The organism is Methylobacterium jeotgali (assembly GCF_022179345.1).
Taxonomy (GTDB): domain Bacteria; phylum Pseudomonadota; class Alphaproteobacteria; order Rhizobiales; family Beijerinckiaceae; genus Methylobacterium; species Methylobacterium jeotgali.
Genome location: NZ_BPQR01000013.1, coordinates 1 through 56,231 on the forward strand (window position 1 = coordinate 1; position 56,231 = coordinate 56,231).

Sequence of the window (56,231 nt, forward strand, 5' to 3'; positions counted from 1 at the left end):
GCGCCAGGCGGCGGAAGGGGACCTGCACGCCGCTAAGCAGGATCGATCGGACGTGGAGGCCGCCCGGGAGAACTGGTTCGCGAACCAGGACATCCTCGACCCGGATCGGCTGATGTTCCTCGACGAGACCGCCACCACCAACATGGCCCGCCGCTACGGATGGGCGCCGCGCGGCCAGCGCCGCCGGACCGCCGTGTCGCAAGGTTACTGCAAGACGACCGGTCACCAAAGCGCTGCGCGCCGACGGCCTGTGGCACTTAATCTGGCCGATGGCGCCACGAACGGGGGCACTTCCGGGCCTACGTCACAGACATCCTGGCCTTGGTGCTGCGGCCCGGTGATACGATCGACAACCTCGGGACGCACAAGGTGGCTGGCGTGTGCGAGATGATCGAGGTGGCGGGGACGCGGCTCCTCTACCTCCTGCCTAACGCGCCCGAACCGAAGGACCGCGCAAAGACTTCAACACAATCGGGCAGATCTTCTCCAAGCTCAAGCGCCTGGTCCGGACCAGGACCGCCCGCACCGTGTCGACCTCTGGGCCACCATCCGGCAGGCACTCACTCGTTTCACAGCTCAGGAGTGCCGCAACGCCTCACCGCCGCCGGATACGCAGGCGACGTAACTGCTAGTATATGGTCGGGCCCAGCTCTAGGGATTACAGCAATGCCATCAAAGTGACCCACGCCATTCTTGCATTATCGACGGGCTGTACGGGTTTCACAAAGGCAATTCCGGCTCGATTTGAGTAGATTAAGCCAATAATTAATCAGCCAAATGCACTGGAAACAGCCGCAACCATTGGCCGCAGGGAATTTTCCCAGAGCAGATCTTGAACAGATTCCGGCGAGCGATGAGCAGTTGTGTGACCGCTTGACAGATAGCGGTCCACAGATTCCCAAAACTCGCTGGGATCATCGGTGATTGTGATGTCGTTTAGATCGGTGCATGCCTCAAATCCCTCGAAAGCAAGGCGCGTCGCGACAATCGGGCGTCCGCTAACGATCGCTTCTGCGGTCTTCAGGTTCGAGCCGCCGCTGTACAGCTTGGGCAGGATAACGACCCGCGCGCCGGCATAAAGCGTAGCTAGGGCGTGATCGTCGACCCAGCCGAGAAAGCGGCACCGGTCCAGGACGCGGCGGGCCTTCTGGAAACGAGGCGCCGCCCGCATCAGCGAACCGACCTTGCCACAGACGACGATTTCGCCTCCGGACAGGGGGTGGCCTTGAGCCTGTGCCGCCAGGTCGACGATTCCGTGAGCGTTCGGCGGGTGAGCGCTGCTGACGAAGATCGCGTAGGGCGAGCCAAGGGGGAGATAGGTCGAGACGGCGTCATGAGGTTGCGTCGGCAGCGAGGCCACGCCGTTCGGCGCGACGCAGACCTGGCCAGCGCCCAGCCTACGAAACTGGGCAGCATCTCCCTCCGAAACCGTAACGATGAGATCGCATTCCCGAGCGATCTCTCTTTCGAACGCCGCGATGTCGCGGACAGTCTCGGGCGTGATGCTGGCCCCGGCCACGGCCCGGTGACGCCAAGCGACCGTCTCGAAATTATAGGAAGAGTGGACGATCATCACGCCGTCCAGGTGCCCGTCGGCGCACAGCCGCTTCACGACAGGCCATAGCGCAATTTCCTCGAACTGCAGCACCTGAGGGCCGGCGTTCGTGACTGCGGCGACGAACGCCGCGTAGGTGTTCGGCGCGCCCGCAACCGCCTTCCACCACGCCATCTCCGAGCGTCGCTCCTGAGCCGGCATGCGGTCCAACTCGGCCATGACGTCTGCATCGAGCGCGATGTCGCTCGCCCAGACGTCTGCTGCCGGCGTCTCGGCGGCGTGGTAGAACCCTGCATGGCGGACGTCGAAACCCGCGCTCGCGTACGCTTGCACGGTCGCGCTGGCCCGCAACTGCCCGCCATTACGCGGACGACGGAACGGCCAGGGTGCGAGCAGAAGTAAACGCATGCGGGCGAACCGCTCCCTGGACACTGTCATGGACTCAGAATCCACGCCGATTCAGCGTGGCAGGATAGTTCGTCACTCTTATCCGTCCGAGGCAGCGCAGGCCCGCAGCATCCGCTTCCAAGTCGTCAAGGTGCCCAAGGCCGAGAAGCATGTCCTCGTCCTGACCCGCTGCCGGGTCGCCGAGCCTTCCTTCGCTTAGGCAACTCTCTTGCGGCTGCTGACCACGGTCTACCGACGATCTCCCGAGACCCTCAAAGGCCTTTGCATCGTCGCCTTCGCTCGCATCATGCTCGCCAAGGCAACACAGGTCGTTCAGGGTCATGACAGCGTCTCGCGGAGGGTTCGAGCGATCAGCCCGCAGAGACGGCGCGCGGCTTGGCGATATAGTCGAGCTGCCGGTCCGGCGTTGTCTCGTGCAGGACTGCGACGTCGTAGTCCAGCTCGGACAGGAACGTGTGCAGATCGTCCAGCTTCGTTCCGTGGGAGGCGGCCAAATCCTGCTCCCATTCGAAGAGGATGATGGGCCGGCAGCTTGCGATCGTCTCCCTCGCTCCCCTCAGCACATGCAGATCTGCGCCTTGGGCATCGACCTTGATCAGCTTGACGTTCTTGAGACCAAGCTCGTCGAGCGGGATGGCAGCGGTTTGGCTATCCATCTCGTTGGCAACCTCGAAAGTCAGAGCCGCTGCGTTGCTCAGCTTGCGGTAGAGGATTTGGCCGTTTCGCATCGGGAGGTCGACCTCCTGACGCTCCTGCGAGGCGAGCTTCATCCCGGTCTTGCGATCGTAGAGCGCCATCGGGTGGGTGACGACATTAGACCGCTCGTTGAGCGCCAGATTCCCGCCTAGAACCTGGAGAATGCCCGTCTGCGGTTCAAACGCGTGGACCGTGCGGAAGCAACGGGCCATGGTCATCGTGTGGATGCCGATGTAAGCGCCCGCGTCGACGGCTACGCCATCCGACGCCGCGGCATCCTCAATCGCTTCCCTGACATGCGGCTCCCATTCCTTCCCGGCCAGAATCAGGCTGCCGATGTGATCATGCGGACGGACCAACAGGCGATCGCCCGTTGGGCTTTTGGCGAGCACCAGACCGCGCTCGTCAGGGGACGGCTTCACGAGCCCGCGCAACTCCTCAATCGCCGCGTCCAGGCCGTTGAACCGCTCCGACACCGCAGCACCCTGCATGATCTCGTCGAGATCGCGCTCAAGCTTGATGTAACGCCGATCCAATCCATCGAACACGGCGTGGAGCTCGCGGGCCAGCTCGGCCACGCGCTCGACCGACTTGCCCTGCTCCTCTTCGAGACCTGCGATCCGCTGGGCCACAGCATAAGAATCCTTGCGCAGACCGCCCATCTGCGAGGCGAAAGCGGCCGTCGCCAAGTCCTGCCAGTTCTTGGCGTCATCGCCAGCCGTCAAAGCCTCGCTGCCGGCCGGCGAGGCGGCGGCGGATGCCGCCGCCAGCGCGTCGATCCGGGCGTTCGCGGCCTCCTCGGCAGCGGAAATCGTCGCCGCCAGCGCGTCGATCCGGGCGTTCGCGGCCCCGTCCGCAGCGGAAACCGTCGCCGCCAGCTGGTCAATCCGGGCGTTCGTGGCCCGTTCAACGACCGCGATGTAAGCCGTGATGCGTACGCTCGCACCGCGGAAGAACGGCGCAATCAGCCACCAGAGTACTCTGCGCACGGGGTTGGTCGCCCAAGCCATCCCAGAAGTCGACCGACCGAATTCTGCGAGATTGCCAAAACCCATCTCATATCCCCAGGTGCATGCTACAGCGTCGAGACGCGCCGATCAGATCAGGCTCGAGAACGAGCAGTGAGTCTTGACGTCAGCGATAGTATTGGCGATTCCCGCCGAGAGCGATACGCGCGGAGCCCAACCGAGAACCCGACAGACCCGATCGATGGCCAGCACGTTAGCCGGCACATCGATCGACCGGGACGGCAGGCGGTTCACGGCGATCGGCGTGCCGAGAGCGTCTTCAATCACGGCTATGGTCTGGTTGAGGCTAGCGCCTTCGCCGGTCCCTACGTTGAAGACGAAATCATCGACGCGGGGCGCGCAGGCGAGCTTCGCCAGGCAGCTCGCCGCATCCGCGATGTGAATGAAGTCGCGGATGATCTCACCATCGCCCCAGATCACGATCTCCTGCCCGTTGACGGCGCGGTGGAGGAACGTCGTGACCGCGCCCAGACCCCGCGCCACGTTCTGTCCAGCGCCATACGGGTTCGCAATCCTGGCGATCCTGCAGTCGAGCCCATGCATAGCGCGATAAAGCCCCAGATATACCTCCGCGCAGACTTTGCCGGCCCCGTAGGCCGTGATCGGTTTCAGCACCGTATCCTCGGTGATGGGGATGCTACCGACCCGCCCATAAACCGTGCCGCCCGACGAGGTGAAGAGGACGCGACCGTGGCCGCGGCGCTTCAGCGCCTCGAGGAGCCCGATCGTGGCGGAGACGTTCATCAGCAGGTCGCCGCCCGGGTTGGCGTTCGCGCTGGCCGGAATCGAGCTCCACGCATAGTGATGGATTACGTCGATGCCCGCGATCAAGCTGTCCCAATCCGCGGAGGCAAGTTCAAAGCCGACCCGCACGATGTTATCCGATAGATCGGATGGGAAGCTAAACCGCGGCAGCGAGCGCGTCGCGATCGTGACGTGATGCTCATCTCTTGCCAGCTGAAGCGCAACGTGGCGGCCGATGAAGCCATCGCCACCCAGGATGAGATGATTCTGTCGCTCCACCGACGCTTTATTCTCAGCCAAAGCGCAACCTAACCGACAGATTATGCTTCAGGAAGAGGAGCAACGGCAGCGTCGGATCGATCGACACATTCCAGGGTCGCATGTGCTCGCCGAATGCGGTTTCCATGCGATCGAGATGACGGTCGAACGAGAGGTCGCTGGTCACCAGCCGTCGGCCAGCCCGACCCATCTTGGCCAGATCATGCTGCCCGGCGGCAACTTCCATCATGGCTCTGGCCAGATCGTCGACAGTGCGGTCGATCTTGATGCAGTGGACGTTGTCGATCAGTCGCTCGCTTGTCCCGCAATTGCCGGTGATGATGGGTGGCGTACCGCACCCGGCGGCGCCAAGGGGCGCAAACGGGAAGGGATCGCGCTCCCAGGTCGGACACAGGAACGCATCGTAATCCGCATATGATCTCAGCAGATCGGGATACGACCTCTGTCCTATGAAACGGACGTGTTCCTGCAGGTGCAGCCGTTTGACCATGTCGATGTAGCGGGGCACGTCACCCTCGCCGAGTAGGTCAACAGAGAAGTGGATCCCGGCATCCTTCAGCCGCACGCTGGCCTCGATGATCAGGTCTGTGCCCTTGTGGGCGCTGATCGAGCTGGCGGCGACGAACCGCGCCTTGCCGTCCGGCATGTAGGGGCCATGGGGTACCGCGTAGGAGAGATCAGCCCAGCCGGCGACGATATCGGCTCCGTGCGCGAACGTGATGCCCGAGTGATCCTCGATCTCGTCGAGCAGATTTTGGCTGACCGATTGAATCCGCGCCTTTTCGTAGAGTCGGCTGCCCTGTGCATTGAACAGGCCCCGAACGTCCTCCGGCACGTTCGCAGCAATATCGACTGGGACCCGATCGCCGAGATAGATCGCCCAAGGCACGTCGAGGTAGTTCAACAAGTCCATCATCGCCAGGCCGCCGATGCCGGTCATATTCCACAGCGAAACGATGTCCGGCTTGAACTCTGTCAGCGCGTTCAAGAGATGCAGAGTGTTTGAGTAGGATGAGCAGACCGCACTATGGAGCTCCCGCACCTCGTAGGTGAGATTTGGCATGTGCGGGATGTGCCAATGCAGGTCGAGGCGGCGATGGACCCAGTCGGCCGCCTCGATCGGCGTCGGCAGATGAGACCAGCTCGTCAGCACGCGCACTTCGTGGCCGCGCTTCTTCAGCGCCTCCGCTGTCTGTGCGCAAGCGATCTCGTAACCGCCCAGAATCACCGGCGGATAAAGATTCGTCAGGAACAGGATGCGCAAGGACTGCCTCTACTGGTTCTTGCCGGCAAGGGTCCGCCGATAGAAATCGGCCAGGCGGTGCCCGATCGTCTCCATGCCGTGATGCTGCACGACGTGCGCCCGCGCAAGATCGCCAGCATTCGGCCCCGGCCATGAACCCGCCACCACCTCGCGCAAGATCGCCGCTAAGGTGGGGACGTCGGAGAATACGCGCCCGAACCGAGGATCAGGAACGAGTTCGGGGAGCGATCCGGCATCGGACACCACGACCGGCAAGCCGAACGACATGGCTTCGAGCGTGGTCAAACCCATCAACTCGGGCTTCGCGACGTCATTCCCGTAGATATCGCGCGCCGTCGACGCCTGAACGAAAATCCCATGCGCGTCATACAGCGCAAGAAGAGCGCTGTCGTCGGCGTCGAGTACGAAGCGGATATCCTTGTCGGCGGCCATGCCGAGCAGAAGTTCATAGTATTGCTGGTGATAGACGCGACCCACAATCGTCAGCGACAACCCCTCGGGCAATGCTGCTATGACGCGATCAATTCCCTTATGTGGAAGGATCCGGCTGACGCAGATCAGCTTTCGGGGATCGCGCGGCGGTCTGGCGGCTCCGGCCCTGAACCGCTCCGTGTCGATCGGGCCGATCAGGATCTCGTGTGGCCCCTTGAAGAACGAGCCGAGCAGATTGTGCGCGTATTGCGAGATCGATACGACACCGTCAAGCAGCCCCACGCCGCGCCCGCGTAGCATTTGGGGATCCTCCCCGCCGCCGAGATCGGTCCCGATCATCGGGATCTTCAGCGAGCGCACAATCGCAGTGCTGTAGGCGCCGAAGAGCGTGAGACATTGATGAACGTGAACGAGATCGAAGTCGGTAAGCTCGCGCCAAAGCGCGGCGGAGACCGCGTTCGTCATGCCGGGATGCGACGACTCGTTACGCAACACACGGATGGGGATACCATCGCGCAGGAAAAACTGATCTTCCTTGCCCATTGAGAAGAGGACTTGCTCGAACCCGCCTACAGTCTGCAAGGACTGCATCAGATAGTCGACGTAGCGCTCGCCGCCGCCGACATAGGAATCGGGAGAGAAGTAGGCTGGGTTTAGGTGCGCAACACGAAGCGGCTTGTCAGTTTTCATTTAGATCTCGGTGATCTGCCGTCGCTGGTGGTTCGCCGCGATCGTTAGTGGATGGTTGGCTTTGACGCCAGCGCGAGAGTCTCATCTGGCCGGGGTTTGTGCAGACGCCATCGCCCGCCGACCACCCGCGCCGAGAGTCAGCCGCCAGCCGACCTTTACTGTCAATCCGCTGCTCCACGTTGGTGAGGCTGGATAGCTGAAAGGACTAAATTCAGTCTATGAGGTTCGATAATCACAATCAAGCGTGGTTGAACCAAGATCTGCCAGGAACTACTGAGAACTCTGCCTGTCTTCTTTCAGAGAACTACAAAAGACATACTTCTTTAATGGAAATCTCGAAGATCGATTTCGAGAAGCTCATCGCTCCCACCCTTTCCGGCCTTCGGACAAACCGTTCTCCCAAAAATGAACGAGGGGATTCACGCCGGCTTGCGCCACGTCCGGGTTTTGTTCGAGGTAGCCCCGTGTACTGAAATATGCAGAAGGGTCGCGCCCCTCTCGCCATCCGTGCTCGAGGTAATGCGTTAAGGGATCAATATCTGCTTCGGCAACATCGCGATATCGCCAGCGATAGTACGCCTCATCAAAACCGCCAAGGCGAACGCCTATCACGGGCGTCGTGCGCCGAGGTCGTGCCCAGAACATGCGTCGCGCCCCAAGGTTCGAGGCAGGGCCAAATTCGATTGGCCTGCCCTCTTTGTGTGGTCCGAGTTGACGGTAGTGCATTGTCGGCCTGAACGCCATGGCTGGTGTTGCGGGGCTCCGGTGCACGGAGGCGATCTGGCGTGGCCCTGGCTCTGCCGCGGCGTCAGCGGATACGCCCCGAGACCGGCCGTGCGAGCGTGATGCGCGGTTTGCGATCGTGATGTGAACGGCGAACTCGATCCGCTGAGGTTCGTGACGTGATCCCCGTCGCTCATCCGGTGGAGGCCAAACTGGCGGCTTGGGATTGGCGCGTTGCAGCGGCGGGACCAACGGATAACCGGCAGAGCTGGTCGGGGTTGCGCAGCCGCGTCTCGATCTCAGGAGCGTAGCGCTGGACCCAGCAGTAGATCGTGGTGCGATCGACCGGAACGCCGTGTTCAACCATCATCTGCTCAAGATCGCGATAGCTGACGCCATAGCAGTATGACCAGCGCATCGCCCACAGCACGATCTCACCCGCGGGATAAGGCCCTGTCGATTCCGACATGACCCAGATCCCTCGCCAACCTGCCTCCTCCGGCCGAAGCACCTGGAGTTGACCCGGTCTCGTGGAGCGCTTCAGGCTTTCCGCACGAGACGCGCTCCAAGCAGGGGCGTGCGCGGCAGGGCCCCAGGCGTTTCCTGGCCGCTCCTGGTGAAGGTCACTGATAATCCAGGCGCGAATTCGCGGCGAGGTCACCGCGCGCTCCCGTGATTCCACCCAGGTCGAGCAGAAGCCTAGGGAATTCACCGGGGCGCCGACGAGTGCGGGTTTCATGCCTGCGGCAAGCGGCGCACGCGCATCAATAGGAATTTGCATTGGAGCCTCGCAGCGCGGCGGAGGCTCGGCCCACAGGACCGCGCTCCGGGATCAGATGGAAGGATGCGAAGCCACGTGTTTGATCATCAGGGTGTGTTCCTCGAAACGGCGAAGAGTGCTTCGGCGGCAGCGGCCGATGACGACGGCATTTCCGCGGCGTCATAGCCGAAGATGCGGCTCGAAGCGGGCTATCGAATCGATGATCGAGGGGAACAGACGACGGAAGGCTTGTTCCGACTAGCTGTCGTTTGTTGCAGCCAGCCTGTCATCATACAATCGATGGTGCCCAGGGGCGGAATCGAACCACCGACACTGCGATTTTCAGTCGCATGCTCTACCAACTGAGCTACCTGGGCGACCGACGGTCCGCGGGGCGGCCCGGCCGGTTGCGGGGGTATAGAGACGGCTTGGCGGGCTGTCCAGCCTCGTCAGCGCCGGTTTGGGGAAGAATCGGCGGGTTCCTGCGGGGACGGTTCGCTGTCGCCGTCGAGCTCCTCGCCGGGGATCGCGTAGCGTTCGTTGAGCCAGCGGCCGAGATCGACGTCTGCGCAGCGCGTCGAGCAGAAGGGCGCGACTTCGGCTAAGGTCGGACGCCCGCAGATGGGACAGCCCGGCTTGGAAGTGCGCGCGCCGGTCATGCGAGCCCGCCCCAGGTTTCGCGCACGGGAAAGCCGGCGCCGTCGAGGAGCGTCATGGCCTCGTAGAGCGGCAGGCCGACCACCGCCGAGTAGGAGCCGACGAGCTTCACCACGAAGGCGCCGGCAAGGCCCTGGATGGCGTATCCGCCGGCCTTGCCCTCCCACTCCCGCGAGGCGAGGTAGCCCTGCAGCTCGCGGCCCGAGAGCCGCTTGAAGCGCACCCGCGCCTCGACGACCCGCTCGCGGCGCTCGTCGCGGGGCGAGAGCACGCAGACCGCCGTGTAGACGCGGTGCTGGCGCCCGGAGAGAAGGCGCAGGCAATCGGCGGCCTCGTCGGGCGTCGCGGCCTTGGGAAGCACCCGGCGGCCGACCGCCACCACCGTATCGGCGGCGAGAAGCCAGCTGTCCCTCAGATCGTCGCGGCCACGGGCCGCCTCAGCCGAGGCGGCGAGCTTCTCGCGGGCGAGGCGCCGGGCGAGCTCGCGGGGGGACTCGCCCTTGCGGGGCGTCTCGTCGAGATCGGCGGGGAGCAAGGCGCGGGGCTCGATGCCGATCTGCTGCAGCAGAGCCAGCCGGCGCGGAGAGGCGGAGGCCAGGACGAGTCCCGGTCGCGGCCGGACCGAAGTCTCGTCGAGCGGGCGCGGGGCCGTTGTGGTGTCCATCTCTGTTCCCGACGCAGCGCCCCGAGGCAGCGCGGCGCCGGGGAGCACTACGCGAAAGCCCTCCCGATGGAAACGCGCCGCAGCGCGGCCGTGGACAAGCTCGGCGTCTCTGCTATGGTCCGCCGCCTGTCGTCGATGGCGGCACGCGGGCGTAGTTCAGTGGTAGAACGTCAGCTTCCCAAGCTGAATGTCGTCGGTTCGATCCCGATCGCCCGCTCCACGCTTCCGGCACTCCCTGCAGAACGATCGGTCCGGCTTCCGCCCGAGCGGCACGTCAGCGGGCGGTGCGGTACTGCTTGAGGTAGTTGCTGCCCTCGATCACCAGGAGCTTGTCGGAGCCGGCCTCCGGCGCGAACAGGCTCAGGCGCTCCGTGGTGCCATCGTCGCCGGTCAGGGTCAGCGTCCGCCCCTCGATCGCGTAGTGCCCGGCCTCCGCGGGCCGGCTGCGGCCGCCGGCGACGCTGGCGGATTCGGTGGTCGAGGAGAACCCGGTGAAGCCGCTGCGGCGGAAGCGGCCGTCGCGTCCGAGCGTGAGCATGCGTTCCACGGCGACGCTGCCGGAGGTGAAGGCGCCGCTGCCGCTCGAGGCGAAGAAGTGGCGCCAAGTCCCCTCGAAGGTGGTCCCGCGCGCCAGGGGCGCGATGGCCCGGTAGCGCCCCTTGTCGATCACGAGGTCGCCGCTCTCGCGGGTGAAGCTCTCCTCGCGCCGGGTCAGCATGCCGAAGCGGTTGTCGGCTTCCAGCAACTCGATGCGGTCGGGCCCGCGCAGGAAGCCGCCGCCGAGAAGCCGATAGGTGCCGCACTCGGTCGGAGCAGTCCGGCAATGCTCGGCGATTCCGAGGCCGTGCTTCGGGATGCGACGGCTGAACAGGCCGGAGGGATCGAACAGCATCACGTCGTTGTCGGCGTAGAAATCCATGCCGCCGAAGGCGTTGGGACGCAGGCCTGTGCTCAGATGCGTGTACGCGCCCTCGAATCCCTTGCCGTCGCCCTTCAGCTCGAAGGCCCTGTCCCCGGCTTGGGGGCGCAGGGAGCGCACCAGCGCCTCGAACTCGGCTTCCGCCGCCTTCTCGTCGTCGCGGGAGAGGCCGAGTGAGACGAACCTCAGGAAATGATGCCCTGCAGGGCTCGCGATGCCGACCGAGACCGAGTCGACGCTGATGTCGTTCATCCGCCCGCAGCAGCGGCGATCGAAGACGAAGGCGTGGCCGTTCACGGTGAGGCCGCCGCCCTTGGTGATCGGGCGCTTGTCGGCGAGCGGCTTGAAGGTCGCGACGAAGCGCGCGAACGCCTCGGGCAGGGCCGCCGGCTTACCGGGCACGGGCTTCAGGATCTGGATCAACGCCGCGCCACCGCCTCGACGGCCCTCGCGCAGCCAGGTCCGGTTGAGAAGCACGCCGTCGCTCGCGTCCTTCCGCGCCCAGCCCTCGCTTGCGCCCGGCAGGCTCACGGTCATGCCGAAGATCTGCGTCTCCTCCGCAGCCCGCGCCGGGGAGAGGCCGAGCATCGCAACGGCGAGCCCTCCTGCGAGGGTACCGAGACGTAAGGTCCGACGGATCACCGGCTCTCCCACTCTCGGGACCACGGCGGAGACCGCCCGGCCGCTACTTCGATTGCGCGACGTAGACGCCGTCCCAATCCGCGGGGGGCGGCTCGGCCTCGAAGGAGGCGATGCGCTCGGCGTAGAGATCGTAGAGGCCGGAGAGCGATGCGGCGAGGCCGTTGCCCCGGCAGGCGTCGATCAGGCGGCGCGCGCTGTCCCAATCCCGGTCGCGATAGGCGGCGAGCATGGCGGCGTGGTCCCGCGCTAGCGCCGCGAAATCCGCCGAGGCGCGGATCGCCATGTCCCCGATCAGCGTCGAGATCGTCTCGGCCTCGGCCTTGCCCTTCACGCGGATGCGGTCGATCTCGAGGATCGCGAAGCGCCCCGCGACCACGCCGGCCGTCGCCGCGCCGAGGATCGTCTTCACGCCGTAGGTCTTCGACTGTCCTTCGAGCCGTGAGGCGAGGTTCACGGTGTCGCCGAGGACCGAGTAGTCGAAGCGCAGGTCCGAGCCCATGTTGCCGACGACGCAGCGGCCGGTGTTGATGCCGATGCCGATATCGATGGGCAGCACCGGGTGGCCGCCGGACTCGGCCTCCGTCTTGCGCAGGGCGTTGAGCGCGTTCATCCGCGCGATCATCTCGAGGGCCGCCGCGCAGGCGTTCGCCTCCTGCTCGGGATCGTCGAGGGGGGCGTTCCAGAACGCCATGATGGCGTCGCCCATGTACTTGTCGATGGTGCCGCGCCGGTCGATGATCGCGTTGGTGAGCGGCGTCAGGAAGCGGTTCATCAGGGCGGTGAGGCCCGCGGGGTCGGTCTTGTAGAACTCCGAGATGGTCGTGAAGCCGCGCACGTCGCTGAACATGATCGTCATGCGCCGCTCCTCGCCGCCGAGCTTCAGGCGCTCGGGATGGGCGGCGAGCTGCTCGACAAGGGCCGGCGACAGGTACTGCCCGAAGGCCGAGCGGATGCGCTGCCGGCCGAGCTGCTCACGGGTGTAGTTCGTGAAGACGAGCGTCGCGTAGACGCTGAAGGTCGCGAGCAGCGGGAAGGTCGGGTCGATCAGGATGCCGAGCCGCGTGAAGCGGAACCAGGCGGTCGCGACGATCACCGCGGCGACGAGGGCGCCGAGGAGCAGCAGCCAGGCCGCGGCCAGCACCGGCGCGAACAGCACGACGAACAGACCGACACCGACGGTGAGCAGCAGCTCCACCACGATCGAGTAGCTCGGGTAGGCGAGCGTCGCTTTCGTCAGCACGCTCTCCAAGACCTGCGCGTGCACCTCGACGCCGGGAATGGTGCGGTCGATGGGCGTGGTCTTGTTGTCGAGAAGGCCGATCGCCGAGGTTCCGATCAGCACGATGCGCTGGCGGACGCGGTCCGGGTCGAGGCTGCCGTCGAGAACGCTCTTGGCCGACACGAAGCGGGCCGCGTCGTGATGGTTGAAATGCAGCCACACCGAGGCGGAGGCATCGGTCGGCACCTCGAATCCGGGAAGCGCCACGCCGGAGACCCCGGCCGCGTCGCTGCGCACCAGCACCGAATCGCCGCCGGTGATCACCCGCAGGACCTCGAGGCTCAGTGCCGGGACCATGTGCCCCTCGGCGACCATCACGAGGGGCACCCGCCGCACGATGCCGTCCCGCTCGGGCACGATCGTGAACAGGCCGCGACCGGCGGCGGCGGTTTCCACCTCCGGGACGTTGCGCAGCAGGCCGGGGAACCGGGCGAGGAACCCGGACGGGTCGGGGCCGAGCACCGCGAAGCCGGTCTGCGGCATGCCGGCAACGGGCGCGACGGCCTGCTCCAGGGCCGTCTGCCCGACGACGACCCGCGAGGCGGCGATGGCCTTGGCGAGCGCCGCGTCGTTGCCCGGCAGCGCCGCGAGCCGCTCGCGCGTGGCCGAATCGAGGCCGTCGAGGGTGCCGGCGACGAGCGCCGGGGACAGCCGGTCCGGCTCGGGGAAGACCGCATCGAAGGCGATGACGGCCGCGCCGGCTTCCGTGAGACGGCGCACGAGTTCGGCGACGCGGGTCCGCGCCCAGGGCCACTGACCGAGCGCGCGGATGCTCTCCTCGTCGATGTCCACGATGACCACCGGCCGCATCGTCACCGGGCGCGGCTGCAGGGTCTGGAAGGCGTCGAAGGTGCGCAGGCGCAGGGCCTCGACCGGCGCCGGATCCCACAGGCGGATCGGCACCCAGGCGAGCAGCAGGGCCAGCGCCAGCCAGCGATCGAGGCCGACCCGAAAGCGGCGCGGCCGTTCCGTTCGCGTCAGGGGCGGGACCATGCGGCTCGGGCGCGCCGCGTCAGACGATGTGGATGTCGCGGGCGTGGAGGTCCGCCAGCAGCACGTTGCGCAGGGTCAGCACGGTGTGGACGCTGTCGACCGTGTAGTCGAAGACCACGTCGGCGCCGGTCTGGCGCGCACCCGCCAGGGCCGCCTCGACGGTCGCGTAGATCGTGTGGTCGAACTGGAGGTGGTCGGCGCCCGGCGTGAAGTCGGTGATCTGAGGCCGGTCGGTCCGGATCGCGCGGGTCGGGATGACGGTGCCGTTCGGCCCGCTCGGCATGAAGACGAAGGTGTCGTTGCCGGAGCCGCCGGTCAGCACGTCGTCCCCGCCGAGGCCGATGATGATGTCGTCTCCGCCGAGGCCGTCGATGACGTCGTTTCCGTCGCTGCCGATGATGAGGTCGTTGGCGCCGGAGCGCGTGTTGAGCGTCGTGTAGAAGGTCCGCGTCGCGGTCTCGCCGGGCGCCAGGGTGCCGAAGTCGATGTTGAGCGCGATGCCGATATCGGCGTGCGCGCCGTTCGGGTCGGACGGCGCGTCATAGACGCCCCGCGCGTAGGCGTTGTGGTTGGTGAACGCGTCGCTCGAGGCGCGGGCGCCCGGATCGAAGGCGACGAGGTTCACGGAGACGCCCGAGCCCGTGCCCAGCGCCTGGACGATCGCGCCGCCCCCGCCGGCCGCGGTGGGATTGGCGAGCACGTCGTTGTTCGTGGAATAGTCGCCGTGGAAGAGCGCGTCCTGGTCCGGGTCGAAGCTGCGCATGAAGCGCACGTTCTGCATCGCCGCGCCGCTGGTGTTGGTGAAGGTGACGGTCGTGGAGAAGTAGCTGGCGTTCGGGTCGAGATCGATGACCTGCTTCATGTGCAGACCGTCGCTCGAGGTGCCGACCGTGGTCGCCTGGAGGCGGGATCCGCTGGAGGTGTCCGTCGTGACCGCGCTGAAGCCGATGGCGCCGGTCCGCTCCGAGTTCGCGAAGCTGCGCCCGTCATGGGCGATGACGATGGCGTCCTCCGGCGTGCCCGGCAGCGTCACGTCGTTGGAGGTCGGCATGGCGCCGGTGTTCCAGCCGTCCGTGTCGACGACGAAGGAGATGCCGGTCGAGCCCTGCGGGTGGAAGTTGCCCGGCGCCGCGGAGGCCGAGCCCAGCGAGCCGCTCTTCGAGACGCCGATCTCCATGTAGGCGCCCTGGAGGAACACGTCGTCGCCGACCGTCTGATGGTCGGCCATGCCGACGATGATGTCGACGGTCGCCCGCGAGGTGGCTCCCGAGGGATCGGCGACCTCGTAGACGAAGCTGTCGACGCCGAAGTAGCCGGTAGCGGGACGGTAGGTGATCGTCCCATCGGCGTTGACGTGCAGGGTGCCGTGCCCGGCGGCGCCGACCACGCTGACGGTCAGGGCGTCGCCGTCTACGTCGGTGTCGTTGGCGAGGACGGCGATCCGAACCTCGTCGCCGGCATTGACGAAGGCGTTGTCGTCCTGCGCGCGGGGCGCGTCGTTGACAGGGGTCACCGTGAAGGAGGCCGTCTGCGCGACGCTGCCGCCGTGGCCATCGCCGATCGTATAGCCCAGCACCACCGGGCCGTTCGCGTCGGCGGCCGGCGTGTAGCGGTAGAGGCCATTGCCGAGATCGGCGAGCGTCCCGCCCCCGCTCGCAACGTGCAGGCCGAGCACCGAGAGCGTGTCGCCGTCGACATCCCTGGCGCCCGCCAGAAGCTCCGCCGCCGAGATGATCCGCGACGTGTCCTCGGCGCTGTCGGCCAGGGTGATCGAGCCGGAGACGGTCGGCGCGTCGTTCACGGGCGTCACCGTGAAGGAGGCAGTCTGCGCGACGCTGCCGCCGTGGCCATCGCCGATCGTGTAGCCCAGCACCACCGGGCCGTTCGCGTCGGCGGCCGGCGTGTAGCGGTAGGTCCCGTTGCCGAGATCGGTGAGCGTACCGCCCCCGCTCGTTACGTGCAGGCCGAGCACCGAGAGCGTGTCGCCGTCGACGTCCCTGGCGCCTGCCAGAAGCTCCGCCGCCGAGATGATCCGCGACGTGTCCTCGGCGCTGTCGGCCAGGGTGACCGAGCCGGAGACGGTCGGCGCGTCGTTCACGGGCGTCACCGTGAAGGAGGCCGTCTGCGCGACGCTGCCGCCATGGCCGTCGCCGATCGTGTAGCCCAGCACCACCGGACCGTTCGCGTCGGCGGCCGGCGTGTAGCGGTAGAGGCCATTGCCGAGATCGGCGAGCGTCCCGCCCCCGCTCGCAACGTGCAGGCCGAGCACCGAGAGCGTGTCGCCGTCGACGTCCCTGGCACCCGCCAGAAGCTCCGCCGCCGAGATGATCCGCGACGTGTCCTCGGCGCTATCGGCCAGGGTGACCGCTCCCGAAACGGTCGGCGCGTCGTTCACGGGCGTCACCGTCACGCTGCGGATCACGGCGGCGCTCTCGAGCCCCGCATCGTCGATGACGGTGAAAGCGATGACGCGCGTCTCCGCCGAGGGCGCCTGGCTGTCGTTGTGATACGTCACCGAGGCGAGCGCGGCGCTGTAGGCCGCCAGCGTCGCCAGGCCCGCGAGCGTGAGCGTGCCCGTCGCCTGGTCGTACTGGGCGGTGAGGCCGCTGCCGGCGGCGAGGGTGACGGCGAGCGTATCCTCCCCGGCATGGAAGCCGGCGGCGACGCGGATCGTGGCGCCGCGCAGCATCGGGCTGTCGACATCCGCGACCGCAACGTCGGCGGCGACCGCGAGCGGCGCGGCGTCCTCGACGTAGCCGAGCGTCCGATCCGGCAGGGTCAGGACGGGCGCATCGTTGACGGGCGTGACGGCGAAGGAGGCGATCTGTGCGACCGTGCCGCCGAAGCCGTCCGTGATCGTGTAGCCGAGCACCACCGGCCCGTTCGCGTCGGCGGCCGGGGTGTAGCGATAGGTCCCGTTGCCGAGATCGGTGAGCGTGCCGCCCCCGCTCGTCACGTGCAGCCCGGCGACGGACAGAGCATCGCCGTCGGCATCGGAGGCGCCCGCGAGAAGCTCCGCGACGGTGACGATCCGCGCCGTATCCTCGGCACTGTTCGCGAGCGTCACGGGGCCGGCGAGGGCCGGCACCGTGTTGTGGAAGGGAAGCGCCAGCTCGACGGTCTCGGCCAGGGTGCCGCCATGGCCGTCCGAGACGGTGTAGGCGAGCACCACGGGCTGATCCGAGCCGTGGGCACCGGCCGGCGTGTAGCGGTAGCGCCCGCCGCCGAGATCGGTGAGCGTGCCGCCGCCGCTGGCGACGTGCAGCGCCGTCACGGAGAGCGCGTCGCCGTCGACATCCGTGACCCCGGCGAGGAGCTCGGCCGCGGTGAGGATGACGGGGCCGCCGTCCTCGACCGCGGGCAGATGCAGCGGCGCGGTCCGCACGGGCGCGTCGTTGACGCCGACCACGTCGATGGTGAGGAGCGCGCTCGCCTGCCCGGTCCCGTCCGCCGCCCGGAACGCGAAGACGTCCGAGCCGTGCTGGCCGGCGGCCAGGGAGGCGGCCCGGTCGGCGAGGTAGACGTAGGTGCCGTCGCGGGCGAGCGAGAGCACGCCGTAAAGCCCGCGCAGGAGGATCGTCTCGCCGGTCAGCGGCGCGCCCGGATCGTCGAGGTTTCCGCCGGCATGGGCCGAGACGATGCTCACCGGCCGCGGCGTGCCGGCCAGGACCGGCCCGAGCAGGCCCTGCGTGGCGGTCGCGGCGACGAGAGCGGCGTCCTGCGCCACCGTGCCGTTGCGGGGTTCGAGGACGAGCCGGGGCTGCTCCTCCGCAGGCGGCACGACGGGCTGCGTCGGCCGATCGTCGTCGCGAGGCGGGGCGGTTCCGGGTCCGGAGCCCGGAGCGCTCTGCGGCTGCTGCGAGGTTCCGGGCGCACCACCGCCGCCGTTCGGGCCGGCGGGCGGGGCGGCCGGGTCCGGCAGGACGAGGTTCGGCGCGGTGCTGGAGCCGGCGCCGCCGCCCGTCTGCGGGCCCTGGAACACCGGCAGGCGGGGCGCCTCGGCAACGGTGCGGAACAGGGTCTGCACGATCGCGATCTCGGCCGCCGTCTCCGCGGGCGACTTCGCAACCTGCTCGAAGGTGACCTGGAACGGCCCGTCGGGACGCACCACCGTGCTGACCCCGGGATCGGAGACCGTGAACAGGAGCTTCGAGGGATCGTTGCGGTCGTAGACGTCGAAGCGGCCGGTATGCCCGTCCGGCTCGGTCATCACCGAGAAGGCAGTGGTGCCGTTGTCAGCCTCGATGGTGACGTGGACCGCCGTGCCGCGGATGCCCATCGTGGCGACCGGCGTGCCGACCTTCATGTCGCCGGACTTCGCGACCTGGCCGGCGACGAAGGTGATCGAGCCCTGGACGAGGCTGAACATCGAGGCGTTGCCGGCGCCGTTCGCCGAATAGACCATCTCGTTCAGGAGCATCCGGGCGCTCGCCCCGAGGCTGAACAGCGTTCCGTCGAGGAAGGAGACCGCTAGCGACGAGCCGCCGTCCGTCTGGAGCACGTCACCCTTGTAGACGAGGTCGCCGACATGCAGCGTCACGCTCACGCCGTTGCGCATCGCGGTGGCGCTGCCCGTCAGGGTCTGGACGCGGCCGATCGCGGCGCTGGCGTCGCTCGTCGGCGCGGGACCGGCCTGGGCGAAGACGTCCGGGGTGCCGGCCTTGGCCAGCCCTGCGACGATGTCCCCCTCGAGCCCGGCGCCGTTCGGGCCGCGCAGCGACGCGGGGCGCCCGTGGACGAGGTTCTCTGGGGCGAAGTAGTCGTGGACGACGAGCTGCTTGCCGTCATGGCTGATGACGAGGTCGCGCCCGGCGCGGGCGTAGTCGCCCTTGAAGATCAGGTCCGCGTCGTCGATCCGGATCGCGGCGCCGGGTTCCGCCGTCAGCGCGCGCGGGAAGGCCGGGCCGATGCCCGCCCCCAATATGCCCGCCGCGATCTCTCCGAACGTGTTCACGACCCTACCACCGTGCTGCTCCGGCACAGATCCGTGCCGGCCTGTCCTCCCGGTGCAGGAAACGGTCCGCCCGCGAGGGCGCATCGACTTCCCGAACCGGCCATCGACGCCGCGCGATCGGACGATCGGCGCGGCGCATCGAGGTGCCACCCTTACGTGCGCGCCTCCCAGCCGTTCGTGCGGTCGCTCACCTCCACGGGGCACCGGCCCGGCACAGGCGAAGGCCGGCGCCTCTCCACGTGGAAGAGCGCACGGCCCGAGACCGCGATTTGATTGACGAGCCCCCTCGTTCGGTGCCGTGTGTGGTGGCACTCTTGACTGGATAGTCGGCCGAAACCGCAATCCGGTTCAAGTGTGCGAGAAGCACGATTCGCATCTGTACGCAAATATCGGCCGCAACAGGGCGCCGTTACTGCTTAGCTGAAGAAGCGCACCAGTCTTGTGCCGGCAGCGGAAACTTTTCCGTTGCAGGCGCGCCACGCCGGAGGGGAAAGATCGGCTCAGGAGATCTGAAGAGGTCCCGCGTCCGTGCCGGTGAGGCCCTGGGCGCGGGCGAAGGCGATGGCCGGCTCGTCGAGCCCGAGCAGACGGCCGAGCCGCCAGACGAGCGCCTCCTCGAACTCGTCCACCTGGCCGTCGGCGCCGGCCACCGACCAGGCCATGCTGAGCAGGCGCGCGCGGGCATCCTCGCCGCCCTCGCGCCCGATCATCTCCACGAGCTGCGCCACGTCGCGGGTCGCCGCATCCATCGCGGTGGCGCGCTCGATGAGGGCGCGGGCCTCGGCGTCGGTCTCGGCGTAGCGTCCGCGCACGAGGCGTGCGAGGCGCTCGACCTCGGTCGGCGCGAGCACCCCGTCCACCCGCGCGACATGGACGAGGAGGGCGGTCGCCGCCAGATGCTCGTCGTCGACCTCGGCGGTCGGCTCGGCCGACAGGCCGAAGGCGTTCGCGGCGTAGGCCCGGAGGCGAGCGACGAGCGACATTCCGAGACAACCTCCGATAGGCACGCGACTTTTCGGGGCGCGGCGACACGCGGTCAAGCCATCGCCGGGCGGCGCCGTCGTTCCGGCCGCCGCCGTTGCGCGCCTGCATCGGCCGATCGCCTTGCCATTCGCGGAGCGGACGGATAAGACCCGGCCGACGCGAGCGCGCGGAAAGCCGCCGCCCACGTCATGCCGCAATAGCTCAGCTGGTAGAGCACCTCATTCGTAATGAGGGGGTCGGGGGTTCGAATCCCTCTTGCGGCACCATCGCCCGGCACTCGCCTGCCGACCGGCGTGCGGCAAGCGTACAGAACCGGCTCTCGACCCTGCAACCGATGTCTTCGCCAGGCGCCGTCTGGCCGTTCGGCGCCTCAGTGCTGGCCCTGTCCGACGGCGAGGATCGTCACGCCCACCGCGACGACCGCGATGCCGATCAGCAGGGTCGTGTTGATCGGCTCGCCGTAGAGCCAGGCGCCGCCCAGCGCCGCCCCCACCATGCCAACCCCGGCCCAGATCGCGTAGACGACGCCGATCGGCAGCATGTCCATGCTCGTGGACATCAGCCACAGCGCCGTCCCGTAGCCGAGGATCACGATCACGGTCGGACCCGGCCGCGTCAGACCCTCCGCGGCCTTGAGGGCGAGGGTCGCCGTCACCTCTGCACAGATCGCGAGGCCGAGAATCAGGAAGGGGTGCATGGCGGCCGGTGCTTCCTCGACGGAGAGACGCGCCCGCGGCGGCGGCGTCCGTGGGGCCGGGCTCTACCGCGAAACTGGTGAAGGCTTTATCCGCAGGCCGGATCGGTGCCCGGCAGGCGCGAGGCACGAGCGACGGCACCGAACCGTCCGCCGGGCGGGCCGGCGTCAAGGGAATCTTCAAGACACTGCGCGACATCGCTCCCCTATGGTCCCGCCACCCACGCCTTCCGAACCCTCGATCCGCCGGCGGCCCGCCCGCCGATGGATCGCGGCCGCGGCGGCCGGCACGGCGCTGGTCGCGGGCGGCGCCTGGACCGCCACCGCCGTGGTCGGCGTCCCCGATCCCGTCACCCTCACGGCGCTCGCGGTGATCGAGCCGTCGGCGGTGGGCACCTGGTTCCCGAGCCGCACCGTGCCGGCGCCCGCCGAGGCCCGCGCCCTGCCGTTCCGGCCGCGGCCGATCCTCGATCGCGTCGACTGGAAGGGGAAGGCGGTTCCGCTCGGCTCGATGCTGGAGGCGACCCGCACCAACGCCTTTCTCGTGGTGCAGAACGACGTGCTGGTCCACGAATGGTACCGGTCCGGCGCCGGTCCGGCGACGCTCTTCCCGTCCTGGTCGGTGGCGAAGTCCATCGTGTCGCTGCTCGTCGGATCGGCCCTGTCGCGCGGCAAGCTCTCCGAGACCGACCGCGTCTCCGACCTTCTCCCCGAGCTGCGCAACGCCGCGGTGTTCGGGCAGATCACGGTGCGCAACCTCCTCGACATGACGAGCGGGCTCGCCGTGCCGGAGAACTACGACCCTCGCCGGCCCCTGACCGGCACGGCCGGGATGTACCTGACCCGGGACATCACCGCTTTCGTGCGCGATCACGCGCATCTCGCGTTCAGGCCGGGCAGCGAGGGCCGCTACCGCAGCATCGATACCGAGGTGCTCGGCCTGATCCTGGCCCGGGTCGAGAGCAAGCCCCTGGCGGACCTCCTCTCGGAGCGGATCTGGAAGCCGATGGGCGCCCAGGCGGCAGCCACCTGGAACCTCGACCGTCCGGGCGGCGTCGAGAAGGCGTTCTGCTGCATCAACGCGACGGCGCGGGACTTCGCCCGGCTCGGTCTGCTCGTGGCGGACCGGGGGCGCGCGGGCGCCGCCGCCATCATTCCCGCCCGCTGGATCGAGCGGATCTCGACACCCGCCCGCCGCGCCGTCGACGGCTGGCAGTACTCGGCCCAGTGGTGGCACGCCCCCGGCGGGGACGACGACGACATCTCGGCGATCGGCGTCTACGGTCAGTACGTCTACGTGAACCGCGTGACGGGCACGGTCGTCGTGAAGCTCAGCGATTACGGCGCCGAGCAGGACGAGACCGAGACGCTCGCAGTGATGCAGGCCATCGCCGCCGATCTCGGCGCCAAGCGGCCCTGACGCGGCACCGCGCCGTTCAAATCTCGGTCGGTTTCGGGGCCGGCCGGCGCCGGGCGATCCGCGAGAACGCGGCCATCGGGCCGCCCCATCCGTTGCGGAGGAGTCCGCGTCCGACGCTCTTCCAGGCGATGCCCGGCACCGGCGAGGCGGAGTCGAGGAGCACGCCGAGGGCGCGGCTGTAGTCGAGCACCAGGCCCGGCGTCCACGTCATGCTGGCGGCCCGGTTCCGCAGAAGAGCCGCGACCCAGAACTCGGGGGTCGTCAGGGCGCGGGCGAGGCGCCGCCAGGGATGCCCGGTGCGGGCGAAGGCGCCTTCCACCGCCGCATCCAGCGCCGCGGCCACGGTGGTGGAGCAGTTGCGGCTGATGAAGTTGTAGGTGGTGTCGGCCCGATAGGCGTCCCAGAACGCCCGGAGCCGGGCGGCGTCGATTCCGGTGAGCGTGACCGCGACCGTCGCCTCGCACCAGTCCGCCGACTCGTACGCGTAGGACGGCAGGAACCGGCCCGGCACGTCGTTCTCGGGCCCGGCGCGCAGGCTGGCGCGCAGGTTGGCGGGCGACCGGTCGATCTCCACCGCGGGATAGTGGCTGACGTAGAGATCGCTGCCCTGCCCGAGGGCCGCGTGACCCGTCGAGAACACGCCGCGCGCATCGACCGAGGCGACGTAGCGCCGGACGAGGCGCTGCCGGGCCGGCGTCGTCGCCCTCCCCGTCGGGGTCCAGACATAGACCGTGAGGCTGTCCGAGGCGGCCGAGGCCGGCGCCGCGACCGATTCCGACGCCACCCGCCGCGCGCGCACGCCGGCCAGCGCGAAGCGGGCGCCGTTGAGGATCAGGAACATCCCGAGGCAGTAGCCCACCGTTCCCGCGTACCAGGTGGGCCAGGGCTGCAGATGGAACAGGCCGAACCCGACGCCCAGCGCGCCCAGGGCGACGGAGACGCGCCATCCGGAGAACTTCAGCAGGCCGGCGATCACGATCCGGACCGTGCCGTCGACGAGGAAGGCCGTCCCGAAGATCATGGCGAGCAGGAAGGTGCTGTGCCGCGTGGACGCCACGATCAGCACGGCCATCGCCAGAAGCAGCGCGCCCTTGAGGAGCCGCAGCCGCCGTGCGGTCCCCGTGACGGTCGTCGCCAGGACGAGCGAGCCCAGGCTCTCGATGAGCAGCAGGACCCCGAACCAGCGATCGGGCACGTGCAGCGCCCCGTCGAGGGAGTCGATCACGGTCAGGATGCCGAGGGCCGCGCAGACGAGGCCCGCCGCGAACAGGAGGCGCCAGTGGCGGCGCACCTCCGCGCGGCCGACGAGCAGCAGCCAGAGGGAGGTGTTCCGCGCCGTGCCGGCGATCGCCCCACGATGGTCGAGCGGGGATGGAGGCAGTTCGGACATGACCGGGCGTCTTCGAAGGAATGCGCGACGGGCGCACGATTCCCGACTTGCGTAATGACTTTCCTAAAGATTGTCCGGCCGTTTCTCATCGGCTGCGATCGGATGCGGAACCGGCCTTCGGGCCGGCGGCGACGCGTGCGGGTGGCGACCGGTCTCGATCGCGGAAAGCCAGTGCTGCTGCGCCTCCGCGCTCTGGGTGATGCCGATCGCGACGTCGGCTCGCTAGGCGCCGCTCGCGAGACGTTCCGCCCAGGTCGCGAGGCCCTGCGCGTTGGCCGTCCGGCCGAGAGCGTCATGGTACAGATCAGCGAGGAAGGCGGCGTCGCTCGTTTCGCCGGGATGCCGCGTGGTATGCTCCGGTGCGCTCAGGAAGGCCCGCGCGATATCGCGGGGTGTCGCGCCGCGATTGGTTGCGTCCACCCATCCCTGAAGGCAGGGCCCGTCGGGGCGCGGTCGAGGAGGCCTTCGTAGAAGGCGTGGATCTGGCCGCCGGCCTCCCCGACACTGTTGCCCACCGGCCCCGACTGAAAGCATCGCGTGCAAATGATATGGATTGCGCACAATAATCTCAGTCCATGCCTGCGCCTCCCAGGCTATAGGACGGAATTGTTCGAAGCCCGGCAACACAAATCATCAGCGTAAGCGGGGTTGCACTGCCGTTCTCGATGGCTAGACTGTCCTGGGAACCAAATCATCGAACGGGATCGCGACACCCTCGCCGCATGAGCCTGACCGCCGCACAGATCCTCGATCTCGCCCCCGACGCATCGAGCCGCAAGGCCGGGCAGGATCAGGCGAGGCCGGCCAAGTGGAGCGCCCTCGGCCGGGCGGGCAGCGTGATCTGGGGCGAGATCAAGGGCAGCGGCGCCACCCCCTACCGCACCGTCGCCGACCTCTCCGGCCCGGCCTCGAAATGCACCTGCCCGAGCCGGAAGTTTCCCTGCAAGCACGCCCTCGGGCTGATGCTGGTCGAGACCGCCGCGCCCCTCGCCGAGGCGCCCGCGCCGGACTGGGTGGAGGCCTGGACCCGCGGCCGCGAGAGCCGCGCCGCCGCGGCCGAGACCCGCGCCCGCGAGCCGGAGAAGCCCGTCGACGAGCGCGCGCAGGCCAAGCGCCGGCAGGCCCGCGAGGACCGCGTGTCCGGCGCCCTCGACGAGCTCGATCTCTGGCTGCGCGACCTGATGCGGCGCGGCCTCGCGGCGGCCCGGTCCGAGCCCTACGGGTTCTGGGACCGTATGGCGGGCCGCCTCGTGGACGGGCAGGCCCCCGGCCTCGCCCGGCGGGTGCGGGCCATGCCCGGCCTGCTGGCCGCGCAGCCCGTCGCCGGGGCGCCGCGCCCCGAGGAGGCCCTCGGCCTCGCGCTTGGCCGCCTCGCCCTGCTGATGCGCGCCGCCCGGCGTCTCGACGCGCTGGAGCCGGAGCAGGCGGCCGGGGTCCGCGCCGCGCTCGGCCATCCGGTGAGCGCCGAGGAGATCGCGGCGCGGCCCGGCATCGCGGACGACTGGGCCGTGCTCGCCCATGCCGTCCAGGACGAGGACAAGCTCACCGCCCGGACCGTCTGGCTCGTCGGCCGGGGAACGGGCGCCCTGGCGCAGATCCTCGACTACGGCACGCCGGGCTCTCCCCTGCCCCCGGCGCCCGCCCCCGGCCAGGACTTCGCCGGCCTCCTCGCCTTCCATCCCGGTGATCCGCCCCTGCGGGCCGTGCTTCGGGAAGGCCGCGCGGGGCCCTCGCGGGGGGGCTCGCTGCCGGGCGCGACCACCATCGCCGCCGCCCTCGATGGCTTCGCCGATGCCCTCGCCCGCGCGCCTTGGACGGAGCGCTGGCCGCTTCGTCTCGCCGGGGTCCGGTTCGGCCGCTTCGCGCCCGAGGGTGCGCTCGGGGTCGGCGACGGCACCGGCAGCCTGATCCTGCGGGCCGGTCCGCACCTGCCGGCGCTCGCCAGCGTCGCGGCGGGACGCGCGGTCGACCTGTTCGGCCTCTACGACGGCTACGGCCTCGAACCCCTCGCCCTCGTCTCCGACGAGTCGCTCTACGCCGTGCCGGCTCAGGACGACCGGCCCCTGCTGATGCGCGCGGCCTGATGGCGGCGACGGCCTCTCCCCGATCGGGCGACGGCTGGGAGCCGACGCTCGCCGCCGCGCTCCTCGGCGCCGACCGGGCCCCGCACTTGCCGCCCGACGCGCTCTCGGGCCCTCCCTCCGGCGAGGATGCCGGCGGAGCGCTGCTGGTGCGGCTCGCGGCCCATGGCCTCTACCATCTCGCCGGCACGGGGCGCGCCGCGGAGACGCTTCATCCCCTCCCCGAGCGCGAGGCGTCGGGGCCGGTGTGCCCTCCCGCCGCCGCGGACCGTCTCGCCCTGCTCCTCGCTGCGGACGCCCCGAAGGTCCGCCTGCGCGAATGGTGCGAGCTCGCCGCAGACGCCGGCCTGCGCGCCCCGCCCTGGCTGGTGCCGGCGCTCGCGCCCCTGAGGCGGGAATGGCCCGAAACGATCGCCCGCATCGCCGGCGCCGAGCTCGACTGGCTGGCCGCGCCGGGCAGCGAGACGCCGGAGGACGCTGCGCAGGACTGGACCGAGCGAACGCCGGCCGAGCGCCGCGCCGCCTTCGCCGCGTTCCGCCGGCGCGATCCGGCAGCGGCCCGCGCCGCCCTGGAGGCGGGCTTCCGCGGCGAGAAGGCCGACATGCGCCAGGCCCTGGTCTCGGCCCTGGACGACGGTCTCGGCGAGGCCGACGAGCCGTTCCTCGAAGCCTGCCTCGACGATCGCGCCTCGGGCGTGCGCGGCGCCGCGCAGAACCTGCTGCCGCGTCTTCCGGGCTCGCGCCTCGCGCAGCGCATGGCGGAGCGCGTCCGGGCGGCGCTGGCCATCGAGACGAAGAAGGGCCTGCTCGGCGGACTGATCGGAGGCACCAAGCACGGACTCGTCGTGACTCTGCCCGAGGAGGCGCCGGACCTCACCCGCGACGGCATCGAGGTCAGCGAGTACCAGCGCCGCGGCGGCGGCCTGCGGGCGAACCTCCTCCAGCAGATCGTAGCCGGCGCGCCGCTGCATGCCTTCGCCGGGCATCCGCCCCGCCTCTGGATCGAGCTGGCCCTGCGCTCCGAGTGGTCGGAGCCGATCGTCCAAGGGCTGTTCCGGGCGGTGCGTCGCGGACGCGATCCGGCCTGGGTGCGCGATCTCGCGGCGGTGCTGGGAGAGGCGGCCTCCGGACGGCTTGCCGGGGTCAAGGTCACCAATCCCCTGGCGAAGATGTGGGCCGATGCCGTGCGGCTCCTGCCCCAGGACGAGTGGGAGGCGCTGGCGACCGAGGCCCTGCGCGCCAAGCGTCTCGAGCCGGTGCTCGCCCTGCTCGAGACCGGGCGGCCGGCCTATTCGGCGCGCTTCACCGGGGCGCTGCTCGACTTCCTGGCCCTCGTCACGCGCGGCACGCCCTCCCTGCGCGCCGAGCTCGCCAAGCCCTGGACCCTAGGCCGGCTTGGGGAGCACCTGCATCCGAGCGCCGCCGCCGCGGCGGCCGCGGCGGCCATCCTCGCGCGGCTGCCGGAGGATTCCGAGGAGCGCCTGCGCAACCAGCTCACCACGCTCGCCTCGACCCTGGACCTGCGGGCCGCCATGCGCCGCGAGTTCGCCTGAGCGGCGCCCCTCGCACCTCACCGGACGGGAGAACCCCTGAACGATGACGACGAACGGAACCAAGCCCGCGCAGCTGCGCCAGGCCGCCGAGGACGCCTTCGCGGAGGAGATCGACGCCCTGAAGGCGGCCGACGACCGGCCGAGGCCGCCGAACTGGCAGATGTCGCCCCAGGCCGTCGTCACTTACCTCCTCGGCGGCAAGCTCAAGTCGGGCTTCGAGGTGACGCCGAAATACATCGGCGACCGGCGCCTCATGGAGGTCGCGGTGGCGACGCTCGCCACCGACCGGGCGCTGCTGCTGCTCGGCGTGCCCGGCACCGCGAAGAGCTGGGTCAGCGAGCACCTCGCAGCGGCGATCTGCGGCACATCGCGCCTCATCGTGCAAGGTACGGCGGGCACCAGCGAGGAGGCGATCCGCTACGGCTGGAACTACGCGCTGCTGCTGGCCAAGGGGCCGAGCCGGGAGGCGGTGGTCGGCTCGCCGATCATGCGCGCCATGAACGAGGGCCGCATCGCCCGCGTCGAGGAGCTGACCCGCATCCCGAGCGAGACGCAGGACAGCTTCATCACCATCCTCTCGGAGAAAACGCTGCCGATCCCCGAATTGAACGAGGAGGTGCCGGCCCAGAAGGGCTTCAACCTCATCGCGACGGCCAACAACCGCGACCGCGGCGTCAACGAGCTGTCGAGCGCCCTGAAGCGGCGCTTCAACACCGTGGTGCTGCCGCCGCCGGCCACCATCGAGGCGGAGATCGCCATCGTCGAGAGCCGCGTCGCCTCGCTGGGCCGCGCCTTCGAGATCCCTGCCGAGCCGCCCGGCGCCGACCAGATCCGGCGGGTCGTAACGATCTTCCGCGAGCTGCGGGAGGGCGTGACCGTCGACGGCAAGAGCAAGGTCAAGCAGCCCTCCGGCACGCTCTCGACGGCGGAGGCGATCAGCGTCGTCGGCAGCGGGCTGGCGCTCGCCGCCCATTTCGGCGACGGCAAACTGTCGCCGCGGGACCTCGTCTCCGGGATCAGCGGCGCCGTGGTGAAGGATCCGGTGCAGGACGCCATCGTCTGGCGCGAGTATCTGGAGACCGTCGTCGTGGAGCGATCGGACTGGAAGGATTTCTATAAGGCTGCCCGCGAGAGCGCGTGAGAACGCCGCCGCTTTCCCTACCCCCTTTGCAGGGGAGTGCGGCCCGCGAGGCGGGTCGGGAGAGGGGCCGACTCCGGTCCTTCCGGAAGCGTCGCTCCTCTCACCCGACCCTCACTCACGCGAGCGCCGTCGTCCGAGCCATAAGGACGGTCGAGTCCGTGACGATCCTCTCCTCTCTCAAGGGCGTGAAGCCCGATGCCTGACATCCGAATCTTCGGCATCCGCCACCATGGGCCGGGCTCTGCCCGATCGCTGCAGGCGGCGCTCGACGCCTTCGCCCCGGACTGCCTCCTCATCGAGGGCCCGCCGGACGCCGATGCGCTGATCCCGCTCGCCGCCCACCAGGGGATGACGCCGCCGGTGGCGCTCCTCGTCTACCGGCCGGACCGTCCGCGGGACTGCGCCTTCTTTCCCTTTGCCGGCTTTTCTCCGGAATGGGTGGCGATCCGCCTCGGGCTCGCGGCGGGCGCCGAGATCTGCTTCATGGACCTGCCCCATGCGATCCAGCTCGCCGACGGCTTCGGCAAGCCGGCGGAGGACGAGTCCGAGAACGGTGAGGGTACAGGCGACGAATCCGCGCCCGTCGCGCCAGTCGCCGACACCGCGTCGGCTTCTGCTCCGGCCGAGGCGGTCCGGCGCGATCCTCTCGGCGAACTTGCACAGGCCGCGGGCTACCCGGACGGCGAGCGCTGGTGGGACGCCTTCGTCGAGAGCCGCTCCGGCGAGGACGGCGACGTCTTCGCCGCCATCGCCGAGGCCATGTCGGCGCTGCGCGAGGCCGCCGATCCCGACCCCGACGAGGCGTTCCGCGAGGAGGCGCGGGAGGCGCATATGCGCTCCGCGATCCGAAAGGCCGGCAAGGACGGGTTCGCGCGCATCGCCGTGGTCTGCGGCGCCTGGCACGTGCCGGCGCTCGCCCGGCACGACGCCCGTGGTCAGGCCAGCGCGGACGCGGCGACCCTGAAGGGCCTGCCGAAGATTAAGGTCGCCGCCGCCTGGGCGCCCTGGTCCTACGAGCGGCTCGCCACGGCGAGCGGGTACCGGGCCGGCGTGCTCTCGCCGGAATGGTACGACACGCTCTGGAACCACGAGGGCCGGGTCGCCGCCCGCTGGCTCGCCCGCGCCGCGGCGCTGCTGCGCGCGGAGGACCTCGACGCCTCCCCCGCCTCGGTGATCGAGGCCGCCCGCCTCGCCGAGGCGCTGGCGGGGTTCCGGGGCCGCTCGCGACCGTCGCTCGAAGATCTCGACGAGGCCGCGCAGGCCACGCTCTGCTTCGCCGACGCCGCGCCGATGGCTCTGATTCGCGCCAAGCTCGTCATCGGCGAACGCCTCGGCGCGACGCCCCCCGACAGCCCCGGCACGCCGGTGGAGGCGGACTTCGCCGCCCAGTGCAAGCGCCTGCGCCTCAAACCCGCGGCGGATGCGGGCGAGCTGACCCTCGACCTGCGCAAGGAGGGCGACCTCGCCCGCAGCCACTTCCTCAACCGGCTCGCGCTCATCGGCATCCCCTGGGGCCAGCGGCGGGAGGCGCGGGGGCGCGGCACCTTCAAGGAAGGCTGGTTCCTGAGCTGGCAACCGGAATGGGTGGTCGAGCTGGTCGCCGCCTCCGCAGAAGGCGGTACCGTCGCCGAGGCCGCCGCCGGTCGGGTGCGCGCGCGGGCGCGCGAGACGCGTCGCGTCTCCGAACTGTCGGGCCTGATCGGTACGCTGCTCGACGCCGACCTCGCCTCGGCCGCGGGCGACGTGATCGCCGCCCTGAACGAGCGCGCGGCGGTCTCGGCGGACGTGTTCGACCTCATGGATGCGCTGCCGCCGCTCGCCGAGCTCGCCCGCTACGGCTCCGTGCGCTCGTCGGACACCGAGCCGGTGCTCGCCATCGTGCGCGGGCTGGTGCCGCGCATCGCCGCGGGGCTCGTTGCCGCCTGCCAGAGCCTCGACGACGAGGCCGCGGCGGAGGCCCGCAACCGCATCGTCGGCGTCTCCTCGGCGGTGGCGCTCCTCGAGGAGGCCGAGCTTTGGCAGGTCTGGCAGGAGGCGCTCCGGGCGCTAGCCGACCAGGAGCACGTTCACGGCCGCGTCGTCGGCCGGGCGGTGCGGCTGCTGTTCGACGCCGCAGCCCTCGATGCGGAGGAAGCGGGACGGCGCCTGAGTCTCGCCCTGTCCCGCGCCACGGCGCCGGCCGCGGCAGGCGCCTGGATCGAGGGCTTCCTCGAGGATAGCGGCACCGTGCTCGTCCACGGACAAGGCCTGCTCGCGATCGTCGACGACTGGCTCTCCGGCCTCGACGAGGCGCTGTTCGTGGAGCTGCTGCCTCTCGTGCGCCGCACCTTCGCGACGATCCCGCAGGGTGAGCGGCGCGCCATCGGCGAGGCGCTCCGGCGCCCCGGCGGCGCCGCGCCCGAGGGCATCGCGGACGGCACCGTTTTCGACGGCGAGCGCGCCGCCAAGGTGCTGCCGATCCTGCGCCTGCTGCTCGGACCGGAACCGGTGAAGGGAGCCAACGGCGGGGAAACGGCATGAGCGACACCGAACGCCTGCGCCGCTGGCGCCTCGTCCTCGGCGGCGGCCCCGCCGACGGCACCGGCTGCACCCTGGTCGAGCGGGACCAGCGGCTCGACCGGACGCTCGGCGCCCTCTACGATTCCGACCGCAAGGGCGGGCTCGGAGGCTCGTCGCCTTCCGTGCCGCGCTGGCTCGGGGACATCCGCGACTACTTTCCGGCCTCCGTCGTGCAGGTGATGCAGCGGGACGCCTTCGAGCGCCTCGACCTCAAGCGGATGCTCACCGAGCCGGAGATGCTGGAGGCCGTCGTCCCCGACGTGTCCCTGGTCTCGACGCTGATCTCCATGCGCTCGCTGCTCGGCGGCCGCACCAGGGAGACCGCGCGCCTCGTGGTGCGCAAGGTGGTCGAGGCGCTGATGAAGCGCCTGGAGGAGCCGCTGCGCCAGGCGGTGAACGGGGCCATCGACCGGGCGAGCGTCAACCGCCGGCCGCGCCACGCGGAGATCGACTGGAACCGCACCATCCGCGCGAACCTGCGCCACTACCAGGCGGAGTACCGCACCATCATCCCCGAGACCCGCCTCGGTCACGGCCGCAAGAGCCGCGGCTCGCTCAAGGACGTGATCCTCTGCATCGACCAGTCCGGCTCGATGGCGAACTCGGTGGTCTATTCGAGCATCTTCGGCGCGGTGATGGCCTCGCTGCCCGCGGTCTCGACCCGGCTCGTCGTGTTCGATACCGAGGTGGTCGACCTCACCGACGACATGGACGACCCCGTGGAGGTGCTGTTCTCCGTCCAGCTCGGCGGCGGCACAGACATCAACCGGGCGGTGGGCTATTGCGAGTCGCGCATCACCCGGCCGGAGGACACGGTGCTGGTCCTGATCTCGGACCTCTACGAGGGCGGCGTCGAGGCGGGGCTGCTGGCCCGCGCGCAGCGCCTCGTCGGCAGCGGCGTGCAGATGATCGCACTCCTTGCGCTCTCCGACGAGGGCGCGCCCTCCTACGACCGGGCGCTCGCCGCCCGGCTCGCGGCGCTCGGCGTGCCCTCCTTCGCCTGCACGCCAGACCGGTTTCCCGACCTGATGGCCACGGCGATCCGCAAGGCGGACGTGTCGGCCTGGGCGGCGGGCGCCGGCATCGCCGCGGTGCCCGCCGCTGCCGATCCGCACGCCCGCTGAGAGCGGTCCCGTGGCTCTCGTCCCGACCCTCCCAGCGATCCGGCCGCCGCCGGAGCCGCCGCTCCTCTTCGAGGCGCCGCTCTCCTACGACGACCGCTTCGCCAGCGTGCTGCGCGTCCAGAAGCCGCGGCTCGACCGGCAGCGGCGGCGGTCCCTGACGGTCGTCCTGCCGGTGCTCTGCCTTCTCGTCGTCCTGGGCTCCGTCTCCGCGTGGGCCACGTCCGACCGCCGCAACGGCTTCGCCGACTTCTTCCGCGAGGTCGGGAGCTTCGATTGGCTGCCGCTTCTCGCCGGCCTCGCGGTCGTCGTCGTGATGTGCGTCGGCGCGTGGCTGCTCCATCCCGTCCTGATCCGGCAGCAGCTGCGGGCGGCGCTGGGTCCCCGGGGCGCCGACGGGCCGGTGACCGTCCGCTACCGCCTCGACGAGGAAGGGATCACCTGGGACGGGGCCGACCTGAAGAGCTTCACACCCTGGTCGTTCCTGAGCGGTCTCGACGAGGATCGGGAGCGGATCTTCGTGCTCACCAACGTGCCGGACAATCCCTTCGTCCTGCGGAAGGCGGCGCTCGGCGCCGAGGTGCTGGAGGCGATCCGCCTTCGCGTGACGGAGGCCGCGGGCCGGCCGGACGCGGCCGGGGGCGAGGCCGTGCCGCAGGCGGCCCCGGACGCCGTGCGCCTCTCCTACACCCTGAGCGAGAAAGAGCGCGCGGCGCTGATCCTGTACACGATGAACACGCGATCGATGCGGCTGAGCCGGCTGCGCAGCGCGCTGTTCTGGATCGCGGGCTTGAGCCTGCTCTATCCGCTGCTTCTCGCGGTTCTCTGGGCGATGGACCCCTACCGCGTGCCGTTCGAGGCCGCCCTTCCGCTCTATCTCGAGATGATCCGCGCAGATGCCTGGCAACCCGCCATCGGCGCCACGGCTCTGGTGGGCCTCATGCTCGCCATCAACCCGCTTCTGCGGCGCTTCGCGGCCAGGGATCCCGCCCGCCAAGCCACCGCCGCGGCGCGCCCCGGCGACTACCACGTCGCCTTCGATGCGGACGGGCTCGCATCGTCACATGGACGCGCCCAGGCTCGCTTCCATTGGGAGGCCTTCCGCGGCCGGGCACGGGCCGGCGACCTCATCCTCCTGAAGCTGCCCTGGGGGAGCGTCGTGCCGGTGCCGGCGCGCGCCTTCGCGTCCGGTGACCTTCCCCGGTTCGAGGCGCTGCTCGCGCGTCATCTCCCGCTGAGGAGCCGGCGATGATGCGGCTCCGACGCCGTCTCGCGGCACTCGCGATGCTCGCCCTCTGCCCCGGCCTCGCCGACGCGCAGGAGCAAACGGCGGACGTCCCCTGGAACCGCACCGTCACCCTCGACCAAGGCTTCAGCCTCGTCGCCCCCGAGGGCTGGAAACTCGAGGATGCCGGCGACGACGAGGGCGACGCCACCGGCCGGAGGCGGGTGCATCTCGTCTGCCGCACGCCGGCCTGCAAGCGCACGCAGGAGACCTGCACGCTGCTGCTGAGAGCCGAGCCTGTGGCCGGGGCGGACGACGCCGCACGTCTCGCCGGCCTCTACGCCGAGCCGCTCGCGCGGTACTTTCGCCTGCGCGCGGTGCTGAAATCGACGAGCGCGGGCGCGAGCCTGCGCAGCCCGTTGCAGACCCTGCGCATCGGGGAGCGCGACTGGACGGCCGTCGAGACCGACGCGAAGCACAACAAGAAGTCGGGCCTGTTCGCCGAGACGGTCATCGGCGGCCGCTACCTCGGGGCGATCTGCAGGACCTGCGAGACCGGCGCCATCCGACACCGGGACGCCCGCGCCCTGCTCGCCAGCATCCGCCGGCGCGAATGAAGCGCGCCGGATCGGGCGATGTCAGACCAGCGCCCGGTCGAGACGGATGATCCGGCACGGCGCCCCGGCCTTCCGGGCGGGCTCGTGCGGCGGGCGGACGAGGAGCGCTTCGGAGCGGCCGAGCACGGCGAGCATCGACGAATCCTGGCGCGACTCGGGATGGGCGACGGGCAGGCGGTCCGGCGCGGTGTCCAGGCTGGCGCGCAGGTAGTCGGCGCGCTCGTCGTTCTCGGGGAGGTCGCGCCCGAGCGTCGCCGGCTCCGAGCGGTCGGCCCCGGCGGCCGGGTCGCCGAGCAGCGCGCGGATCGCCGGCACCACGAAGAGCAGCCCGCAGACGATGGACGAGACCGGGTTGCCCGGTAGGCCGATCACCAGGGTCGACCCGAGCCGGCCGTGCATCAGCGGCTTGCCCGGCCGCAGGGCGACCCGCCAGAAGCCGAGCTCCAGCCCCTCGTCGCCGAGCGCCGCTTGCACGAGGTCGTGGTCGCCGACCGAGGCGCCGCCGAGGGTGACGAGGATGTCGGTGCCGGTGTCGCGAGCCCGGCGGAAGGCGCCGGAAAGCGCCGCCCGGTCGTCGCGCACGATGCCGAAATCGACCGGCTCGCCACCCGCCGCGCGGGCGAGCGCGGAAAGCGCGAGGCTGTTCGAGGCGACGATCTGGTCCCATTCCGGCGTCTCGCCCGGCGCCACGAGCTCGTCGCCGGTCGCCACGATGGCGACGCGGACGCGCCGGCGCACGCTGAGCGACCCGTGGCCGCCGGCCGCCGCGAGCGCGAGGCGGCGGGCGTCGAGGGTCTCGCCGGCGGCGATCAGGGGCTCGCCCTCGGAAAAGTCGAGGCCCGCACGGCGCAGGAAGCGGCCCGTTTCCAGGGGCTCGGCGGACTCCACGAAGCCGTCCCCGGCGGTCGCGTTCTCCTGGATCAGGATCGCGTCAGCGCCCGAAGGCACCGGCGCGCCGGTGAAGATGCGCACCGCCTCGCCGGCTCCGAGCGGTCCGGCGAAGCCGTGGCCGGCGGCGCTCACGCCGGTCAGGCGCAGGCGGCCCGGCAGATCGGCGGCCCGCACGGCGTAGCCGTCCATGGCGGAAGCCGGAAACGGCGGCTGCGTACGGCGCGCGGCGAGGTCGGCGGCGAGAACCCGCCCGGCGCCCTCGGCGACCGGCACGGTCTCGGCCTCGACGGGGCCGGCGACGCTCGCGAGGATGCGGGCGAGCGCTTCCGCGACGGGGATCAGCCCGCTCATGCGGCGTAGGCGCCGGAGCGGCCGCCATCCTTGGCGAGCAGCCGGATGCCCTCGATGCGCATGCCCCGGTCGGCGGCCTTCACCATGTCGTAGATCGTCAGGCAGGCTACCGAGACGGCGGTCAGCGCCTCCATCTCGACGCCGGTCTGGCCCTGCACCTTCACCTGCGCTGTGACGCGCAGCCCCGGCAGGGCGTCGTCCGGCTCGCAGTCGACGCGGATGCCGGCGATCAGCAGCGGATGGCAGAGGGGGATCAGCTCGTGGGTGCGCTTAGCGGCCATGATGCCGGCGAGCCGCGCGGTGCCGATGACGTCGCCCTTCTTGGCGTCGCCCTCGCGGATCAAGCGCAGGGTCTCGGGAAGCATCACGACCCGGCCCTCGGCGGTCGCGGTGCGGGTGGTGACCGCCTTGTCGCCGACATCGACCATGTTGGCCGCGCCGCTGGCGTCGAGATGGGTCAGGGTGCTCAAGCGCGCGCGTCCTTGCTGTCGCCGAAGAGCAGCCGGCGGGTGGCGGCCGTCACGTCCTGCTGCCGCATCAGGCTCTCGCCGACGAGGATGGTGTCGAGCCCGGCCTCGCGAAGGCGCAGCACGTCGGCGTGGCTCGTGATGCCGCTCTCGGCGACCGCGATGCGGTCGAGGGGGATGCCGGGCTTGAGCCTGATCGCGGTCTCGAAGGAGACCTCGAAGGTCTTGAGGTTGCGATTGTTGACGCCGATCATGCGCGTGCCGAGGGGGATCGCGCGGGCCAGCTCCTCGGCGTCGTGGACCTCGACCAGCACGTCCATGCCGAGGTCGTGGGCGGTCTCGACCAGGGCTGCGGCCTCCTCGTCGTCGAGGCAGGCCATGATGGCGAGCACGCAGTCGGCGCCCCAGGCCCTCGCCTCGTAGACCTGGTAGGGCTCGAAGAGGAAGTCCTTGCGCAGCACCGGCAGGTGGCAGGCCTCGCGGGCCTGGGTGAGGTACTCCGGCCGGCCCTGGAAGGAGGGCTCGTCGGTGAGCACCGAGAGACAGCTCGCACCGCCGGCCTCGTAGGCGGCGGCGAGCGTCGCGGGGTCGAAGTCGGCCCGGATCAGCCCCTTCGAGGGCGAGGCCTTCTTCACCTCGGCGATCAGGCCGGGACGCCCTTTCGCGACGTGGGCGGCGAGCGCGTCGGCGAAGCCGCGGGGCGGGTCCATGGCCGCGGCCAGCGCCTCGAGCTTCGTCTGGGGCACGCGCAGCTTCGCCTCGGCGATCTCGCGCCGCTTGTAGGCGCTGATGCGGGCGAGCACCGTGCTGCCCTGCGCGCCTTCGGCGAGACTCGTGTCGGCCATCGGGGCCCTCCTCAGGCGTTCGAGACGGCGACCAGTCGTGCCAGGGTCGCGCGGGCCGCGCCAGAGCCGATCGCGGCATCGGCCCGGGCGACGCCCTCCGCCAGCGTTCCCGCCACTCCGGCAACGACGAGACCGGCGCCCGCGTTCAGCACGGCGATGTCGCGATAGGCGCCCGCCTCGCCGTCGAGGACGGCGCGCAGCGCGCGGGCGTTGTGATCGGGGTCGCCGCCGCGCAGGTCGTCGAGCGTCCACAGCGGCAGGCCGACCTCCCGCGGGTCGATGCAGAAGCGCGTCAGATGCCTGTCCGCGATCTCCACGACCTCCGTCGGTCCCGTGACGGTGATCTCGTCGAGCCCGTCGCTGCCATGCACCGCCCAGACCCGGCGCGTGCCGAGATCGGCGAGGACGCGGGCGAGCGGCTCCGCCCACTCCGCCGCCGAGACCCCGAGGAGCTGGCGCTCGACGCCCGCCGGGTTCGAGAGCGGCCCGAGCAGGTTGAAGATCGTGCGCACCGGCAACTCCGCCCGCACCGGCGCGACGTGGCGCATGGCCCCGTGATGGGTCTGCGCGAACATGAAGCAGAGGCCGGCCTGCGCCAGGCAGCGGCCGAGGCCGTCCGGATCGAGCCCCAGCTTGACACCGAGGGAGGCGAGCACGTCGGCGGCGCCGGAGCGGGATGTCGCGGCCCGATTGCCATGCTTGGCGACCGGCACGCCGCAGGCGGCGGCGACGATCGCGGCGAGCGTCGAGACGTTGTAGCTGCCGGAATGGTCGCCTCCGGTGCCGACGATGTCGATGGCGCCCTCGGGCGCCTCGACCCGTAGCATCCGTCCGCGCATGGCGGAGACGGCGCCGGCGATCTCGTCGGTGGTCTCGCCGCGGACCTTCAGGGCCGTGAGGAAGGCGCCGGCCTGCACCGGCGTCACCTCGCCGGAGAGCAGGTCGTCGAAGGCCGCGCGCGCCGCGTCGCGGCTCAGCGCCTCGCCGGCCGCGACCTTCGCGAGATGTGTCCTGAAGGAGTGCATGACTTCGAAGCGCCGGCCGTGTCGGGCGTCAATGCACGCCGCGGCCGGGGTTGTCACGCGCCTGGTTCCAGGCGGCGGCGATGTCGAGGAAGTTGCGCAGGATGCGGCCGCCATGCTCCGAGAGCACGCTCTCCGGATGGAACTGCACGCCGTGCACCGGCAGGCTGGTGTGCTCCAGGCCCATCACCAGCCCGTCCGCCTCGGCCGTGACGGCAAGCGCCTCCGGGCACCCGTCGCGCTCGACGATGAGCGAGTGGTAGCGCGTCGCCTCGAAGCTGTCGTTCAGCCCCCGGAAGATGCCCGTCGCCCGGTGGCGGATGGTCGAGACCTTGCCGTGCATGGGAGCTGGCGCGCGCACCACCTTACCACCGAAGGCCTGCCCGATGGCCTGGAGACCGAGGCAGACGCCGAAGATCGGCACCTCGCCGGATAATTCGCGTACCACGTCCAGGCAGATGCCCGCCTCGTTCGGCGTGCAGGGGCCGGGCGAGAGCACCACCGCGTCCGGCGCCCTGTCGCGGATGTCGGCGACGGTGAGCGCGTCGTTACGCACGACCTCGATCGAATCCGCGAGCGGTCCGATGAGATGGACGAGATTCCAGGTGAAGGAATCGTAGTTGTCGATGACGAGGACCCTGGACATCGCGCGCTCGTTCGGGTGCGGGTGCCGGCCCGCTCATGGCTCGCAGGGGGTGTGGGGCTTCCTCCGGCAGGGGTCAACCGCGGGGACGGCCCGGCTCGACATCCGCGGGCCGGATCGTGAAAGGTCCGGCGCGCCGGCGAGGGAGCGGAGGATCGGCATGGCGGACGCGGTCGGCGCGGGTGGGCGGGAGTCGCGGGTGTTCACGCTGACCCAGGCGGATCTCGTCGAGGCTGGCGGAGCCACCTTCGACGCGAACCTGCGCCGGCCGAAGCTCCGGGCGCTCGCCGGAGCCTTCGCGCTGGTCGTCCTCCTCGTCGTCCTGTTCAAGGACGGGCCGGTCGTCGCCCTGGCCATGGCGATCACGCTGCCACTCCTGGCGCTGCTCGTGCCCTTCGCGCTGAAGCGGGTGCTGATCCCGGTCCAGACCCGCATCCTGCTCGCCCGCGACGCGCGCTTCCGGAACCCGTGGCAGGTCGCGGTCGAGCCCGACGGCCTCTTCGTCGAGAACGCCTTCGGGGAGTCGCGCTACCGCTGGTCGGTGTTCCGGGACCGCCTCGACACGCCGAATCTGGTGCTGCTGATGCTCGGCACCGGCAGCTACGTGCCCCTGCCCCGGCGGGCGCTGAGCGCCGGGGACGCGACCGACATCGAGGCGCATCTGCGGGTCGCCGCCGCGTCGGGCTAAATCCGCGGGCGGATCGCCCAGTCGACCGCCGGTCTCCGCCGTGCGCGATCTCCATCCTTGCCTGGTCGACCAAGTGCTGGCAGGGCGCGCGACCGACCCTTCGTTCCACCTTCGATTGCAGAGCGGCATGACGCCAGGTTTCCATCTCGCGCTCGTCAACGTCTTCACCGGCGACATCCAGGGCGGCCTCGGCCCGTTTCTCGGCACCTGGCTCGCCGAGGTCGCGTCCTGGGGCCCGGCGCGGGTCGGCACGGTGACGACGCTCGTCAGCTTCGGGGCCTTGCTGCTCAGCGGTCCGTTCGGAGCCCTGGTCGACCGGGTGCAGCGGCCGCGCCTTCTGATCGTGGCCGCCTGCCTTGCCATCCTCGCCGGGACCCTGCTGCTGCTGCCGGCCCGCTCGTTCCTCGGCGTCGCGGCGGCGCAGCTCGTCGCGGGCGCCGGCGGCACGCTCCTCATTCCCGCCGTCACCGCCCTGACGCTGGGTCTCGTCGGCAAGGAACGGTTTCCGAAGCAGCAGGGCCGGAACCAGGCGTTCAACCATGTCGGCATCCTGATCGCGGCGGGGATCATCGGGGTGGCGACGCCCTACGCCGGCCCGGCAGTCGCGTTCTGGGTGCTCGGCGCCATGGCGATCGCGGCGGCGGTCGCAGCCGCCACGACGCCCAAGGCCTCTTGGAACTCCCGGCGCGCCGTGGGCTGGAAGGAGGACGAGGAGGAGACACCCGCACGCTCGCCGCTCCTGCGGACCTTCCGGGACCGCCGGCTCCTCGTGCTCGCGGTGGCGCTCGCCCTGTTCCAGCTCGGCAACGGCGGCATGCTCAGCCTGCTCGGACAGAAGCTCGTGGAGACCGGGGCCGGCGGCACCGCCTGGACGGCCCGCTACGTGATGGTCGCCCAGCTCGTGATGGTGCCGGTGGCGCTGCTCGCCGGCTCCGTCGCCGACCGCAGCGGCCGGCGCTGGCTGCTCATCGCCGCCTGCGCCGCCCTGCCGCTGCGCGCCCTCATCAGCGCCTTCGTGGACGATCCGACCTGGCTGATCGCCGCCGAGGTCCTCGACGGGGTGGCGGCGGGCATCGTCGGCGTGGCGGTGCCGGTGGTCATCGCGGACATCACCTGGGGTTCGGGCCGCACGCAGACCGTGCTCGGCTCGATCAACGCGGTGCAGGGCGCCGGCGGCGCCCTCTCCGCCTGGTTCGGCGGGGTGGTGCAGGCCTGGCTCGGCTGGTCGGGCTGCTTCCTGGCGCTGGGCACGGCCGGGCTCGGGGCGCTCGCCATCGTGGTCTGGCTCAACGCCACCGCCGACGAGCGGCCGGCGAAACGCTCCGCCGACGCGAAGGCGGCTTGACCGCTCAGTCGGCCTCGACACGCCCGAGGCGCATGGACAGAGGCCAGGTGACCCGACGGCGCGTGGCGGGATCGCCCCAGTGCTCGGCGAGAGCCTGCCGGAATGCCGCAACCCGCGATGCGCCGCCGCGCCGCTCCAGCTCGGCGACCGCCGACCACGTGGCCACGTAGCCGACGAGATCGTCGAGCCCCCTGTCGCGCTCGATGGCGAGGGCGGGCTGCGGCAGCTCGGCGAACGGAAAGGGCAGGCCGCGATAGCCCTCCTCGACGTGCCGCCGCTCGGGTGGCCAGCAGGGTCCGAGGTCCCGGTAGAACGCGGCCACGACCTCGCCCGGCGCCCCGTCGAGATGCGGGATGCCGTAGCTGACGAGGGCCAGCACCGCCCCCGGCCGCGCCACCCGGCGGACCTCCGCATAGAAGGCGGGCAGGTCGAACCAGTGCGCCGCCTGCGCCGCGGTCACGAGATCGGCGCTGCCCGGCGGCAGCCCGCTCGCCTCGGCCGGCGCCACCCGGAAGGCGAGGTTCGGCAGCACCCCCGCCTGCCCGATCTGCTCGACGCTGGCATCGGTGGCGACGACCCGCTCGAAATGCCCGGCGAGCAGCTGCGCGAGCTGGCCGGTCCCGCAGCCGCAGTCGAGGGCGAGGCCCCGCCCCGGCGCGAGGCGCGCGAGATGCGCGGCGAGCGCGTCCGGGTAGCTCGGCCGGTGCGCCGCGTAGGCCGCGGCGCGGTCGGAGAAGTGATCCTTGAAGCCGGCCATGGCGCTCCCCGTCAGGGGCTGAAGATCAGCACCAGGTAGACGAAGAACAGGATCAGGTGCACCGCGCCCTCCAGCACCGTCGTCCGCAGGCCGGAGAAGGTGAGCGTCGAGAGGATCAGCGTCATTACCAGGAGCGCCATCTCGGTCGGGGCGAGACCGAGGACCACCGTCTGCCCGGTCAGGAGCCCGACCGCCAGCACCGCCGGCACCGTCAGGCCGACCGTCGAGGTCGCCGCCCCGAGGCAGAGGTTGATCGCCCGCTGCAGCTCGTTGCGGGCCACCGCCTTCAGCGAGGAGATCGCCTCCGGCGTGAACACGATCATCGCGATGACGACGCCGCCGAGGGCGGTCGGCGCCTTCAGGGCGGCGATGCCGTGGTCGAGGATCGTCGCGAGGCTCTTCGACAGGAGCACGATCGGCAGGATGTTGGCGACGAGCAGCACCGTGTGGCGCAGGATCGCCGCCTTCGGGACCGGCGGCTTGCCGCCCTCGGCCGCCGCAGCGGCCTCGACGGCGCGGGCCTTCTCGCCGGCATCCATGAAGAAGTCCCGGTGCCGCCCGGTCTGGATGAGCAGGAAAACCCCGTAGAGCGCCACGGTGAAGGCGGAGAATGCGATGGCCTGAAGGGTCGTGAAGGTGCCCCCCTGCGTCGAGGTGGTGAAGTTCGGCAGCACCAGCGCGATCACCGTCAGCGGGATGATCACCGAGAGGAAGGCCGAGGCCCCCTGCAGGTTGTAGGATTGCTGGTGGTGGCGCAGGCCGCCGATGAGCAGGCCGAGGCCGACGACGCCGTTGAGCACGATCATCAGCACCGCGAACATGGTGTCGCGGCCGAGCGTCGGGGCGTCCTTGGCCGAGAGCATCACGGCCGAGACCAGCACTACCTCGATGATGACGATTGCCAGCGTCAGAATCAGCGTGCCGAGCGGTTCGCCGAGCATGTGGGCGAGTTCTTCCGCCTCGTGCACGACGCCGAAGGCGGCCCAGAGGATGACGCCGAGGAGCCACGCGAACAGCAGGCTCGCCCACATCGGGTCGGCGAGGCCGCCGAGCCAATCCTTGCCGTAGACCGTGAAGGCACCGACCGTCGCCCACGCGACCACCAGCCGAAGAATACCGCCCATCACCCCGCCCGTCGCTCGAGAGTCGCAAAGGCTTCTGCCATCCCAAGCCTCGGAGCGACAGAGCGAATTCCGGCCCGCAGTGCGCTTGCGCACGCGATCGCGGACGCGACGGCCCGTACGCCGGCGAGCCATGCGAAACGCCCCATGGCCTCGCGGCCCCGTTGCGGCTAGAGACTGATGCTTCGCGAACCCGTTCCGGCCGACGCCGTCCTCCGCAAGCGATGCGGCAGGCGCCGCCGCCCGTGAGAGAGACCGTCACCCCGTGCCCTTCCCGACCCTGCCCGAGCCGATCACCCGGGCCCTTTCCGAGCGTGGCTACGCCGACCCGACCCCCGTGCAGTCCGCCGTGCTGGAGGGTGAGGCCACCGGGCGCGACCTGCTCGTCTCCGCCCAGACCGGCTCGGGCAAGACCGTCGCCTACGGCCTCGCCTTCGCCGGAACGCTCCTCGACGGGCAGGACCGGCTGCCTCCGGCGGGCGCCCCGCTCTGCCTCGTGATCGCGCCGACCCGCGAGCTCGCCCTTCAGGTCCATCGCGAGCTGGCCTGGCTCTACGGAGCGGCCGGGGGCCGGATCGTCTCCTGCGTCGGCGGCATGGACCCGCGCCGGGAGCAGCGGGCGCTCGCCGAGGGAGCCCATATCGTCGTCGGTACGCCGGGGCGCCTGCGCGACCATCTCGAGCGCCGGAACCTCGTCACCGATGCGATGCGGGTCGCGGTTCTCGACGAGGCCGACGAGATGCTCGACCTCGGCTTCCGGGACGATCTGGAGTTCATCCTCTCGCAGGTGCCGCCGGAGCGGCGCACGCTGCTATTCTCGGCGACGCTGCCGAAGGCCATCGCGACGCTGGCCGAGCGCTACCAGCGGGACGCGCTCCGCATCGCCGTGAAGGGCCAGGACCGCGGCCACGCCGACATCGCCTACCGGGCGATCCGGGTCGTGCCCCGCGAGATCGAGCACGTTGTGCTCAACGTGCTGCGCGCCGCCGAGGCGCCGACCGCGATCGTCTTCTGCAACACCCGCAACGCGGTGCGCCACCTCCAGGCCGGACTGACCGAGCGCGGCTTCTCGGTGGTGGCGCTCTCCGGCGAGCTCGGCCAGGGCGAGCGCAACGCCGCCCTCCAGGCGCTGCGCGACGGGCGAGCGCGGGTCTGCGTCGCCACCGACGTCGCCGCCCGCGGCATCGACCTGCCGACGGTGAGCCTCGTCATCCACGCCGACCTGCCCCACGACGCGGAGGTGCTCCAGCACCGCAGCGGCCGCACCGGCCGGGCCGGCCGCAAGGGCACGAGCGTGCTCCTCGTACCGAATGCCCGCCGCCGCCGCGCCGAGCAGATGCTCGCCATCGCCCGCGTGAATCCCGAATGGTCCGGCCCGCCCTCGGCGGACGAGATCCGCCGCCGCGACGCCGAGCGGGTCCTCGACGATCCGCTGCTGACCGAGCCGCCGGCCGAGGAGGACCTCGCGCTGGCCCGGATCATCGGCGAGAACCGGACGCACGAGGAGCTCGCCGCGGCGCTGGCGCGGGTCTACCGGACCCGGTTGCCGGCGCCGGAGGAGGTCAGCGACCCCGGCGAGGGCCGCGCCACCCGGGACGCCCGCCGTCCGCCCTACGATCCGCAGAGCCCGGAGAACCCTGTGGCCTCGGGACCGGCCGCGTGGTTCCGGCTCAACCTCGGGCGCCGCGACAACGCCGACCCGCGCCGCCTCCTGCCCATGCTGACCCGCCGCGGCGGCATCGGCCGCCAGGACATCGGCGCGATCCGCATCTTCGAGCGGGAGACCAAGTTCGAGATCCGCGGCGAGGCCGCCGCCGCCTTCGCTGCCGCCTTCGCCCGCAACGGCTCCCCCGAGATTCAGGTGGAGGCGATCTCCGGCGCGCCCGCCGCCGGCCCGAAGGGCCTCAAGAGCCCCCGTGGGGCGAAGCACGCCCGCGCGGCGGATCGCAAGCCCCACCGGCCCGCCCGCGCCGGGTAGGATCGTCGGGCGCGGCCTTGCGGAACAGGACGCGAACACCTAGCATGTTCGCGATTTGTTTCTGACACGACGATTCTGCCGGTCGTCGGGCGATGGAAGGCCACCACGATGCTGACCCGTAAACAGCTCGACCTGCTGCGCTTCATCCAGCAGCGGCTCAGCGAGAGCGGTGTCCCCCCGTCCTTCGACGAGATGAAGGACGCCCTCGATCTCAAGTCGAAATCGGGCATCCACCGCCTGATCACGGCGCTGGAGGAGCGCGGCTTCCTGAGGCGGCTCCCCAACCGGGCCCGGGCCATCGAGGTGATCCGGATGCCGGAGAGCCTCGGGCAGATCCCGGCGCCGGCCGCGACGACGCCGCGCCGGTTCACCCCGAGCGTCGTGGAAGGCGGGCGCGGCAAGAGCGCGCCGCCCGCGCCGCCCGCGCGCGACCTCGCCGCTCCGCCGCAGATGAGCGGCGGCGCCGTCACCATCCCGGTGATGGGGCGGATCGCGGCGGGCACGCCGATCTCGGCCATCGAGACGCAGAGCAGCGCGATCACCCTGTCCCCGGACATGATCTCGGGCGGCGAGCACTATGCCCTGGAGGTGCGCGGCGACTCGATGGTCGAGGCTGGCATCCTCGACGGCGACCTCGTGGTGATCCGCAAGCAGGACACCGCCAACACCGGCGACATCATCGTGGCACTGATCGACGACGAGGAGGCGACCCTGAAGCGCCTGCGCCGCCGCGGTTCCTCGATCGCCCTCGAGGCGGCGAACCCCGCCTACGAGACCCGTGTGCTCGGCCCCGACCGGGTGCGTATCCAGGGCCGCCTCGTCAGCTTGGTGCGCCGCTACTGAAGAGGTTCGACGGGCGCGTCCGCGAGCCCGTCGCTCTGCTCGCGGGGCTCGGGCTCGGCCGGTGCTTCCACCGTCCGTGGCGGTGAAACAGGAGGACTCGTAGCCGACTTCGAGTCGGAACGCGGGCGCCAGGGCCGTGCGCGGTCCGCATCGCGGCTCGGGCTGATCTCGGCGCCGCCGTCCCGCAGGCGGATCGCCAGGGCGCCGGAGGCCTGGAGGCGGGCCCGGTCGATGATGAGCCCGGCCGCGCAGGTCAGCGGTGCGGTGCGGGCCGTGATGAGGATGTCGGCGCGGGCGCAGTCCTCGGGAAAGGCGCGCTTGTCCTTGATGAGGGCCACGACGCGGCCGTCCTGGGCGCGGGCGTTGCAGCCGAGCCGGTCGCAGGCGGCACCCTCCCCGGCCTGCGCGGCGCTGCGTCCGTCGCCGTCCGCCCGCAGCCACTGCTCGAGCACGAAGGCCGGCGGTCGCCCGAGGGCGACGAGGCGGCCGTCGGCTCCGCGGATGGCGGCGCCCGCGCCGTCGCGGTCGACGTAGAGGTCATGCCGGACGGGGTTCGTCGCCAGAAGCAGGCCGATGGTGGCCGGCACGGCGGCGAGCCAGCGCAGGCTCGTCGCCGGAATCGTCGCGAGGACGAGAGCCGCGGCCAGCAGGAGCAGAGCGCCCTGGCCGAAGGCCGGCATCACGAGGTTCGCCTGCGCGAAGCCGGCGATCCAGCCGGAGATGGCGAGCATCCCCTGCACCGCCTGCCCCATCAGCCACCAGATCGGACGGTCGAGGGCGAAGGGATAGGCGAGCACGCCGAGCACCGCCGCCGGCATCACCGCGAGCGAGACGAGCGGCAGAGTCAGGGCGTTGCCGATGAGTCCGAAGGGCTGCACGGTCTGGAAATGGTAGGTCGCGAAGGGCGCCGTCGCGAGCTGTGCGACGAGGGTCGTGGCCAGGGTCCCGGCGACCGCCGTCACCGCGAACCGGAACCCGCGGGCGAGGGCGCCCCTCCCCTCCCGCGCCGGCAGCCGCCCCTCGATCAGCCGCGCGCAGGCGATGAGGCCGGCGACCGCGCCGAAGGACATCTGGAAGCTCGGCCCGAGCAGCCCCTCGGGCTCGCGGGCCAGCGCGACGAGGGCGGCGAGGGCGAGATTGCGCATGCTGATCGCCGGGCGGTCGACGAGGATGGCGCCGAGCATGATCAGCGTCATCAACAGGGAACGCTCGGCGGCGATGTCCCAGCCCGAGAACACGCAGTAGGCTGTTACGCCGACCATGGCGACGAGGGCGGCGATCTTCTTGATCGGCCAGCGCAGCGCGAGCGGCGGTGCCAGGGCGAAAGCGGCGCGCACCAGCCAGAACACGACGCCGGCGGCGAGCACCATGTGCAGCCCGGAGATCGAGACGACGTGATATATGCCGGCCGCGCGCAGCACGTCGTTGGTGGGCTGCGCGATCAGGCCGCGCTTGCCCGTCACCAGCGCCGCCGCGACGGCGCCGGCCTGCCCGCCCCCGGCCTCGGCGATGCGGCGGGTGAGGACGTTGCGGGCCTCGTCGACGGAGGCCGCGAGCCGCAGGCCGAGGGGCACCGCCTCCGGCGGCGGCTTCACCTCGACGTTTCCGAGCACCGAGCCCACCGCGCCGATGCCGCGAAAGTAGGCGTCGCGGGCGAAGTCGTAGCCGCCGGGGCGCGCGGCTTCGGGGGGCGGCAGTAGCCGGGCCTTCAGAGCCACGAAGTCGCCCGGCCGCAGGCTCTGCGCCTTGCGGAAGGAGACGCGCACCCGTTCGGGGCGCGCCTCGGGCCCGAGGCCAGCGAAGCTCGCGACGCGGATGATCAGGCGCCCGCCGGTCTCCCGCTCCTCCAGAGTCTCGACGAAGCCGGTGAGCGGGCCGATGGTCGTGCGCGCCAGGATCGGCTCCTTCACCTGCGCCACGCGGACCGTGCCCGCCGCGAAGCCGAGCGCCGCCGCCGCCAGCCCGAGGGCGACGGCGCGCCCGGCCGGCCGCGTCGCGAGGACGGGGACGAGCCCCGCGCAGACGCCCGCCGCGAGGAGCGGCGCCCACAGCGCCGGCTCGCCGTCGGTCAGTCCGAAGAAGATGAGGATGCCGGCGCCGAAGGCGACCGCGAGCCACGGAAACAGCCGCCGCTGCTCGGCTTCGACCGCGAGGTTGCCGGCGACCCAGCCGCTCGCGGCCGGCACCAGCTCGGGCAGCGCGGGAAGACGGGCGGCGGGCAGGAGCGCGAGCGCGCCTCCGCCGCCCCGTCTCCCGTCCTGCGTCATCGTCGGCCGCTTCCTTAACGCCCCGGTCGGGCCATGCTACACGCGCGCGGCGCGGCGGGTCGATCCGCTGCCTTGCCTCTCCAACACTTGTCCCGGACCGATGTCGTCAGCCGTCGTCACGCGCTTTGCGCCCTCGCCCACGGGCTACCTCCATATCGGCGGCGCCCGCACGGCCCTGTTCAACTGGCTCTACGCCCGCCGCTTCGGCGGCCGCATGCTGCTGCGCATCGAGGACACCGATCGCGAGCGCTCGACGCAAGGCGCCATCGACGCGATCCTCGACGGGATGTCCTGGCTCGGCCTCGATTGGGACGGGGAGGTCGTCTACCAGTTCGCCCGCGCCGAGCGGCACCGGGAGATCGCCGAGAGCCTGCTCGCCTCCGGCCACGCGTACCGCTGCTACGCCAGCGCCGAGGAGCTGCAGGAGATGCGCGAGCGCGCCCGCGCGGAGGGGCGCCCCTCCCGCTACGACGGCCGCTGGCGCGACCGCGACCCCTCCGAGGCGCCCGCCGGCGTGAAGCCGGTGATCCGCCTGCGGGCGCCCCTGGAGGGGGAGACCGTGGTGGAGGACGCAGTGCAGGGGCGCGTCACCTGGGCCAACAAGGACCTCGACGACCTCGTGCTGCTGCGCTCGGACGGCACGCCGACCTACATGCTCGCCGTGGTCGTGGACGACCACGACATGGGCGTGACCCAGATTATCCGCGGCGACGACCATCTCACCAACGCCGCCCGGCAGAGCCAGATCTACCGGGCGCTCGGCTGGGACGTGCCGGGCATGGCCCATATCCCGCTCATCCACGGGGCGGATGGAGCCAAGCTCTCGAAGCGCCACGGGGCGCTCGGCGTCGATGCCTACCGCGACCTCGGCTACCTGCCGGCGGCGCTGCGCAATTACCTCGTGCGCCTCGGCTGGAGCCACGGCGACCAGGAGGTGTTCACGACGGAGGAGATGACGGCGGCCTTCGATCTCGGCGCCATCGGGCGCTCGCCGGCCCGGTTCGACTTCGCCAAGCTCGAGAACCTCAACGGCCTCTACATCCGCGGCGCCTCCGACGCGGACCTCGTCGCGGCGATCGAGGCGATCGTGCCGAGCGTCGGCGCTTCCCGCGGCCTGGCCCTGCCCCTCGATTCCGCGCTGCGGGAGAAGCTCGTCGCGGCGATGCCGGGCCTCAAGGAGCGGGCGAAGACGCTCGTCGAGCTCCTCGACAGCGCCGCCTATCTCTACGCCGCCCGGCCGCTGGCCCTCGACGAGAAGGCGGCCACGCTCCTCGGCGACGAGGCCCGCGCCCGGCTCGCCGCGATCCTGCCCGCGCTGGAGGCGGTGACGCCCTGGGACGCCGCCGGCACCGAAGCCGCCGTGCGGGCCTTCGCCGAGGCGAACGGGCTCAAGCTCGGCCAGGTCGCACAGCCGCTGCGGGCGGCGCTCACCGGGCGCGCAACCTCTCCGCCGGTCTTCGACGTGCTCGCGGTGCTCGGCCGCGAGGAGAGCCTGGCACGCCTGCGCGACCAGGCGACCGGCGCCTGAAGACCGCGTCGCCGGGCGGCCCGGAAACTGCTTGGCGAAGCACGGCGGATGTCATCCTGCCCGTTGCTGGCGGTCGGCCGATCCGCTAACCGGATGGGCCTGTGAGCAACCGCAGCATCGCCGCCGCGCTCCGGACCGCGGGCTCGCCAGGGCACGCCCTGGCCCGCCGGTGGACGGCGCCGTCTCCGTCGTCAGAAAGGTCCACGCCTCCATGAGCGCAGCCAGCACCATCACCGTGGGCGACAAGAAGGTCGAGCTTCCGGTCAAGGACGGCACCATCGGGCCGAGCGTCATCGACATCGGCAAGCTGCACGCCCAGACCGGCGCCTTCACCTTCGATCCGGGCTTCACCTCGACCGCCTCCTGCGAGTCGAAGATCACCTACATCGACGGCGACGCCGGCGTGCTGCTCTACCGCGGCTACCCGATCGAGCAGATCGCCGAGCAGGGCGACTTTCTCGAGACCTGCTACCTGATGCTGTTCGGCGAGCTGCCGACCCAGAAGCAGAAGGCCGACTTCGAGTACAAGGTCACGCGCCACACCATGGTGCACGACCAGATGAGCCGCTTCTTCCAGGGGTTCCGGCGCGACGCGCACCCGATGGCGGTGATGGTGGCCTGCGTCGGCGCCCTCTCGGCCTTCTATCACGACTCGACGGACATCACCGACGAGACCCAGCGGATGGTGGCCTCCATCCGCATGATCGCCAAGATGCCGACGCTTGCGGCAATGGCCTACAAGTACTCCATCGGTCAGCCCTTCGTGTATCCGAAGAACGATCTCGACTACACGTCGAACTTTCTGCGGATGTGCTTCGCGGTCCCGTGCGAGGAGTACAAGATCAACCCGATCTTCGCCCGTGCGCTCGATCGGATCTTCATCCTGCACGCCGACCACGAGCAGAATGCCTCGACCTCGACGGTCCGCCTCGCCGGCTCCTCGGGCGCCAACCCCTTCGCCTGCATCGCCGCCGGCGTCGCCTGCCTCTGGGGTCCGGCCCATGGCGGGGCGAACGAGGCCGCGCTCAAGATGCTCATGGAGATCGGCACGCCCGAGAACGTGAAGAAGTACGTCGACAAGGCGAAGGACAAGAACGACCCCTTCCGCCTGATGGGCTTCGGGCACCGGGTCTACAAGAACTACGACCCGCGCGCGCGCATCATGCAGCACACCACCCACGAGGTGCTGAGCGAGCTCGGCATCAAGGACGATCCACTGCTCGAGGTCGCCGTGCAGCTCGAGCAGATCGCGCTCAAGGACGAGTACTTCATCGAGAAGAAGCTCTACCCGAACATCGACTTCTACTCGGGCATCACCCTCAAGGCGATGGGCTTCCCGACCGACATGTTCACGGTGCTGTTCGCGCTGGCCCGCACCTCGGGCTGGATCGCGCAGTGGGCGGAGATGATCGAGGACCCGTCGCAGAAGATCGGCCGGCCGCGCCAGCTCTACATCGGCCCGGCCCAGCGCGAGTACATGCCGATCGGCCAGCGCAGCTAGGAACGAACGGGAGCCGGCGGCTCGAAAGAGCCGCTGGTTTCGCGTCGGGCATCCTCGATCAGGGAGTGCCGGGCGTAGACGGGGGCGGCTCCGGCGAGGGCAATCCCGCCGGCCGCGCCGAGCATGAAGGCGAGCATGGCTTCCCGTTCTCGCCGGGGGAACAGGACGCTTCGCGGCCGGGTTCCGGCACGGCGATCGCTCTCAGGCGTCGACGTGCTTGAGCACCAGGGTCGCGTTGGTGCCGCCGAAGCCGAACGAGTTCGAGAGCACGTGGCCGAGCCTGGCCCCGTCGCGGCGCTCGCGCAGGATCGGCATGTCGGCGAAGGCCGGATCGATCTCGTCGATATGCGCGCTCTCGCAGATGAAGCCGTTGTTCATCATCAGGAGCGCGTAGATCGCCTCCTGCACGCCGGTGGCGCCGAGCGAATGGCCGGTGAGCGACTTCGTCGCCGCGATCGGTGGGCAATCCTCGCCGCGGCCGAAGACCTCGCGGATCGCCTCGATCTCCTTCTCGTCGCCGACCGGCGTCGAGGTGGCGTGCGGGTTGATGTAGTCGATGCGCGCGCCCTTCAGGCCACTGAGCGCCTGGCGCATGCAGCGCACGGCACCTTCGCCGGACGGCGCGACCATGTCGTGCCCGTCGGAGGTGGCACCGTAGCCCGCGACCTCGCCGTAGATGCGCGCGCCGCGCGCCTTCGCGTGCTCCAGCTCCTCCAGCACCAGCACCCCGGCGCCCCCGGCGATGACGAAGCCGTCGCGGTTGGCGTCGTAGGCGCGGGACGCCCGGGCCGGCGTGTCGTTGTAGCGGGAGGACATGGCGCCCATCGCGTCGAACAGCACCGAGAGCGTCCAGTCGAGGTCCTCGCAGCCGCCGGCGAAGATGACGTCCTGGCGCCCGGCCTGGATGATCTCGGCGGCGTTGCCGATGCAGTGGTTCGACGTCGCGCAGGCCGAGGAGATCGAATAGTTCACGCCCTTGATCTTGAACCAGGTGGCGAGCGTCGCCGAGGCGGTCGAGGACATCGCCTTGGGCACCGCGAAGGGGCCGACGCGCTTCGGGCCCTTCTCGACGGCGATGGCCGCGGAATCGACGATGGTGCGGGTCGAGGGACCGCCGGAGCCCATGATGATGCCGGTGCGGTCGTTCGAGACGTCGCCCTCGTCGAGCCCCGCGTCCCGGATCGCCTGATCCATGGCGACGTGGTTCCAGGCGGTGCCGCCGCCGTGGAAGCGCATGGCGCGGCGGTCGACGACGCTCTCGGGATCGAGGCCGGGCCGGCCCTCGACCTGGCTGCGGAAGCCGTGCTCGGCATAGGAAGGCGACCGGTCGATGCCGGACTTCGCCTCGCGCAGGGAGGCCAGCACCTCCTGAGTGTTGTTGCCGATGGACGAGACGATGCCCATCCCGGTGATCACGACACGCCGCATGAGGCTCACGTCTTTCCGCTGCAGGCGGCGCTCCCCGGCGTCGCCCGATCCCTCGGGCGTCACGTAAGGCGGCAGGCCGGCAATCTCAACAGGTCCCGGCCGTGGGGCTTCAGGACTGGAACAGCGCCACGCGCAGGTCCTGCGCCTCGTAGATGCGCTTGCCGTCGGCCTCGACGGTGCCGTCAGCGATGCCGAGCACGAGCTTGCCCTGCCGCACCCGCTTGAGGTCGATCGTGTAGGTCACGAGGCCGACGCTCGGCAGGACCTGGTCGGTGAACTTCACCTCGCCGACCCCAAGGGCGCGGCCCCGGCCCGGCGCGCCGAGCCAGCCGAGATGGAAGCCGACGAGCTGCCAGAGGGCGTCGAGGCCGAGGCAGCCCGGCATCACCGGGTCGCCCTTGAAGTGGCAGCCGAAGAACCAGAGGTCCGGCCGGATGTCGAACTCGGCGCGCACATGGCCCTTGCCGTGGGCGCCCCCGTCCGTGCCGATCGAGGTGATGCGGTCGAACATCAGCATCGGCGGCAGCGGAAGCTGAGCGTTGCCGGCCCCGAACAGCTCGCCGCGTCCGCAGGCGAGCAGCTCCTCGTAGGAGTAGCTGGAAGCCCGCGCGGGGGCCGCCGTCTGATCGGTGTCCGATGCCATGAAAGCGGGTCGTTCCTCGTGTCTCGAAATCGTTGGCGGTGCCCGTCCGTCCCGTCCATCATCGGACAGACGCATGATCGCCGCGCGCCTCGTTACCACAGGGGGCAAACGCCTTCAAAGGCGTGGCTGCCCTTCCCCGCACGGCGTGCTAGCACCTCCGAGCTTGGCGGGAGCGGAGAGCTTAAGGGGCATGGCCGGAAAGACCGAGGCGCCGGGGCGCGGCGACAGTGCGCGCGACCTCGCGACAGCGACCGGCCTCAGCTTCGCCGCCGGGTACGTCGACACTGCGGCCTTCATCGCCCTCTATGGATTGTTCACGGCGCATGTGACCGGCAACTTCGTGCTGATCGGCGCCGAGCTCGTCACGACCTCGACGGGCGTTCTGGCCAAGCTCCTGGCGCTTCCCGTCTTCCTCCTGGCGGTGGCCCTCTCCCGCGTGATCGCCCTGGGGTTCGAGGCGCGGGGCCGGGGCTCGCTGCGCTGGCTGCTCGGCCTCGAAGGGCTGCTGCTGGCCGGCTTCGGCATCATCGGAACCCTGCGGGCGCCCTTCGCCTCCGCCGACGCGCCCGACGCGATCCTCGTCGGCATGCTGGGCGTCGCCGCGATGGGCATCCAGAACGCGCTCGCGCGACTGTCACTGGCCCATCTCGCGCAGACGACGGTGATGACCGGCAACGTCACCCAGGCGGTGATCGACGCCGTCGATCTCGCCCGCGGAGCGGTACCGCCGGGCTCGCCCGCACGGGGCCGGATGCGGCGGATGCTGCCGGCGGTGGTGGCCTTCGCGATCGGCGCCATCGCCGGCGCCTTCGGCGTCGCCGGCCTCGGATTCGCCTGCGCGGCGATCCCCGTGGCGGTGCTCGTCGCGCTCGCGGCGCTGGCCCGCTGAGCTGGCCTCAGGGCGTCCCAGAGGCCGGACCGCGTCGGCATGGAGCGCAGCATAAGCCGTGTCTCAGCTCGGATCGGACGCGCTCCGCTGATCCGGTCTCTCGGCACCGGTCACTCGCGCTTCCGCGAGGTCGAGCAGACGCTCGCCGTCCGGTCCGGGATTGTGGACGAAGGCGATCACCCTGGGCATGTTCGCTCGGGCACCCTTTATCCAGCGCAGACGAACGTCGTTGCCGTGAACCGTCTCGCCGACCGGTCCGGCCGACGCGCGGGGTGCCAGAGCCTCGATCGACGCTGCCGTCTCGGTCGGGCGCCGTATCGGGGCCGCGATCGCGACGAGCACCGCCTCCCCTTCCGGAACAATCGCGGCCAGCCGGCTCCGCAGCGCCCCGACGACCCGCAGGGCGACCTTGTCGAACCGCAAGCGCAGGCGGGACCGGGCGGCCTCCTCGGCGAGATCTCGCTCGACATCGGATGCGCTCACGGGTGTCATCGACGGACAACGGGCTCGGCCTTGCCAGGCTCCCGGTCGCCAGCCAGGACAATCCGCCTGGCCATGGTCTCGATGTTTCGAGGCCAGGCGGCAATGTCCGACGCTGCGGCTCGCGTCAGCTCCCGGTCGAGAACACCGGACTTGGACTCGCGTCACCGCCGCCGGCCGGCATCGGTTGCGGTGCGGCGGGGGGTCCCGTATACTCTTGGCTAAGTTTTGTACGTTTCTAAAGAGCGTTAGCCAGAGCGATGTCCGACCTGATGCCCCTGAAGGCGATGCTGAACGCGCGCGTTCCCTCGCTTCCCGCCGACGCCCTGACGGCGACGGGCCGGCGCGGCTGTCCGCTCTCGGATCTCCGCGACCGCTTGCGCCGCGCGGGCCTGCGCCCGACGCGCCAGCGCCTGTCGCTGGGCTGGCTCCTCTTCGGCCGGGGCGACCGCCACCTGACGGCGGAGATGCTCTACGACGAGGCGATGCGAGCCAAGGTGCCGGTCTCGCTCGCCACCGTCTACAACACGCTCCACCAGTTCACCGAGGCGGGCCTCCTGCGCCAGCTCGCGCTCGACGGGTCGAAGGCCTATTTCGATACCAACCCCAGCGAGCACCACCACTTCTTCCTCGAGGACGAGGGCGAGGTGATGGACATGCCCGACTGCGGCATCACCGTCGACGCGCTCCCCGAGGCCCCCGAGGGCATGGAGATCGCGGGCGTCGAGGTGATCGTGCGTCTGCGCCGCCGGGGCAGCAACCGCAAGCTCTGACGCGACGCCGTCGACCTGAGAGTTCGAGAGGCCCGGGCATCCCCCGGGCCTTTCTCATTCCACCCGCTCGTTCGGGTAGACGCCCCAGAGCCGGTCCTGGCGGATGTAGCCGTCCACGTCCCCGCGCTTGCCGGGAATCGCGACGATAAGGCGGCACCAGGAGCCGCTGCAGGTCTTCACGCTGCCGATGACGCCGGGCTGGAGACGGGCCTCGTCGCCGGCCGCATCGTCGGCCTTGGAGCGCAGCGAGATCGAGGCGTTGGCGTCGCCCCCCTTCGGCGCCGTGACGATGGCCGTGCGCCTCCCCGAGAGCAGCGAGTGCAGCACCCAGCCCTCGGTGCCCTCCGAGTCGCGGATGCGGCGCCAGGTCTCGAACTCGGCCACGATCTCGACGGGCAGGCCTGCCCGCTGGAACACCCACAGGGTGCGGTGATCCTTGGAGGGCCCCTCCCGGAGGTTGACCCGGTCGGTCTTGAGGCTCGCGTAGCGCGGCAGCGGAAGCTTCGTGACGGGGCCGAGCGCCGGCTCCGGCGCGGCCAAGGCGCCATCCGCGAGCCCCAGCGCGAGCGCGGCGAGAAGGACGGCGCGGAAAGGTCTCGATGGCATCACTCGCCTCCGGTCCGGCATCGGCGTCGATCCGTCGGGATGCGGCCACGGGCGGCGCATTGTCTTCCATCCTCGCTCTGCTAGAGAGGCCGGATGGCCACGGCCGACCCTGGGACGACGCATCGTCGTGTCTGGTCCAGAGTGGTTAACGGAGCCTGAAGCCGGCTCGTCGCGCAAGGCGCGGGCGTGGGAGGAAGCATGTCGGTCAAGCGCAAGCCCCTCGTGGTCGTCACGCGGCGCCTGCCGGACGCCGTCGAGACGCGCATGCGCGAACTCTTCGACACGCGCCTCAACCAGGACGACACGCCCCTCTCGAAGGAGGCCATGGCCGCCGCGCTCCGCGAGGCGGACGTGCTCGTCCCCACCGTCACCGACGAGATCGATTCGGGCCTCATCGCCCAGGCCGGCGAGAACCTGCGGCTCATCGCCAACTTCGGCAACGGCGTCGACCACATCGACGTCGCCGCGGCGCTGGAGCGGGGCATCACCGTCACCAACACGCCGGGCGTCCTCACCGAGGACACCGCCGACATGACCATGGCGCTGATCCTCGCCGTCGCCCGCCGGCTGGCGGAGGGCGCGCGCATCATCCCCGACGACGACTGGGACACCGGCTGGTCGCCGACCTGGATGCTCGGCCGGCGCATCACCGGCAAGCGCCTCGGCATCGTCGGCATGGGCCGCATCGGGCAGGCGCTGGCGCGGCGCGCCAAGGCGTTCGGCCTCCAGATCCACTACCACAACCGCCGCCGGGTCCCGGCGCCGATCGAGACCGGCCTCGACGCGACCTACTGGGAATCCCTCGACCAGATGCTGGCGCGGGTCGACATCGTCTCGGTGAACTGCCCGCATACGCCGGCGACCTACCATCTGCTCTCCGCCCGCCGCCTCAAGCTCCTGAAGCCCGAGGCGATCGTCGTGAACACCGCCCGCGGCGAGGTGATCGACGAGAACGCGCTCGCCCGGCTCATCGAGGCCGGCGACATCTCAGCGGCCGGCCTCGACGTGTTCGAGCAGGAGCCGGCGGTAAGCCCCCGCCTCGTGCGGCTCGCCCGCAACGGCAAGGTCGTGCTCCTTCCCCACATGGGCTCGGCGACCCACGAGAGCCGCACCGACATGGGCGAGAAGGTCATCATCAACATCAAGACCTTCATGGACGGGCACCGGCCGCCGGACCGCATCCTGCCGAGCATGCTCTGACCGGGGAGGGGCGGATGAGCGCCGAGACGAAGCCCGCCGCGCCCCTCGCCCACGCGGTGTTCGACGTCGGCGCCGCCGTCGCCGCCCTGCCGGAGCGTTCGTCGACGATGGTCGCCGACCACCGCTTCACCGAGGACGACACCGCGAGCGCGCGGGTGTTCCGCGTCTACGCGCCGACGCCGCCCCACAGCCACGCCTCCTGCGACGAGTATCTCTACGTGCTCTCCGGCCGCTGCCGGATGCGCTTTGCCGACGAGCCGGCGGTCGAGGTCGGCCCCGGCAAGCTCGTGGTCTTCAAGCGCGACGTCGTGCACTCCGTGCAGGAGATCCTGGAGGAGCCGCTGGTGTTCCTGTCGGTGGACACGCCGCGCCGCGTGCCCCGCGACATCCGCTTCGTCAGCGAGGGCACGGGCACGCCCGACACCTTCATGCGCCAGCGGGACTGAGCACGATGCGGAAAGGTGGAATCCGGTTCTCCGAAACCGTCGTGCGC

At 70.6% G+C, this 56,231-nt stretch carries 46 protein-coding genes, 3 tRNA genes and 2 pseudogenes; 21 read left to right on the plus strand and 30 right to left on the minus strand.

What is annotated here, in order from left to right:
- Positions 1-681: pseudogene (locus MFF04_RS04260) on the plus strand (transposase); the annotation flags it as partial.
- 88 nt (positions 682-769) lie between these two features.
- Here the strand turns inward: MFF04_RS04260 and MFF04_RS04265 are convergent.
- From MFF04_RS04265 to MFF04_RS04315, 10 genes and pseudogenes are all read right to left on the minus strand, one after another.
- A complete protein-coding gene (locus MFF04_RS04265; RefSeq protein ID WP_238274230.1) occupies positions 770-1,963 on the minus strand; it encodes a glycosyltransferase in 1,194 nt (397 codons plus the stop codon).
- A 34-nt stretch (positions 1,964-1,997) separates the two neighbouring features.
- A complete protein-coding gene (locus tag MFF04_RS04270) occupies positions 1,998-2,285 on the minus strand; it encodes a hypothetical protein (protein ID WP_238274231.1) in 288 nt (95 codons plus the stop codon).
- 28 nt (positions 2,286-2,313) lie between these two features.
- Entirely contained in the window at positions 2,314-3,669 is a 1,356-nt protein-coding gene (locus tag MFF04_RS04275; protein ID WP_238274232.1) for an FkbM family methyltransferase, read from the minus strand.
- A gap of 87 nt (positions 3,670-3,756) precedes the next feature.
- Positions 3,757-4,710: an NAD-dependent epimerase/dehydratase family protein gene (locus MFF04_RS04280; RefSeq protein ID WP_238274233.1), complete on the minus strand. Its 954-nt coding sequence runs from the start codon at positions 4,708-4,710 to the stop codon at positions 3,757-3,759.
- Positions 4,711-4,723: 13 nt separating this feature from the next.
- The gene (locus MFF04_RS04285) at positions 4,724-5,974 is read right to left on the minus strand and encodes a glycosyltransferase family 4 protein (protein ID WP_238274234.1); all 1,251 of its coding nucleotides are present in this window, start codon (positions 5,972-5,974) and stop codon (positions 4,724-4,726) included.
- A gap of 9 nt (positions 5,975-5,983) precedes the next feature.
- A complete protein-coding gene (locus tag MFF04_RS04290; RefSeq protein ID WP_238274235.1) occupies positions 5,984-7,096 on the minus strand; it encodes a glycosyltransferase family 4 protein in 1,113 nt (370 codons plus the stop codon).
- A 1,003-nt stretch (positions 7,097-8,099) separates the two neighbouring features.
- Positions 8,100-8,288 (minus strand): annotated as a pseudogene (locus MFF04_RS04300) (IS6 family transposase); the annotation flags it as partial.
- 592 nt (positions 8,289-8,880) lie between these two features.
- Positions 8,881-8,956: transfer RNA gene (locus MFF04_RS04305), tRNA-Phe, on the minus strand.
- 72 nt (positions 8,957-9,028) lie between these two features.
- Positions 9,029-9,238, minus strand: coding sequence for a DNA gyrase inhibitor YacG (locus tag MFF04_RS04310; RefSeq protein ID WP_238274237.1), 210 nt, complete (start codon positions 9,236-9,238; stop codon positions 9,029-9,031).
- A complete protein-coding gene (locus MFF04_RS04315) occupies positions 9,235-9,900 on the minus strand; it encodes a Maf family nucleotide pyrophosphatase (RefSeq protein ID WP_238274238.1) in 666 nt (221 codons plus the stop codon). The genes MFF04_RS04310 and MFF04_RS04315 overlap by 4 nt, the downstream gene beginning before the upstream one ends.
- Positions 9,901-10,045: 145 nt before the next feature.
- Here MFF04_RS04315 and MFF04_RS04320 point away from each other — a divergent pair.
- A tRNA-Gly gene (locus MFF04_RS04320) sits at positions 10,046-10,120 on the plus strand.
- Between the two features lie 54 nt (positions 10,121-10,174).
- Here the strand turns inward: MFF04_RS04320 and MFF04_RS04325 are convergent.
- From MFF04_RS04325 to MFF04_RS04345, 4 genes are all read right to left on the minus strand, one after another.
- Positions 10,175-11,407, minus strand: a complete 1,233-nt coding sequence (locus tag MFF04_RS04325; protein WP_238274239.1) for a hypothetical protein — start codon at positions 11,405-11,407, stop codon at positions 10,175-10,177.
- 97 nt (positions 11,408-11,504) lie between these two features.
- The gene (locus MFF04_RS04330) at positions 11,505-13,733 is read right to left on the minus strand and encodes a CHASE2 domain-containing protein (RefSeq protein WP_238274240.1); all 2,229 of its coding nucleotides are present in this window, start codon (positions 13,731-13,733) and stop codon (positions 11,505-11,507) included.
- Between the two features lie 19 nt (positions 13,734-13,752).
- A complete protein-coding gene (locus tag MFF04_RS04340; protein WP_283206345.1) occupies positions 13,753-18,687 on the minus strand; it encodes a cadherin-like domain-containing protein in 4,935 nt (1,644 codons plus the stop codon).
- Between the two features lie 500 nt (positions 18,688-19,187).
- Positions 19,188-19,670 carry a tellurite resistance TerB family protein gene (locus tag MFF04_RS04345; RefSeq protein ID WP_238274241.1) on the minus strand — a complete coding sequence of 161 codons (483 nt, stop codon included), beginning with the start codon at positions 19,668-19,670 and terminating at the stop codon, positions 19,188-19,190.
- A 191-nt stretch (positions 19,671-19,861) separates the two neighbouring features.
- Between MFF04_RS04345 and MFF04_RS04350 the strand changes: the two genes are divergently transcribed.
- A tRNA-Thr gene (locus tag MFF04_RS04350) sits at positions 19,862-19,937 on the plus strand.
- Positions 19,938-20,041: 104 nt separating this feature from the next.
- On the opposite strand, the gene MFF04_RS04355 is transcribed toward MFF04_RS04350, so the two are convergent.
- Entirely contained in the window at positions 20,042-20,368 is a 327-nt protein-coding gene (locus tag MFF04_RS04355; RefSeq protein WP_238274242.1) for a DMT family transporter, read from the minus strand.
- Between the two features lie 205 nt (positions 20,369-20,573).
- On the opposite strand from MFF04_RS04355, the gene MFF04_RS04360 reads away from it, so the two are divergent.
- The gene (locus MFF04_RS04360) at positions 20,574-21,785 is read left to right on the plus strand and encodes a serine hydrolase domain-containing protein (RefSeq protein ID WP_238274243.1); all 1,212 of its coding nucleotides are present in this window, start codon (positions 20,574-20,576) and stop codon (positions 21,783-21,785) included.
- 16 nt (positions 21,786-21,801) lie between these two features.
- Here MFF04_RS04360 and MFF04_RS04365 read toward each other — a convergent pair whose 3' ends face one another.
- Both MFF04_RS04365 and MFF04_RS22020 read right to left on the minus strand, forming a co-directional pair.
- A complete protein-coding gene (locus tag MFF04_RS04365; RefSeq protein WP_238274244.1) occupies positions 21,802-23,175 on the minus strand; it encodes a lipoprotein N-acyltransferase Lnb domain-containing protein in 1,374 nt (457 codons plus the stop codon).
- 222 nt (positions 23,176-23,397) lie between these two features.
- Positions 23,398-23,709: a DUF4214 domain-containing protein gene (locus MFF04_RS22020; RefSeq protein ID WP_353744512.1), complete on the minus strand. Its 312-nt coding sequence runs from the start codon at positions 23,707-23,709 to the stop codon at positions 23,398-23,400.
- A gap of 188 nt (positions 23,710-23,897) precedes the next feature.
- Here MFF04_RS22020 and MFF04_RS04370 point away from each other — a divergent pair, with 188 nt between their 5' ends.
- The 7 genes from MFF04_RS04370 to MFF04_RS04400 all read left to right on the plus strand — a co-directional run bounded on the left by MFF04_RS04370 (position 23,898) and on the right by MFF04_RS04400 (position 33,472).
- The gene (locus tag MFF04_RS04370; protein ID WP_238274245.1) at positions 23,898-25,259 is read left to right on the plus strand and encodes an SWIM zinc finger family protein; all 1,362 of its coding nucleotides are present in this window, start codon (positions 23,898-23,900) and stop codon (positions 25,257-25,259) included.
- Positions 25,259-26,809, plus strand: coding sequence for a DUF5691 domain-containing protein (locus tag MFF04_RS04375; protein WP_238274246.1), 1,551 nt, complete (start codon positions 25,259-25,261; stop codon positions 26,807-26,809). The genes MFF04_RS04370 and MFF04_RS04375 overlap by 1 nt, the downstream gene beginning before the upstream one ends.
- Positions 26,810-26,852: 43 nt before the next feature.
- Entirely contained in the window at positions 26,853-27,950 is a 1,098-nt protein-coding gene (locus MFF04_RS04380; protein ID WP_238274247.1) for an ATP-binding protein, read from the plus strand.
- Positions 27,951-28,145: 195 nt separating this feature from the next.
- Positions 28,146-30,470, plus strand: coding sequence for a DUF5682 family protein (locus tag MFF04_RS04385; RefSeq protein ID WP_238274248.1), 2,325 nt, complete (start codon positions 28,146-28,148; stop codon positions 30,468-30,470).
- Complete coding sequence (locus tag MFF04_RS04390) at positions 30,467-31,633, plus strand: vWA domain-containing protein (RefSeq protein WP_238274249.1); 1,167 nt, start codon at positions 30,467-30,469, stop codon at positions 31,631-31,633. The genes MFF04_RS04385 and MFF04_RS04390 overlap by 4 nt, the downstream gene beginning before the upstream one ends.
- Positions 31,634-31,643: 10 nt before the next feature.
- Positions 31,644-32,882 (plus strand): YcxB family protein, encoded by a 1,239-nt coding sequence (locus tag MFF04_RS04395; RefSeq protein ID WP_238274250.1) that lies wholly within the window; start codon positions 31,644-31,646, stop codon positions 32,880-32,882.
- Positions 32,879-33,472, plus strand: coding sequence for a hypothetical protein (locus tag MFF04_RS04400; protein WP_238274251.1), 594 nt, complete (start codon positions 32,879-32,881; stop codon positions 33,470-33,472). Before MFF04_RS04395 ends, MFF04_RS04400 begins: the two co-directional genes overlap by 4 nt.
- Positions 33,473-33,493: 21 nt before the next feature.
- On the opposite strand, the gene MFF04_RS04405 is transcribed toward MFF04_RS04400, so the two are convergent.
- Genes MFF04_RS04405 through MFF04_RS04425 form a run of 5 tightly spaced genes read right to left on the minus strand, consistent with a single transcriptional unit; the run spans position 33,494 to position 37,694 of the window.
- Positions 33,494-34,714, minus strand: a complete 1,221-nt coding sequence (locus MFF04_RS04405; RefSeq protein WP_238274252.1) for a molybdopterin molybdotransferase MoeA — start codon at positions 34,712-34,714, stop codon at positions 33,494-33,496.
- The gene (gene moaC, locus MFF04_RS04410; RefSeq protein ID WP_238274253.1) at positions 34,711-35,184 is read right to left on the minus strand and encodes a cyclic pyranopterin monophosphate synthase MoaC; all 474 of its coding nucleotides are present in this window, start codon (positions 35,182-35,184) and stop codon (positions 34,711-34,713) included. Before moaC ends, MFF04_RS04405 begins: the two co-directional genes overlap by 4 nt.
- On the minus strand, positions 35,181-36,026 hold the full coding sequence (gene trpC / locus MFF04_RS04415) for an indole-3-glycerol phosphate synthase TrpC (protein ID WP_238274254.1): 846 nt from the start codon (positions 36,024-36,026) through the stop codon (positions 35,181-35,183). The genes moaC and trpC overlap by 4 nt, the downstream gene beginning before the upstream one ends.
- Before the next feature lie 11 nt (positions 36,027-36,037).
- Positions 36,038-37,051 carry an anthranilate phosphoribosyltransferase gene (gene trpD, locus MFF04_RS04420; RefSeq protein WP_238274255.1) on the minus strand — a complete coding sequence of 338 codons (1,014 nt, stop codon included), beginning with the start codon at positions 37,049-37,051 and terminating at the stop codon, positions 36,038-36,040.
- Positions 37,052-37,079: 28 nt separating this feature from the next.
- Entirely contained in the window at positions 37,080-37,694 is a 615-nt protein-coding gene (locus MFF04_RS04425) for an anthranilate synthase component II (protein ID WP_238274256.1), read from the minus strand.
- Between the two features lie 157 nt (positions 37,695-37,851).
- Here MFF04_RS04425 and MFF04_RS04430 point away from each other — a divergent pair, with 157 nt between their 5' ends.
- On the plus strand, positions 37,852-38,379 hold the full coding sequence (locus MFF04_RS04430) for a YcxB family protein (RefSeq protein ID WP_238274257.1): 528 nt from the start codon (positions 37,852-37,854) through the stop codon (positions 38,377-38,379).
- 127 nt (positions 38,380-38,506) lie between these two features.
- Positions 38,507-39,724, plus strand: coding sequence for an MFS transporter (locus MFF04_RS04435; RefSeq protein WP_238274258.1), 1,218 nt, complete (start codon positions 38,507-38,509; stop codon positions 39,722-39,724).
- 4 nt (positions 39,725-39,728) lie between these two features.
- Here MFF04_RS04435 and MFF04_RS04440 read toward each other — a convergent pair whose 3' ends face one another.
- Both MFF04_RS04440 and MFF04_RS04445 read right to left on the minus strand, forming a co-directional pair.
- Positions 39,729-40,481: a class I SAM-dependent methyltransferase gene (locus tag MFF04_RS04440; RefSeq protein ID WP_238274259.1), complete on the minus strand. Its 753-nt coding sequence runs from the start codon at positions 40,479-40,481 to the stop codon at positions 39,729-39,731.
- 11 nt (positions 40,482-40,492) lie between these two features.
- Positions 40,493-41,605, minus strand: coding sequence for a calcium:cation antiporter (locus MFF04_RS04445; protein WP_238274260.1), 1,113 nt, complete (start codon positions 41,603-41,605; stop codon positions 40,493-40,495).
- Between the two features lie 262 nt (positions 41,606-41,867).
- On the opposite strand from MFF04_RS04445, the gene MFF04_RS04450 reads away from it, so the two are divergent.
- Complete coding sequence (locus tag MFF04_RS04450) at positions 41,868-43,580, plus strand: DEAD/DEAH box helicase (RefSeq protein ID WP_238274261.1); 1,713 nt, start codon at positions 41,868-41,870, stop codon at positions 43,578-43,580.
- Between the two features lie 108 nt (positions 43,581-43,688).
- Positions 43,689-44,423, plus strand: a complete 735-nt coding sequence (gene lexA, locus MFF04_RS04455; RefSeq protein ID WP_238274262.1) for a transcriptional repressor LexA — start codon at positions 43,689-43,691, stop codon at positions 44,421-44,423.
- Here lexA and MFF04_RS04460 read toward each other — a convergent pair.
- Entirely contained in the window at positions 44,417-46,690 is a 2,274-nt protein-coding gene (locus MFF04_RS04460) for a ComEC/Rec2 family competence protein (RefSeq protein WP_238274263.1), read from the minus strand. The genes lexA and MFF04_RS04460 overlap by 7 nt on opposite strands.
- 100 nt (positions 46,691-46,790) lie before the next feature.
- On the opposite strand from MFF04_RS04460, the gene gltX reads away from it, so the two are divergent.
- The gene (gene gltX / locus MFF04_RS04465; RefSeq protein WP_238274264.1) at positions 46,791-48,218 is read left to right on the plus strand and encodes a glutamate--tRNA ligase; all 1,428 of its coding nucleotides are present in this window, start codon (positions 46,791-46,793) and stop codon (positions 48,216-48,218) included.
- 211 nt (positions 48,219-48,429) lie between these two features.
- The gene (gene gltA, locus MFF04_RS04470) at positions 48,430-49,719 is read left to right on the plus strand and encodes a citrate synthase (protein ID WP_238274265.1); all 1,290 of its coding nucleotides are present in this window, start codon (positions 48,430-48,432) and stop codon (positions 49,717-49,719) included.
- Here gltA and MFF04_RS04475 read toward each other — a convergent pair.
- The 3 genes from MFF04_RS04475 to fabA form a co-directional block, all read right to left on the minus strand.
- Positions 49,716-49,856 carry a hypothetical protein gene (locus MFF04_RS04475; RefSeq protein ID WP_238274266.1) on the minus strand — a complete coding sequence of 47 codons (141 nt, stop codon included), beginning with the start codon at positions 49,854-49,856 and terminating at the stop codon, positions 49,716-49,718. The genes gltA and MFF04_RS04475 overlap by 4 nt on opposite strands.
- A gap of 64 nt (positions 49,857-49,920) precedes the next feature.
- A complete protein-coding gene (fabB, locus tag MFF04_RS04480) occupies positions 49,921-51,147 on the minus strand; it encodes a beta-ketoacyl-ACP synthase I (protein WP_238274267.1) in 1,227 nt (408 codons plus the stop codon).
- 109 nt (positions 51,148-51,256) lie between these two features.
- Positions 51,257-51,790 (minus strand): 3-hydroxyacyl-[acyl-carrier-protein] dehydratase FabA, encoded by a 534-nt coding sequence (fabA, locus tag MFF04_RS04485; protein ID WP_238274268.1) that lies wholly within the window; start codon positions 51,788-51,790, stop codon positions 51,257-51,259.
- A gap of 190 nt (positions 51,791-51,980) precedes the next feature.
- On the opposite strand from fabA, the gene MFF04_RS04490 reads away from it, so the two are divergent.
- Positions 51,981-52,679: a YoaK family protein gene (locus MFF04_RS04490; RefSeq protein WP_238274269.1), complete on the plus strand. Its 699-nt coding sequence runs from the start codon at positions 51,981-51,983 to the stop codon at positions 52,677-52,679.
- A 63-nt stretch (positions 52,680-52,742) separates the two neighbouring features.
- Here MFF04_RS04490 and MFF04_RS04495 read toward each other — a convergent pair whose 3' ends face one another.
- Entirely contained in the window at positions 52,743-53,102 is a 360-nt protein-coding gene (locus MFF04_RS04495) for a hypothetical protein (RefSeq protein ID WP_238274270.1), read from the minus strand.
- Between the two features lie 317 nt (positions 53,103-53,419).
- Here MFF04_RS04495 and irr point away from each other — a divergent pair, with 317 nt between their 5' ends.
- The gene (gene irr / locus MFF04_RS04500) at positions 53,420-53,932 is read left to right on the plus strand and encodes a Fur family transcriptional regulator Irr (RefSeq protein ID WP_238274271.1); all 513 of its coding nucleotides are present in this window, start codon (positions 53,420-53,422) and stop codon (positions 53,930-53,932) included.
- A gap of 54 nt (positions 53,933-53,986) precedes the next feature.
- Here irr and MFF04_RS04505 read toward each other — a convergent pair whose 3' ends face one another.
- On the minus strand, positions 53,987-54,538 hold the full coding sequence (locus MFF04_RS04505; protein ID WP_238274272.1) for an SH3 domain-containing protein: 552 nt from the start codon (positions 54,536-54,538) through the stop codon (positions 53,987-53,989).
- A 198-nt stretch (positions 54,539-54,736) separates the two neighbouring features.
- Here MFF04_RS04505 and MFF04_RS04510 point away from each other — a divergent pair, with 198 nt between their 5' ends.
- Entirely contained in the window at positions 54,737-55,738 is a 1,002-nt protein-coding gene (locus MFF04_RS04510) for a 2-hydroxyacid dehydrogenase (RefSeq protein WP_238274273.1), read from the plus strand.
- 14 nt (positions 55,739-55,752) lie between these two features.
- Positions 55,753-56,184 carry a cupin domain-containing protein gene (locus MFF04_RS04515; RefSeq protein ID WP_238274274.1) on the plus strand — a complete coding sequence of 144 codons (432 nt, stop codon included), beginning with the start codon at positions 55,753-55,755 and terminating at the stop codon, positions 56,182-56,184.
- The last annotated feature ends 47 nt before the right edge of the window (positions 56,185-56,231 follow it).

What these genes read in the sequence shown, in the direction of transcription:
- MFF04_RS04330 (WP_238274240.1), bottom strand. Translation starts at nt 13,733, where the DNA reads ATGGTCCCGCCCCTGACGCGAACGGAACGGCCGCGCCGCTTTCGGGTC.
- MFF04_RS04460 (WP_238274263.1), bottom strand. Translation starts at nt 46,690, where the DNA reads ATGACGCAGGACGGGAGACGGGGCGGCGGAGGCGCGCTCGCGCTCCTG.
- MFF04_RS04430 (WP_238274257.1), top strand. Translation starts at nt 37,852, where the DNA reads ATGGCGGACGCGGTCGGCGCGGGTGGGCGGGAGTCGCGGGTGTTCACG.
- MFF04_RS04405 (WP_238274252.1), bottom strand. Translation starts at nt 34,714, where the DNA reads ATGAGCGGGCTGATCCCCGTCGCGGAAGCGCTCGCCCGCATCCTCGCG.
- trpD (WP_238274255.1), bottom strand. Translation starts at nt 37,051, where the DNA reads ATGCACTCCTTCAGGACACATCTCGCGAAGGTCGCGGCCGGCGAGGCG.
- MFF04_RS04390 (WP_238274249.1), top strand. Translation starts at nt 30,467, where the DNA reads ATGAGCGACACCGAACGCCTGCGCCGCTGGCGCCTCGTCCTCGGCGGC.
- MFF04_RS04310 (WP_238274237.1), bottom strand. Translation starts at nt 9,238, where the DNA reads ATGACCGGCGCGCGCACTTCCAAGCCGGGCTGTCCCATCTGCGGGCGT.
- MFF04_RS04355 (WP_238274242.1), bottom strand. Translation starts at nt 20,368, where the DNA reads ATGCACCCCTTCCTGATTCTCGGCCTCGCGATCTGTGCAGAGGTGACG.
- fabB (WP_238274267.1), bottom strand. Translation starts at nt 51,147, where the DNA reads ATGCGGCGTGTCGTGATCACCGGGATGGGCATCGTCTCGTCCATCGGC.
- trpC (WP_238274254.1), bottom strand. Translation starts at nt 36,026, where the DNA reads ATGGCCGACACGAGTCTCGCCGAAGGCGCGCAGGGCAGCACGGTGCTC.
- MFF04_RS04290 (WP_238274235.1), bottom strand. Translation starts at nt 7,096, where the DNA reads ATGAAAACTGACAAGCCGCTTCGTGTTGCGCACCTAAACCCAGCCTAC.
- MFF04_RS04375 (WP_238274246.1), top strand. Translation starts at nt 25,259, where the DNA reads ATGGCGGCGACGGCCTCTCCCCGATCGGGCGACGGCTGGGAGCCGACG.
- MFF04_RS04515 (WP_238274274.1), top strand. Translation starts at nt 55,753, where the DNA reads ATGAGCGCCGAGACGAAGCCCGCCGCGCCCCTCGCCCACGCGGTGTTC.
- MFF04_RS04475 (WP_238274266.1), bottom strand. Translation starts at nt 49,856, where the DNA reads ATGCTCGCCTTCATGCTCGGCGCGGCCGGCGGGATTGCCCTCGCCGGA.
- MFF04_RS04270 (WP_238274231.1), bottom strand. Translation starts at nt 2,285, where the DNA reads ATGACCCTGAACGACCTGTGTTGCCTTGGCGAGCATGATGCGAGCGAA.
- irr (WP_238274271.1), top strand. Translation starts at nt 53,420, where the DNA reads ATGTCCGACCTGATGCCCCTGAAGGCGATGCTGAACGCGCGCGTTCCC.
- MFF04_RS04360 (WP_238274243.1), top strand. Translation starts at nt 20,574, where the DNA reads ATGGTCCCGCCACCCACGCCTTCCGAACCCTCGATCCGCCGGCGGCCC.
- MFF04_RS04265 (WP_238274230.1), bottom strand. Translation starts at nt 1,963, where the DNA reads ATGCGTTTACTTCTGCTCGCACCCTGGCCGTTCCGTCGTCCGCGTAAT.
- MFF04_RS04370 (WP_238274245.1), top strand. Translation starts at nt 23,898, where the DNA reads ATGAGCCTGACCGCCGCACAGATCCTCGATCTCGCCCCCGACGCATCG.
- fabA (WP_238274268.1), bottom strand. Translation starts at nt 51,790, where the DNA reads ATGGCATCGGACACCGATCAGACGGCGGCCCCCGCGCGGGCTTCCAGC.
- MFF04_RS04315 (WP_238274238.1), bottom strand. Translation starts at nt 9,900, where the DNA reads ATGGACACCACAACGGCCCCGCGCCCGCTCGACGAGACTTCGGTCCGG.
- MFF04_RS04365 (WP_238274244.1), bottom strand. Translation starts at nt 23,175, where the DNA reads ATGTCCGAACTGCCTCCATCCCCGCTCGACCATCGTGGGGCGATCGCC.
- MFF04_RS04425 (WP_238274256.1), bottom strand. Translation starts at nt 37,694, where the DNA reads ATGTCCAGGGTCCTCGTCATCGACAACTACGATTCCTTCACCTGGAAT.
- MFF04_RS04490 (WP_238274269.1), top strand. Translation starts at nt 51,981, where the DNA reads ATGGCCGGAAAGACCGAGGCGCCGGGGCGCGGCGACAGTGCGCGCGAC.
- gltA (WP_238274265.1), top strand. Translation starts at nt 48,430, where the DNA reads ATGAGCGCAGCCAGCACCATCACCGTGGGCGACAAGAAGGTCGAGCTT.
- MFF04_RS04400 (WP_238274251.1), top strand. Translation starts at nt 32,879, where the DNA reads ATGATGCGGCTCCGACGCCGTCTCGCGGCACTCGCGATGCTCGCCCTC.
- MFF04_RS04325 (WP_238274239.1), bottom strand. Translation starts at nt 11,407, where the DNA reads ATGCTCGGCCTCTCCCCGGCGCGGGCTGCGGAGGAGACGCAGATCTTC.
- MFF04_RS04440 (WP_238274259.1), bottom strand. Translation starts at nt 40,481, where the DNA reads ATGGCCGGCTTCAAGGATCACTTCTCCGACCGCGCCGCGGCCTACGCG.
- MFF04_RS04385 (WP_238274248.1), top strand. Translation starts at nt 28,146, where the DNA reads ATGCCTGACATCCGAATCTTCGGCATCCGCCACCATGGGCCGGGCTCT.
- MFF04_RS04345 (WP_238274241.1), bottom strand. Translation starts at nt 19,670, where the DNA reads ATGTCGCTCGTCGCTCGCCTCCGGGCCTACGCCGCGAACGCCTTCGGC.
- MFF04_RS04435 (WP_238274258.1), top strand. Translation starts at nt 38,507, where the DNA reads ATGACGCCAGGTTTCCATCTCGCGCTCGTCAACGTCTTCACCGGCGAC.
- MFF04_RS04505 (WP_238274272.1), bottom strand. Translation starts at nt 54,538, where the DNA reads ATGCCATCGAGACCTTTCCGCGCCGTCCTTCTCGCCGCGCTCGCGCTG.
- MFF04_RS04510 (WP_238274273.1), top strand. Translation starts at nt 54,737, where the DNA reads ATGTCGGTCAAGCGCAAGCCCCTCGTGGTCGTCACGCGGCGCCTGCCG.
- MFF04_RS04275 (WP_238274232.1), bottom strand. Translation starts at nt 3,669, where the DNA reads ATGGCTTGGGCGACCAACCCCGTGCGCAGAGTACTCTGGTGGCTGATT.
- gltX (WP_238274264.1), top strand. Translation starts at nt 46,791, where the DNA reads ATGTCGTCAGCCGTCGTCACGCGCTTTGCGCCCTCGCCCACGGGCTAC.
- MFF04_RS04380 (WP_238274247.1), top strand. Translation starts at nt 26,853, where the DNA reads ATGACGACGAACGGAACCAAGCCCGCGCAGCTGCGCCAGGCCGCCGAG.
- MFF04_RS04445 (WP_238274260.1), bottom strand. Translation starts at nt 41,605, where the DNA reads ATGGGCGGTATTCTTCGGCTGGTGGTCGCGTGGGCGACGGTCGGTGCC.
- MFF04_RS22020 (WP_353744512.1), bottom strand. Translation starts at nt 23,709, where the DNA reads ATGCTTTCAGTCGGGGCCGGTGGGCAACAGTGTCGGGGAGGCCGGCGG.
- lexA (WP_238274262.1), top strand. Translation starts at nt 43,689, where the DNA reads ATGCTGACCCGTAAACAGCTCGACCTGCTGCGCTTCATCCAGCAGCGG.